The organism is Hymenobacter terrenus (assembly GCF_000972495.1).
Taxonomy (GTDB): domain Bacteria; phylum Bacteroidota; class Bacteroidia; order Cytophagales; family Hymenobacteraceae; genus Hymenobacter; species Hymenobacter terrenus.
In genome coordinates this window covers 1-56400 of sequence record NZ_LATM01000012.1, presented here as the reverse complement: position 1 = coordinate 56400, position 56400 = coordinate 1, and the positions used below count along the sequence as shown (strand labels likewise).

56 protein-coding genes and 5 tRNA genes (1 of these 61 only partly in view) are annotated in these 56400 nt (G+C 55.2%); 44 read left to right on the top strand and 17 right to left on the bottom strand.

Going from position 1 to position 56400, the window contains the following annotated elements; all coding sequences use genetic code 11:
• The 7 genes from WX88_RS15450 to WX88_RS15420 form a co-directional block, all read right to left on the bottom strand.
• Positions 1–790: the 5' portion of a DUF6745 domain-containing protein gene (locus WX88_RS15450; protein ID WP_156176163.1), read on the bottom strand. Its footprint begins 164 nt before the window's first position; only the first 790 of its 954 coding nucleotides appear in the window; its start codon is at positions 788–790; its stop codon lies beyond the left edge, outside the window.
• Positions 791–796: 6 nt separating this feature from the next.
• Positions 797–1111, bottom strand: a complete 315-nt coding sequence (locus WX88_RS15445; protein ID WP_046245298.1) for a hypothetical protein — start codon at positions 1109–1111, stop codon at positions 797–799.
• 720 nt (positions 1112–1831) lie between these two features.
• Positions 1832–2818, bottom strand: a complete 987-nt coding sequence (gene hemB, locus WX88_RS15440) for a porphobilinogen synthase (RefSeq protein ID WP_046245297.1) — start codon at positions 2816–2818, stop codon at positions 1832–1834.
• 98 nt (positions 2819–2916) lie between these two features.
• A complete protein-coding gene (locus WX88_RS30095) occupies positions 2917–3249 on the bottom strand; it encodes a hypothetical protein (protein WP_156176162.1) in 333 nt (110 codons plus the stop codon).
• A gap of 337 nt (positions 3250–3586) precedes the next feature.
• On the bottom strand, positions 3587–4840 hold the full coding sequence (gene rocD / locus WX88_RS15430; RefSeq protein WP_046245295.1) for an ornithine--oxo-acid transaminase: 1254 nt from the start codon (positions 4838–4840) through the stop codon (positions 3587–3589).
• Positions 4841–4888: 48 nt separating this feature from the next.
• Positions 4889–5392, bottom strand: coding sequence for a DUF2314 domain-containing protein (locus tag WX88_RS28830; protein ID WP_072053026.1), 504 nt, complete (start codon positions 5390–5392; stop codon positions 4889–4891).
• 120 nt (positions 5393–5512) lie between these two features.
• A complete protein-coding gene (locus WX88_RS15420) occupies positions 5513–6022 on the bottom strand; it encodes a hypothetical protein (protein ID WP_046245293.1) in 510 nt (169 codons plus the stop codon).
• 72 nt (positions 6023–6094) lie between these two features.
• On the opposite strand from WX88_RS15420, the gene WX88_RS15415 reads away from it, so the two are divergent.
• The 8 genes from WX88_RS15415 to WX88_RS15385 all read left to right on the top strand — a co-directional run bounded on the left by WX88_RS15415 (position 6095) and on the right by WX88_RS15385 (position 11158).
• Positions 6095–6274: a DUF5522 domain-containing protein gene (locus WX88_RS15415; RefSeq protein WP_046245292.1), complete on the top strand. Its 180-nt coding sequence runs from the start codon at positions 6095–6097 to the stop codon at positions 6272–6274.
• 286 nt (positions 6275–6560) lie between these two features.
• Positions 6561–6800 (top strand): 50S ribosomal protein L28, encoded by a 240-nt coding sequence (gene rpmB / locus WX88_RS15410; protein WP_044003635.1) that lies wholly within the window; start codon positions 6561–6563, stop codon positions 6798–6800.
• Between the two features lie 201 nt (positions 6801–7001).
• Positions 7002–8705 carry an aminopeptidase P N-terminal domain-containing protein gene (locus WX88_RS15405; protein ID WP_262489844.1) on the top strand — a complete coding sequence of 568 codons (1704 nt, stop codon included), beginning with the start codon at positions 7002–7004 and terminating at the stop codon, positions 8703–8705.
• 158 nt (positions 8706–8863) lie between these two features.
• Positions 8864–9046, top strand: a complete 183-nt coding sequence (gene rpmG, locus WX88_RS15400; RefSeq protein WP_046245291.1) for a 50S ribosomal protein L33 — start codon at positions 8864–8866, stop codon at positions 9044–9046.
• An 8-nt stretch (positions 9047–9054) separates the two neighbouring features.
• Positions 9055–9219, top strand: coding sequence for a DUF4295 domain-containing protein (locus WX88_RS28825; protein WP_072053025.1), 165 nt, complete (start codon positions 9055–9057; stop codon positions 9217–9219).
• Positions 9220–9388: 169 nt separating this feature from the next.
• A complete protein-coding gene (ftsY, locus tag WX88_RS15395) occupies positions 9389–10360 on the top strand; it encodes a signal recognition particle-docking protein FtsY (protein WP_046245290.1) in 972 nt (323 codons plus the stop codon).
• Between the two features lie 150 nt (positions 10361–10510).
• Entirely contained in the window at positions 10511–10975 is a 465-nt protein-coding gene (locus WX88_RS15390; RefSeq protein WP_046245289.1) for a hypothetical protein, read from the top strand.
• Between the two features lie 109 nt (positions 10976–11084).
• Positions 11085–11158 (top strand) — tRNA-Asn (locus WX88_RS15385).
• A gap of 339 nt (positions 11159–11497) precedes the next feature.
• Here WX88_RS15385 and WX88_RS15380 read toward each other — a convergent pair.
• A complete protein-coding gene (locus WX88_RS15380; RefSeq protein WP_046245288.1) occupies positions 11498–13234 on the bottom strand; it encodes a family 43 glycosylhydrolase in 1737 nt (578 codons plus the stop codon).
• 1357 nt (positions 13235–14591) lie between these two features.
• On the opposite strand from WX88_RS15380, the gene WX88_RS30865 reads away from it, so the two are divergent.
• Positions 14592–14741, top strand: a complete 150-nt coding sequence (locus tag WX88_RS30865) for a hypothetical protein (RefSeq protein WP_197076805.1) — start codon at positions 14592–14594, stop codon at positions 14739–14741.
• A 65-nt stretch (positions 14742–14806) separates the two neighbouring features.
• Positions 14807–14965, top strand: a complete 159-nt coding sequence (locus tag WX88_RS30090) for a hypothetical protein (RefSeq protein WP_156176161.1) — start codon at positions 14807–14809, stop codon at positions 14963–14965.
• A gap of 5 nt (positions 14966–14970) precedes the next feature.
• Here the strand turns inward: WX88_RS30090 and WX88_RS15375 are convergent, their stop codons facing one another.
• Both WX88_RS15375 and WX88_RS15370 read right to left on the bottom strand, forming a co-directional pair.
• Positions 14971–15447, bottom strand: coding sequence for a carboxypeptidase-like regulatory domain-containing protein (locus WX88_RS15375; RefSeq protein ID WP_046245287.1), 477 nt, complete (start codon positions 15445–15447; stop codon positions 14971–14973).
• Positions 15448–15841: 394 nt separating this feature from the next.
• Positions 15842–16198: a glyoxalase superfamily protein gene (locus WX88_RS15370; protein ID WP_046245286.1), complete on the bottom strand. Its 357-nt coding sequence runs from the start codon at positions 16196–16198 to the stop codon at positions 15842–15844.
• A gap of 312 nt (positions 16199–16510) precedes the next feature.
• Here WX88_RS15370 and WX88_RS15365 point away from each other — a divergent pair, with 312 nt between their 5' ends.
• Positions 16511–18007, top strand: coding sequence for an amidase (locus WX88_RS15365; protein WP_046245285.1), 1497 nt, complete (start codon positions 16511–16513; stop codon positions 18005–18007).
• A 3-nt stretch (positions 18008–18010) separates the two neighbouring features.
• Here WX88_RS15365 and WX88_RS15360 read toward each other — a convergent pair whose 3' ends face one another.
• Complete coding sequence (locus tag WX88_RS15360) at positions 18011–19675, bottom strand: SBBP repeat-containing protein (RefSeq protein WP_046245284.1); 1665 nt, start codon at positions 19673–19675, stop codon at positions 18011–18013.
• A 252-nt stretch (positions 19676–19927) separates the two neighbouring features.
• Here WX88_RS15360 and WX88_RS15355 point away from each other — a divergent pair, with 252 nt between their 5' ends.
• Positions 19928–20335 (top strand): GlcG/HbpS family heme-binding protein, encoded by a 408-nt coding sequence (locus WX88_RS15355; protein ID WP_046245283.1) that lies wholly within the window; start codon positions 19928–19930, stop codon positions 20333–20335.
• 97 nt (positions 20336–20432) lie between these two features.
• Here the strand turns inward: WX88_RS15355 and WX88_RS15350 are convergent, their stop codons facing one another.
• The gene (locus WX88_RS15350) at positions 20433–21227 is read right to left on the bottom strand and encodes a S1/P1 nuclease (protein ID WP_046245282.1); all 795 of its coding nucleotides are present in this window, start codon (positions 21225–21227) and stop codon (positions 20433–20435) included.
• Positions 21228–21421: 194 nt separating this feature from the next.
• Between WX88_RS15350 and WX88_RS15345 the strand changes: the two genes are divergently transcribed.
• The 3 genes from WX88_RS15345 to WX88_RS15335 all read left to right on the top strand — a co-directional run bounded on the left by WX88_RS15345 (position 21422) and on the right by WX88_RS15335 (position 25157).
• Positions 21422–21835: a hypothetical protein gene (locus tag WX88_RS15345; RefSeq protein ID WP_046245281.1), complete on the top strand. Its 414-nt coding sequence runs from the start codon at positions 21422–21424 to the stop codon at positions 21833–21835.
• A gap of 62 nt (positions 21836–21897) precedes the next feature.
• A complete protein-coding gene (locus WX88_RS15340) occupies positions 21898–22875 on the top strand; it encodes a glycoside hydrolase family 43 protein (protein WP_052732724.1) in 978 nt (325 codons plus the stop codon).
• Between the two features lie 152 nt (positions 22876–23027).
• On the top strand, positions 23028–25157 hold the full coding sequence (locus WX88_RS15335; RefSeq protein ID WP_082116062.1) for a matrixin family metalloprotease: 2130 nt from the start codon (positions 23028–23030) through the stop codon (positions 25155–25157).
• Between the two features lie 24 nt (positions 25158–25181).
• Here the strand turns inward: WX88_RS15335 and WX88_RS15330 are convergent, their stop codons facing one another.
• Both WX88_RS15330 and WX88_RS15325 read right to left on the bottom strand, forming a co-directional pair.
• Positions 25182–25712: a GNAT family N-acetyltransferase gene (locus WX88_RS15330; protein WP_046245278.1), complete on the bottom strand. Its 531-nt coding sequence runs from the start codon at positions 25710–25712 to the stop codon at positions 25182–25184.
• Positions 25713–25849: 137 nt separating this feature from the next.
• Entirely contained in the window at positions 25850–26080 is a 231-nt protein-coding gene (locus tag WX88_RS15325) for a hypothetical protein (RefSeq protein ID WP_046245277.1), read from the bottom strand.
• 160 nt (positions 26081–26240) lie between these two features.
• Here WX88_RS15325 and WX88_RS15320 point away from each other — a divergent pair, with 160 nt between their 5' ends.
• From WX88_RS15320 to nadD, 6 genes are all read left to right on the top strand, one after another.
• Complete coding sequence (locus tag WX88_RS15320) at positions 26241–27041, top strand: glycosyltransferase family 2 protein (protein WP_082116061.1); 801 nt, start codon at positions 26241–26243, stop codon at positions 27039–27041.
• Complete coding sequence (locus tag WX88_RS15315; RefSeq protein WP_046245275.1) at positions 27038–28078, top strand: glycosyltransferase family 9 protein; 1041 nt, start codon at positions 27038–27040, stop codon at positions 28076–28078. Before WX88_RS15320 ends, WX88_RS15315 begins: the two co-directional genes overlap by 4 nt.
• Before the next feature lie 284 nt (positions 28079–28362).
• Positions 28363–29007 (top strand): sigma-70 family RNA polymerase sigma factor, encoded by a 645-nt coding sequence (locus tag WX88_RS15310; RefSeq protein WP_046245274.1) that lies wholly within the window; start codon positions 28363–28365, stop codon positions 29005–29007.
• 73 nt (positions 29008–29080) lie between these two features.
• Positions 29081–29380 (top strand): hypothetical protein, encoded by a 300-nt coding sequence (locus WX88_RS15305; protein WP_046245273.1) that lies wholly within the window; start codon positions 29081–29083, stop codon positions 29378–29380.
• Positions 29381–29409: 29 nt separating this feature from the next.
• Positions 29410–29994: a guanylate kinase gene (gene gmk / locus WX88_RS15300; protein WP_046245272.1), complete on the top strand. Its 585-nt coding sequence runs from the start codon at positions 29410–29412 to the stop codon at positions 29992–29994.
• Positions 29991–30590, top strand: a complete 600-nt coding sequence (gene nadD / locus WX88_RS15295; protein ID WP_046245271.1) for a nicotinate (nicotinamide) nucleotide adenylyltransferase — start codon at positions 29991–29993, stop codon at positions 30588–30590. Before gmk ends, nadD begins: the two co-directional genes overlap by 4 nt.
• Before the next feature lie 72 nt (positions 30591–30662).
• On the opposite strand, the gene frr is transcribed toward nadD, so the two are convergent.
• The 3 genes from frr to WX88_RS15280 form a co-directional block, all read right to left on the bottom strand.
• Positions 30663–31226: a ribosome recycling factor gene (frr, locus tag WX88_RS15290; RefSeq protein ID WP_046245351.1), complete on the bottom strand. Its 564-nt coding sequence runs from the start codon at positions 31224–31226 to the stop codon at positions 30663–30665.
• Positions 31227–31314: 88 nt separating this feature from the next.
• On the bottom strand, positions 31315–32112 hold the full coding sequence (pyrH, locus tag WX88_RS15285; RefSeq protein WP_082116060.1) for a UMP kinase: 798 nt from the start codon (positions 32110–32112) through the stop codon (positions 31315–31317).
• Positions 32113–32346: 234 nt separating this feature from the next.
• Positions 32347–32850, bottom strand: a complete 504-nt coding sequence (locus tag WX88_RS15280) for a biotin/lipoyl-containing protein (protein WP_046245270.1) — start codon at positions 32848–32850, stop codon at positions 32347–32349.
• A gap of 97 nt (positions 32851–32947) precedes the next feature.
• On the opposite strand from WX88_RS15280, the gene WX88_RS15275 reads away from it, so the two are divergent.
• The 23 genes from WX88_RS15275 to WX88_RS15160 all read left to right on the top strand — a co-directional run.
• On the top strand, positions 32948–35536 hold the full coding sequence (locus tag WX88_RS15275; protein WP_046245269.1) for a M1 family metallopeptidase: 2589 nt from the start codon (positions 32948–32950) through the stop codon (positions 35534–35536).
• A gap of 172 nt (positions 35537–35708) precedes the next feature.
• Positions 35709–35788, top strand: a tRNA-Tyr gene (locus WX88_RS15270).
• A gap of 87 nt (positions 35789–35875) precedes the next feature.
• A tRNA-Gly gene (locus WX88_RS15265) sits at positions 35876–35948 on the top strand.
• A 17-nt stretch (positions 35949–35965) separates the two neighbouring features.
• Positions 35966–36037: transfer RNA gene (locus tag WX88_RS15260), tRNA-Thr, on the top strand.
• Positions 36038–36204: 167 nt separating this feature from the next.
• Positions 36205–37395 (top strand): elongation factor Tu, encoded by a 1191-nt coding sequence (gene tuf, locus WX88_RS15255; protein ID WP_046245268.1) that lies wholly within the window; start codon positions 36205–36207, stop codon positions 37393–37395.
• A 148-nt stretch (positions 37396–37543) separates the two neighbouring features.
• Positions 37544–37614 (top strand) — tRNA-Trp (locus WX88_RS15250).
• Positions 37615–37676: 62 nt separating this feature from the next.
• Positions 37677–37871: a preprotein translocase subunit SecE gene (gene secE, locus WX88_RS15245; RefSeq protein ID WP_046245267.1), complete on the top strand. Its 195-nt coding sequence runs from the start codon at positions 37677–37679 to the stop codon at positions 37869–37871.
• A gap of 12 nt (positions 37872–37883) precedes the next feature.
• Positions 37884–38450, top strand: a complete 567-nt coding sequence (gene nusG / locus WX88_RS15240; protein ID WP_046245266.1) for a transcription termination/antitermination protein NusG — start codon at positions 37884–37886, stop codon at positions 38448–38450.
• Between the two features lie 206 nt (positions 38451–38656).
• Positions 38657–39100: a 50S ribosomal protein L11 gene (gene rplK / locus WX88_RS15235; protein WP_046245265.1), complete on the top strand. Its 444-nt coding sequence runs from the start codon at positions 38657–38659 to the stop codon at positions 39098–39100.
• 19 nt (positions 39101–39119) lie between these two features.
• Positions 39120–39818 carry a 50S ribosomal protein L1 gene (gene rplA, locus WX88_RS15230; protein ID WP_046245264.1) on the top strand — a complete coding sequence of 233 codons (699 nt, stop codon included), beginning with the start codon at positions 39120–39122 and terminating at the stop codon, positions 39816–39818.
• Between the two features lie 15 nt (positions 39819–39833).
• On the top strand, positions 39834–40382 hold the full coding sequence (gene rplJ / locus WX88_RS15225) for a 50S ribosomal protein L10 (RefSeq protein ID WP_046245263.1): 549 nt from the start codon (positions 39834–39836) through the stop codon (positions 40380–40382).
• A 68-nt stretch (positions 40383–40450) separates the two neighbouring features.
• Positions 40451–40831: a 50S ribosomal protein L7/L12 gene (gene rplL, locus WX88_RS15220; RefSeq protein ID WP_046245262.1), complete on the top strand. Its 381-nt coding sequence runs from the start codon at positions 40451–40453 to the stop codon at positions 40829–40831.
• A 276-nt stretch (positions 40832–41107) separates the two neighbouring features.
• Entirely contained in the window at positions 41108–44977 is a 3870-nt protein-coding gene (rpoB, locus tag WX88_RS15215) for a DNA-directed RNA polymerase subunit beta (protein WP_197076808.1), read from the top strand.
• 392 nt (positions 44978–45369) lie between these two features.
• On the top strand, positions 45370–49722 hold the full coding sequence (gene rpoC / locus WX88_RS15210; protein WP_046245260.1) for a DNA-directed RNA polymerase subunit beta': 4353 nt from the start codon (positions 45370–45372) through the stop codon (positions 49720–49722).
• A gap of 92 nt (positions 49723–49814) precedes the next feature.
• Positions 49815–50324 carry a hypothetical protein gene (locus WX88_RS15205; protein ID WP_046245259.1) on the top strand — a complete coding sequence of 170 codons (510 nt, stop codon included), beginning with the start codon at positions 49815–49817 and terminating at the stop codon, positions 50322–50324.
• Positions 50325–50371: 47 nt separating this feature from the next.
• Complete coding sequence (locus tag WX88_RS15200; RefSeq protein WP_046245258.1) at positions 50372–50695, top strand: DUF3467 domain-containing protein; 324 nt, start codon at positions 50372–50374, stop codon at positions 50693–50695.
• A 183-nt stretch (positions 50696–50878) separates the two neighbouring features.
• Entirely contained in the window at positions 50879–51307 is a 429-nt protein-coding gene (rpsL, locus tag WX88_RS15195) for a 30S ribosomal protein S12 (protein ID WP_046245257.1), read from the top strand.
• A 98-nt stretch (positions 51308–51405) separates the two neighbouring features.
• Complete coding sequence (rpsG, locus tag WX88_RS15190) at positions 51406–51873, top strand: 30S ribosomal protein S7 (RefSeq protein ID WP_046245256.1); 468 nt, start codon at positions 51406–51408, stop codon at positions 51871–51873.
• 102 nt (positions 51874–51975) lie between these two features.
• The gene (fusA, locus tag WX88_RS15185) at positions 51976–54114 is read left to right on the top strand and encodes an elongation factor G (protein WP_046245255.1); all 2139 of its coding nucleotides are present in this window, start codon (positions 51976–51978) and stop codon (positions 54112–54114) included.
• Between the two features lie 37 nt (positions 54115–54151).
• On the top strand, positions 54152–54457 hold the full coding sequence (gene rpsJ, locus WX88_RS15180) for a 30S ribosomal protein S10 (protein WP_035567915.1): 306 nt from the start codon (positions 54152–54154) through the stop codon (positions 54455–54457).
• An 834-nt stretch (positions 54458–55291) separates the two neighbouring features.
• Positions 55292–55705 carry an IS5 family transposase gene (locus tag WX88_RS15170; RefSeq protein WP_046245253.1) on the top strand — a complete coding sequence of 138 codons (414 nt, stop codon included), beginning with the start codon at positions 55292–55294 and terminating at the stop codon, positions 55703–55705.
• Positions 55645–56037 (top strand): IS5 family transposase, encoded by a 393-nt coding sequence (locus tag WX88_RS15165; protein WP_046245252.1) that lies wholly within the window; start codon positions 55645–55647, stop codon positions 56035–56037. The genes WX88_RS15170 and WX88_RS15165 overlap by 61 nt, the downstream gene beginning before the upstream one ends.
• A 130-nt stretch (positions 56038–56167) precedes the next feature.
• Positions 56168–56400 (top strand): transposase (locus WX88_RS15160; protein WP_231590720.1); only part of this gene is annotated, 233 nt, incomplete at its 3' end.

Here is a 56400-nt window from a genome sequence, read left to right as displayed (position 1 = left end):
GCGGAATGCTCAGCAGCTGCCGCTCACCACCCGCGTCGCGGTCTCGGTCAATAATCAGCCCGCCTACTTCCCGCACGAACCGGTCGAGGCCGAACCGCTCGAGCAGTACGCGCCGCCGCGTCACGTTGCGCACATTCAAAATTTCCACCGCTTTCAGGTCTTCGGGGCGGAATGCTGTGCGCTCGTCCACGGCCGTGCCCTGCCAGTGGATATTTACCCGTAAGCCTGTGGGTAGGTCAGTCAAGCCACTGCCAGCCACTTCTACCCAGTGAGTGAGGTGCAGTGTAGCAGGGAGTCGCGTCAGTTGTGGGCAATTGGCCACGTCTAGTGAGCGGGCGGTCAGGCGCTCGGGCAGCCGACGCAATTCCCGGTTACCGCTCAGGTTCAGATGTTCCCGCACCAGCCAATCACCCGTTAGCTCCCGAATGCCAGTTCGGGCAGCCTGCACGCTAGTGGCGCGCAAGCGCTCGGGCAGCAACTCCAGATTGGGGCAGTCATTCACTTCCAGATGCGTGCATTCCAAAAGCCGGGGCAATTCGCGCAGCCGGGATTCTCCATTCAGGCATAACGCGCCGCTCACAATCACCTCGTCGGGCATCCGGCCGGAAAGTAGCAGGGACCGGGCAGCCTCGGGCGTGGTCCGCACTGGCCTATTCTGCGGAGTGTGAGAATGAACTGCCGTATTCGGGCTGATTGGGCTGGTGCTAAAGGCAGCAGCGGGCTCTGCCGCTTGTGAGGCCCCAATAGTGGGTCGACGCAATTGCCGGCCGCGGGCATTGATGCTAAACATGAGTAGCTAGTCTACTACCGTCCGAATAGCCGAGGGCGTATACTCACGCTGTTGCCAAACCCGGTATACGCCCGCTGGTAGCTCAATTGGCCGATGTTCTTCGTGCACCACCGTCGCTGCCGGAGCCGAAACCACGAGGTAAAGATCTTTGCCATAGACGTACAAGCTGGCAGCCCCGATTTCCCGGATGCGGTGGCTGTGCCCGGTGTGTTCGCCATGCGCCAGCACCAACCCCACCCGCGGGATAGAGCCGGTCGGTAATGCCGCAGTGCGCGCAATAAGTACATCGCCGTGGCGATACAGGGAGTTGACTGCAATCATGGTTCTTGCTAAAATGATTTGCTGATATTGTTTTACTAACGAATAGCGAGGCTGATTGAAGAAATGCCTGTGCAATACTACGTAATAAATACTAAATAGACTAGGATTAGAGAAATAATTTGCCAATTAAATTAGTAAAAATGCTTACTTGATAGGCAAAGCACGCCTTGCTGGGCAAAGTGCGCTTTTCAGCAAGAATCAGCAACATGCATTCTTATCAGCTGCGGAGCGTAAGTTACTCATTTTGCAGTAGTATGTTCTTTGTTAGAGCGCTGTCCTCCAAAGCGTGACGTCAGTGATTTGCATTCAATATAAAACGTTTGACTAGCATTGATCTATTGGTGTATCACGCAAAAGGGCTGCCCTCGTGAGGCAGCCCTTTTGGTTGGATGTAGGCGGTAGCCGGTGATATTATTTTTCTACCACTAAGCGCCGTACGCTTTACTCGGCATCTGGTACACCGTTACGGTATAGATACGGCAGATAACTGTCCAAAGCCAAGCACACTTGGTTCCAGCCGGCCGTGGCGTGGTGCCGGCTACGCGGCGCGCTACGGCGTCGTGCACGTTCTAATCGCACGTTCTCGTCAGCCTCTGCTTGTAATATGGAGAGTGACCTGACCGCGTGCCGAGTTGAGACAAGCGCCTTCTCGTTGGCGTTGCGGCACAGCAGTAAGGCCAGGATTGACCACGCCATGATTAAGCAAAACAAACATAAGCTTTAGCCGCGCCGGAGCACTTGGGCGGCCTCTTTAGCAAAGTACGTCAGGATGGCATCAGCCCCGGCGCGCTTGATGCTGGTGAGTACCTCCAGCATGGTGCGCTCGCCATCGAGCCAGCCGTTTTGGGCGGCGGCTTTCACCATGGCGTACTCGCCGCTCACGTTGTAGGCCGTCACGGGCAGATGCGTTTTCTCCTTCACCACATGAATCACGTCCAGGTAGCTGAGGGCGGGTTTTACCATCACCATATCGGCCCCTTCGGCTTCGTCGAGGGCAAGTTCTCGCAGGGCCTCACGTTTGTTAGCCGGGTTCATCTGGTAGCTTTTCTTGTCGCCTTTTTTCGGGGCCGAGTCCAGCGCATCGCGGAAGGGACCGTAGAAGGCCGAGGCGTACTTAGCCGTGTAGCTCATGATACTCACATGCTGGAAGGCATTTTCGTCGAGCACCCGGCGAATCCAGGCCACGCGGCCATCCATCATGTCGCTAGGGCCGATGATGTCGGCACCGGCGCGGGCCTGCGCCAGGGCCATTTGGCCGAGCACTTCGAGGGTGGCATCGTTGAGAATTTCGCCGGAGTCGGCATCTACTACGCCATCGTGGCCATCGCTGCTGTAGGGGTCCATCGCTACATCGGTCATGAGGACAACGTCGGGAAACTGCCGCTTGATATCGGCCACAGTTTTCAAGTACAGGCCTTCGGGATTGGCCGATTCACGGGCCAGCCGGTCCTTCAGTGAGTCGTTGATGCTCGGAAACGGCGCGAAGGCTTTCACGCCCAATTCCACGCACTGACCAATTTCATCGATGATTCTATCAGCCGTGAAGCGGTGGATGCCGGGCATGGACTTCACTTCTAGCGTCTGATTCTGCCCTTCAATCAGGAACAAGGGAAAAATAAAATCGTGAGTGGTGAGGCGGGTTTCCTGCACCATATCGCGGATAACTTCGGACTTACGGTTGCGGCGGGGGCGGTGAGTAGGGAGCATGGGCGAGCCCTAACCAATGGTTTGGGGCATGAAAAGTGGAAAAACTAACGCTTCCTGACAAAGCGAAATAATACTGCAAAGTTCGTCCAAACCTTGTATTACCCCCCAAATGGGTCAAGGTAAGCCGCCAGCACCGCCAGTCCGCCCGCCGCCGCAATAACCCCCCACACCAACCCGCCACCGAATGCCAGTCCAATCAGACCCACTGGCAGCGCAATCAGGCCCAACAGCCCGAAAACCGTTGTCCCCAACCCTGCCTCAGCCGTCGCCTCGTGCCGCGCCAGAAAGTGCCGTCGATGGACTGAAGCCGGCCGTGCTACCGGACGCGTAGCAGTAGCGGCATCAGCTACTTGCGGCGTTAAGATGCGCCGCAGCGCCCGCTGCTGAGCACGGCCCCGCGCCCGGAGTGCGCGTGGTGCGGCAGTAGCCACGGCTGTGGTCTGAGTACATATTGCTGCGGTCGCTGTGGCCACTGTCGTTGCTATCGGTGCCACCTGTTGAGGCGCGGGCTGAAACGAAAAGTTGGCCCGAGTGCTCTGACAACCCGTATTCAAGCCAAGAAAAAGCGCTACCAGCGTCCCGAGTTGAATCAAGCAGGAGCACACAGAAAACCGCATAGAAAAACGTTAAAAGTGGAGCGAAGAAATTGCGAGCCAGGAAGGCCATACGTCTTTCGCACAGGATTCGGGGAGGGGAGTAGGATGCACGGAGCCAAGTCTGATGTCTTCCGTGAAACGCTTCTCCTCCCCGAATCCTGTAAAGAGGGCCTTAAAAAGCTAGTATTACCTCCTCAATTACGTCGCAGGCTGCGTGCAGTTGTTCCTCAGTAATTACCAGGGGCGGAGCGAAGCGAATGATGTCGCCGTGCGTGGGCTTGGCCAGTACGCCGCGCTCCATCAGGGTTACGCATACATCCCAGGCGGTACGACCGTCCTCGGTGGGTACAATCACCACGGCGTTTAGCAAGCCCTTGCCGCGCACCAGTTCCACCACTTCCGGACGTTTGGCTTGCACCCGGCGCATCCGCTCGCGGAAGATTTCGCCCAGCGCCGCCGCGTTTTCGATTAGTTTTTCCTCAAGGAGTACGTCCAGCGAGGCGCGCAGCACTGCGCATGCCAGCGGGTTGCCGCCAAAGGTGGAGCCGTGTTGCCCCGGCTGAATGGTGAGCATAATCACATCATCGGCCAGCACGGTCGACACCGGGAGTACGCCCCCGCTCAAAGCCTTGCCTAGAATCAGAATATCGGCATGCACCTCCTCGTAGTCGCAGGCCAGCAGGCGCCCGGTGCGGCCCAGCCCGGTCTGAATCTCATCGGCAATAAATAGCACGTTGTGCGCTTTGCAAATTGCCGCCGCCTGGGCCAAATACCCTGCGGAGGGCACCATCACCCCAGCTTCGCCCTGAATAGGCTCAACCATAAATGCGCACACGTGTGTCTCCTTTACGGCTTCTTCCAGCGCCTCCAAGTCATCATAAGGCACCACTTGGTAGCCCGGCATATAGGGGCCAAAACCAGTAATGCTGTCGCCATCGGTGCTGAAGGAAATAATACCGGTAGTACGCCCATGAAAATTGTGCTCCGCCACGATGATGCGGGCCATATTGGGGGCAATGCCTTTCTCCTGATAGCCCCACTTACGGGCCAGTTTCAGGGCCGTTTCTACCGCCTCGGCGCCCGAATTCATCAGTAGCGCTTTGTCGTAGCCAAACAGTTCGCACAGCTGCTTTTCGGCGGCGCCCAGTTGGTCATTAAAAAAAGCCCGAGAGGTAAGGGTGAGTTGCTGCGCCTGTTTGGTCAGCGCCCCGATAATGCGCGGGTGGCAATGTCCCTGGTTCACCGCCGAGTAGGCAGATAGGAAATCGTAGTAATGCTTACCATCCACATCCCAGAGGTGTACGCCTTCGCCGCGGCTCAGCACCACGGGTAAGGGGTGGTAGTTGTGGGCGCCGTATTGGTCTTCAAGTTGCATCAACTGCTCGGCGCGGCTGGCAGTAGTGGTGGGGGAGGAGGTGCTGTTCATGGGTGGGAGCGGAATTGTGAGGGAAAGTCGAAGGAATAAAAGCGTCGCTTACTGGGTGTCTGCATCCAGGAGTTTGCCTACGTAATTGCCTTCTTCGGAGCCGTCGGGGCGACTGATGGTCCAGTCCAGCATTGCCGATTCGGGGAACGTGATGGTCTGATTCTGCTGATAGGTTTTCACGACGTCGAGTTGATTAGCAATCGTGCCCTCAATTTGTTTGCCCCGCCAGTGAGCTACGCGCACAAACATTTGCTCTACCAGTCCATTGGGGTCTTTTATGCGCGTGGTTAGATAAAGTGCCTGGCCCGTCGGCAAGCCCGTGAGAAAACGTCTTTTTGCTTGGCCCAACGTAGTACGGGCCTTTCTAACAGCGGGTGCAATATGACGGTCAAGTTCGGTCAGCGAGGTATTAGACTCGGAAGAGAAAATGATTATTGGGTGGTCAGTCGGCGTGTTGGGCACCACGGCCGCATCACTGGGCTGCGATTGAGTTTGGGCTATTGCCGGGCAATTCAGCGCGAGCAGAGCAGGTAGCAGCAGAGAGCGAAGCATGAGAACTGGTTTTTGGCAAGCTTGTACACGACCATCGCCTAACTGAAGCTTATATCGAAGCGAAGAGGAAGCTGGAATGCGCTCGAAAGTACGCTTTTCGGCTGGTACACCCCAAGACTACTAGCGAAGGGGCATATTCTCCAACTGGCGCGAGGTATCAAGGTGGCGACCCACGTAGTTGCCCTCCTCACGGCCGCTGGCCCGAAGCAACGTCCAGTCCAGTACGGCGGCTTCCGGAAAGCTGATAGGTACTGGCTCGTGTGCCCCAGCCGAGTTAGCCGTGTCGGCCAGCAGCAGTGCCTGCACCGTATTGCCGTGCCAACCCAATACCCGTACTGACGCTTGCCGGAAGCTGGTATCGGTAGCCAGCACCCGCACCGACAGCAGAAATTGGTCGCCTTCGGGCAGGCCCGCCAGAAAGCGTTTTTTAGCCTGGGGCAAGGTGCGTAAGGCCTCTCGTGTAGGGTCGGCCAGGGTAGCTTCGTCGCGGGCCAAGGCGGGGCGCACGCCGGCCGGGGCCTTGGCAGCCGTCAGTACCACTGGTATAGAGGCTTGCGAAGCTGCCGATTCGGGCCAGCGTAACACTGCGACCACTAGTAGTGGCCACGCCAGAAGCGGAGGTGTTTTCATGAGAAAGACAAAGAATGACAAGAACAAGATAACGCTGGGCAAGGGTACACCAGCCGTACCTTTGGTGCTCCAATGCCTACCTCCATTCCCCCACCGTTGCAGCCCGGCGATTACTACTACACGCCCGAGGGCTACCTTGTCTTCACCGAGCAGTACCACCGGCGCCGCGGCAACTGCTGCAAGAATGGCTGCCGCCACTGCCCATGGCGCAAAGCCAATAACAGTTTCGGAGAGAAAAGAGAAAAAGGGTAGTGTACTTATAGCAAGACGGTTCCTCTGTTCAACAACCCCGTCTGTTTCTACCAGACTCACGATTATCGTCGCTTACATGGTGTGCAGCTGGTGAGCCGTTTGATAGTTGGTTGTGGTGCGGCATAGATAACAGCCGGCCAGTCAGAGCCCGATGATTTTTAGGCTTAACGCAGGCGCTCAGGGCGCATCTGAGCAGAAATAAGGGTGGGGTGCTTGGTGAATGCCAGACTTTTGCCGATATTTGCGGCCCGTTTCCCTGCTTTGTAAATTTTAATCCTCCGATATCATGGCCCGTGTTTGTGATTTGACCGGCAAGCGTACCCGCGTTGGTAACAACGTTTCGCACGCTAACAACAAGACTAAGCGCAAGTTCTATCCGAACCTGCAGAAAAAGCGCTTCTACATCCCTGAGCAAGATGCCTGGGTTACGTTGAAAGTGGCTACGTCCACTATCCGCACCATCAACAAGAACGGCATCATGTCGGTCCTGAAGAAGGCCAAAGAGCAGGGTTTCATCGTTTACTAGAATTGAAGTATTCAGTATTGGGTAAGTCGGGGGCCGGATAAATCGACTTTTCCGGCAACGAACTACTGGATATTGACTAAGCGCAATATTCCAAAGCCAGCGCCGATACGCTTGCCTCTCACGGCAACTGTATCGGCGCTGGCTTTATCTATTGCCGGTAGCTTACATAGCAGTATAATTACGTTTTAAAACCCGAGTCCTATGCCGTTGCCGTCTTTCTTACGCCTGCGTTCATCATCACGATTGCGGCTGGTTTGTCAATGGCTTGTTGGTGCCGGGTTGTTGCTGACAGGTTTTGCGGGCTTGGCTCAAAAGCCGGTTTCCTCTGTTAATGAGACACTTTCTGCATCATCCGTCCCCGCCCGGCCCACCGATTTCCTTCCGCCAGCCTTTCATCAGCAGCGGCGTGAGCTATTGCGGGCGCAATTGCCGCCGCGTGGGGTGGCAGTATTATTTGCCGCGCCCGTCCGCAACCGGGCCAACGATGTGGACTACGTCTACCATCAAAACCCTGATTTTTATTATCTCACTGGCTATGATGAGCCCGACGCCGTGCTGCTGCTGTTCAAGGAGCCTCGCACGATAGGCGGGCAGGCCGGTGTTACGGAGGTGTTATTTACTCAGCCTCGGGACCCAGCCCGGGAGCAGTGGACTGGCCGTCGCCTGGGGGCGGCCGGGGCCAAGACGCAGCTAGCATTACAGTATACTGCTGACAACAAAGAATTCGCCACTATAGGCATTCCGTGGGCCGATTTCAGCCAGGTACTACTTACAAACCTACCCACGGACACGCGTGACGACCCGAGCAACCCCGCCGACCTGCACAGCCTAGTCGCCACCTTTCGTCAGCAGGCCGGTGTGCCGGCCGATTATAATCCCGCTCTCTTCGAAGTAGAAAACCTGATTCGCGGCCACGGGCTCACTGATGCCAAAGCCATTGCCGACTACCTTGCCAACGATATAAAGGAAAAGCCAATTTTGGCAGCGTCCGCCTTAGTGAAAGCTTACTTGGCTGCCACTACCGACGCGGCCCGGCAAGCGGCCATCGCCGCCCACCCGCCGGGGCGTTTCGACGGATCTACCCTCGGCGAGCAGTTAGATAAGTTGCGGGCCGTTAAAACGCCCGAAGAACTGGTCCTACTGCGCCGCGCCATCCGCATTAGCGCTGTGGGCCAACGCGAGGTGATGAAACTACTACGCCCCGAAGTGGGTGAGATGGAAGTGCAGGGCCTGCACGAGTACGTCTATCGTCGCTACGGGGCGGAGTTCCAAGGCTACCCCAGCATTGTGGGTGGTGGGGCCAACGCTTGCATTCTGCATTACGAAACCGACGACCGCCAGCATCTCGACAACGACCTCGTGCTCATGGATTGCGGTGCCGAATACCACGGCTACTCCGCCGATGTCACGCGAACTGCCCCGCCCTCTGGGACCTTCAGCCCAGCCCAGCGCCAGATTTACGAGCTGGTACTAGCCGCTCAAGAAGCTGGTTTTGCTGCCTGCCGCCCCGGCGCCAAATTTGATGCCCCCAATAAAGCCACGCAGGGCGTGGTAGCCACTGGCTTGCTGAAGCTGGGCATCATCAAAAAGAAAGAGGAAGTGCGCCGGTATTATCCCCACGGAGCCAGCCACTACCTTGGCCTCGACGTGCACGACCGCGGCAGCTATGGCCCCCTGCAGGCCGGTAATGTCATCACCGTCGAGCCCGGTATCTATATTCCCGCCGGCTCACCCTGCGACCCCAAGTGGTGGAATATTGGTGTGCGCATCGAGGACGATATATTGATTACAGCTTCTGGCTACGAAAATCTTTCCAGCGAAGTCCCGCGCACCGTGGCTGATATTGAGCGGTTGATGGCCGAGCCCAGCGGGTTGGAAAACTGGCAACTGCCCACGCTGAAGTAATATGCCAAGAGGCCGACTGAAGTCATTTTTTCTTTTAAGCGGTCTGGGAAACGTCGTTCTGCTTCGCCGACTGAAAGTTGGCGTTACTTTCTCTTGGTCATTTCCGAAAAGAGCCGTACCTTTGCAGTCCTAAATTTAAAAATCACACCCCCGTCGAGATGGCCAAGAAAGGAAACCGGGTGCAGGTTATCATGGAATGCACCGAGCATAAAAACTCGGGGATGCCGGGCACCTCGCGCTACATCACCACCAAGAACCGCAAGAATACCCCTGAGCGCATCGAGTTGAAGAAATTCAACCCCATCCTCAAGAAAATGACTGTTCACAAGGAAATTAAATAACCTGAACAATGGCTAAGAAAGTAGTAGCAACTCTGAAATCGACAGAGAATGCCAAGAACTGGGCAAAGGTTATTCGCGCCGTGAAATCGGAGAAAACCGGTGCTTACACCTTCCGTGAGGAAATGGTGCTCCTCGAAAAAGTGCAGGAATACCTGGCTACCGGCAATAAATAAGTTGTTGGCCGGCTTCATCGGCTTTGTAAAAGATTAAAAAGTCCCACCTTCGTGGGACTTTTTGCGTTGTAGCGCGTAGCTCCAGCTTCGCGTCCGGTAGTGCTAGTGGCGCTGCTGTTATGTTACCGTTCAACGATGCGCGAAGCTGGAGCTTTGCGTTGCCATCACTATGGGTTTATTCGATTTTTTTAAAAAGGATAAGGAAAGCACCACGCAGCAAGCCTCGCTTGATGCGGGCTTGGAAAAGACCAAGACCAGTTTCTTCGAGCAGCTCAGTAAAGCCGTGGTGGGCAAAAGCACCGTGGACGAAGCTGTGCTCGACGACCTGGAGGGTCTGCTGGTGCACGCCGATGTAGGTATTGAGACTACAGTGAAGGTTATCAACCGCATTGAGGCGCGCGTAGCACGTGACAAGTATGTGAGCACCGGCGAGCTGGACCGCATCTTGCGCGAAGAAATTGCTGCGTTGCTAGAGGATAATAACTCTGGCTCACTAGCCCTGTTAGACAGCGCTGGTAACTCTGGCCAGCCTTACGTGATTATGGTGGTGGGGGTGAATGGTGTGGGCAAAACCACTACTATTGGCAAACTGGCGCACCGCTTTCATTCGGCTGGTAAAAAGGTAGTATTAGGCGCCGCCGATACCTTCCGGGCTGCTGCTGTCGACCAGCTCATTATCTGGGGGCAGCGGGTGGGCGTGCCTGTGGTTAGCCATGGCATGAATACCGACCCGGCCTCCGTGGCCTACGATGCCGTGCTGAAAGGTGTGGAAATGGGCGCTGATGTGGTTATCATCGACACTGCAGGCCGCCTGCACAACAAGGTGAACCTGATGAACGAGCTGAGCAAAATCAAGCGCGTGATGCAGAAGGTGATTCCCGACGCGCCCCACGAGGTGTTGTTGGTGCTGGACGGTAGCACTGGTCAGAACGCCTTTTTGCAAGCCAAAGAGTTTACCAAAGCCACCGAAGTGACGGCTCTGGCCATCACCAAGCTCGACGGCACCGCTCGTGGAGGCGTGGTCATCGGTATTTCGGACCAGTTCAGCATTCCGGTTCGCTACATCGGTGTGGGGGAGAAGATGACCGATTTGCAGCTGTTTGACCGGCATACTTTCGTCAATTCGCTATTTAAGAAGTAGGCTTTTCATCGACTGGAAATGGTTGACGGTCCGCTCTACCAAGCAATACTTGGCGGGACGGACCGTTTAGCTGCCCAGTGGAAATTAATTCACGGGTAGTGTTGTCGCCAACTATTCCTACCTTATCTCAGAAGTCAACGCTTTTATACGATGAAAACGCTAGCTATTCAATCCTTTTACACCTTGCTGAGTGTTCTCTCCCTTGCTCTGGGGCTCGGTGGCTGCGGGTCGAAAAACGAAGAACAACCGCTGATACCATACGCGCCGGTAAATCTCAGCATCAACATCACCAACCAGGAATACGCCAAGCTACGCAACCTAAACGGGGCTGTGACCATCCCTGTGAAAGGGCCGGCCGGCGATGGCGGAGTGAGAGGAGTAATTGTGGTGCAGCAGAGCGCAGGTGTCTATTTGGCGTTCGAGCGCAACTGTCCGTACCGGCCATTAGATGCTTGTGCGTTGGTAAGCCTAGACCGTTCCGGCTTATTCATGCGTGATTCCTGCTGTAATTCTCAATTTGATTTAAAGGGGCAGATTACGGGTGGGCCGACTCCACGGCCTCTAAAACAGTACAGTACAAGCTTACAAGGCTCCTTGCTTAATATTACGAACTAAACAGCGCTGTAAATTTTTTTGAAAAAAAACGGATTAAGCTTGCGGCTTTTTAGAGAAGGTCGTAAGTTTGCATTCCGAAACAACAACACCGGGTTTCGGGCAAGAAATTGCTTCCTTAGCTCAGCCGGTTAGAGCATCTGACTGTTAATCAGAGGGTCCCTGGTTCGAGCCCAGGAGGGAGCGCTACACGACAAGAAGCCCGCCGATAACTGGCGGGCTTCTTCGTTTTTAGGCCGTGTATGATTGATGATTTGCCTTTTATAAACTAGAGAAGAGCTCATACAAGAAGGTTAAAAGGAACCTGTAAAATAGGAATTGCTTGACCTCTACACTCTATTACTTACCTGAACGGCGATAAAACGGTAAACGCCCTGGCAGAATCAATTTGATTCTGCCAGGGCGTTTACCGTTTTGATTTTGATAGCCTAAACGACTAATTTATTATTTGGTAGCTAGTTTAAAGGGACTGCCGCACGTTTCGCGAGTGGCTGGCTATTTACGGGAAAATCGTGAGAAAGTCTTTTACCGGGCTTCCTGAACAATCGTTCGGGGGGAAACACCGTTTTCGTTGACTGCCTCAATGGTGAAATAGTATGTCTGATTCTTGTCCATGCCTTTGAAATAATAGTCGGTGGCTCCGTAGACCATGATGCAGCTGTAGAGCTTGTCGAACTTGCTGCTAGTGTAGATGTTGTAGGCATAGGCACCGTCGACCGGAGGCCATTTCAGCCAGGCATTGCGCTTGTCGTTCTTGGGCCGCAGTACCAGGAGGCTTTTTACTTTTTCTGGTGCGCTGCCCCCGCCCCGGCCGAATACCCGGAAGCCGCTGATAGCGAATTTGCCGGTGGGTACGTGCCGGTTTTCCAGCTTTAGGTAGCGAGTTTTGACGGGGGCTCGCAGTTCCAGATAGTCGTGGGGTAGGTCGCTGGTGTTCTGGCTTTTGTCGACGAGTAGCTGCCAGCTTTTGCCGTCTACGGTATGGTAAAGCCGGTACTGGTGGTACATGCCCTTGGGCTTGCCCATGAGGATGGCATCTTGGTCGGCGTAGTTGATTTGCACGGCATGCACGGTGCTCAGGCGTCCGAGGTCGGTTTGGAGCCACTCGCCGGGCCGGCCGGAGGCAGCGCTCCAATAGGTCTTGATGTTTTCATCGACTACATTATTGGGTGTGTAGCTGCCGAGGGTGGAGGAAGCCTGCACGGGCTTGTTATAGTTGAGGAGCATCCAACCCGTAAACATGCTTTGCCCGTAGTCGGAGAGGCTGCTGGGCAGGTAGTGCGGGTAGTCGCCGAAAGAGGTGTTGGTGTAGAGCACGCCGTCGGGGTCGAAGCTGGTGGGCCAGAGGCCGAGGCGGCGTTCCGCGCTGTTTTTTACCCCTACGGCCATTGAGGCGGTGTGCCACCAGCTGCCCCAGGGGTCCTGGAAGGTGCTGCCGTTGCCGGCACCCCGGGCGAAGCCGCCCGGCTTGTACGAAAACGGATTTTGCGCCTGTGGCCGGAAGGGTCCCAACGGCCCGTTGCCCACTTGCACCCCATCGGCGGGGCCGCTCAGTTCGGTGCCGGGCGTGCTGTACTGAAGGTAGTATTTGCCGGCGTGCTTGGTCATCCAGGCGCCTTCGAGCGCGGGCGGCTGGGATTTGGGGTCGAAGTATTCCTCGAGCCGCTGCCAGCCAAATTGTTCGCCATCGAGCGCAATCAGCTTCTTGCGGCGTCCCAGAGGCTTGAATGTGCGGGGGTCGATTTGCTGCCCGTAAATAGCTTTTTTGTCTGAGCTGCTGCCGTAGAGGTAGAGCTTGCTGTCCTCATCAACAAAGAAGGCCGGGGCCCAGGCTTCTACTTCGAAGGCGCTGACCTTTTCTTTCCACGTGCCGGCTTTGGGGTTGGTGCTCATCCAGATGGGAAAGTTTTTCTCCTCGGTCGACCCGAATACGAACAGCGTGTCGCCGAGCGCGAAGGTGGTGGGGGCGTACAAGTCGTCGAGCTTCTTGCTTTCGGGCTTGAGAAACGAACGCGCTACGAAGGTCCATTTCGCCATGTCGTGGCTCCACCAGTAGCCCTGCTGGTTGGTTGAGAAGAGGTAGTAGTCGTCCTTGAAGCGGGTGATAACCGGGTCGGCGGTGGTGCGGTGCCGGCCCAGGGCCGTGAGGTCGGGGTTGGGTGTGTAGCCGTAGTCCAGGTTTAGCGGGTTGCAGTAGGTGCGGCGCTCCGGCGAGTTATTGCCCTGAGCTGGCATTCGGGGCTGCCCCGAAGCAGCGGGCATTTTGGGTTGGGTAGAGATAGACGGGATATTGGGCTGCGCCAGGGTAGAGCGGGACTTTGATGGGGTAGCGGACCTCGGGGGCTTGGTGGTAGGCTTTTGGGATTGAGCCAGGGTTGGTAAGCTCAGCAACCCGGCAAGGCATAAGAAGCAAAAAAACCTAAGCATTGAGGGCAAGCAGAAGTCGTACGTCATAGGGAGCTTATGGAGCATTGTTGAGGTAACTAATCCAATCGAATGTTAGTTACGACAAAAATGCTACGGCGAGTCCACTGCAATGGTGCCGGGCTTACTTCCTAGCAACTGTTTGCGTTGAAAGAGGTCGTAAGTGATTGATCTGTAATGGTTGAATATTCAGTGGCGTTTGAGCCGTGCCAGCCAGTACGACGACGTTGTGGGCAATACATAATCCACGCTGCGACCTATTGAAAGACAGCCCCAGTGAGGGTGTTCAGTGGGCCGCAACGTGGGTTATGTATTGCAGCTGGCGCGGTTTGGGTTCCGTAGCTCGAATTACAGCGTTCGCGCTACGACTTGCTGTACACTGATGCCGGAACGCGCTAAATCAACCCGTTGCTACGCAGTGGACGTGGAGTTTTCGCTAATGGTGCTTCTGCCGAGACAGTCTAGTGCGGCGCCGGCGGCCATGATTTGGGCGTAAAACTCGGAGTTACGGCGCTTGCACTTGCGCATGAGGTATATGAACCGGTCTTTGAGCACAGGGTGCCACTCGGCAAACGCTGGTGCGAGCGGTTTTGCCGGCAATTTGGGTTTGACGGGGAACGGTTTTCAAGCTGTTGTAGCTCTGAGGTGCGGGCCTCGTTGATACTGTAGACGTAGCTTAGCACGGGCTGGTGCCGGGGCAGCTCGGCGAGCAGAGCACTGGCTACGTCGGAGAGGCAGGAGCTGCGCAGATTGAGGAGAGTGCTTCGTTGTAGTCGGAGAGGGCCTGGAGGGCGGGCTGCCTGTTGAAAAACGCCCCACCTGATTAACTGGGGCTTTTTTCAACAGGCAGGAAGCAGCGCGTTGGCTAGGCTTCTTCTATGGCGCGCATTGCTATGCGCAAATAACCGCAATTTGGCGCGAATGAACGGAAGAAAAGACGTGACTTGGCAACAGGCCGGAAAGCTACGATACCCACTGCAGGGCAGCCATTAGCCGAGCAAGCGGCGGACTATTTGGCTGACATTACTCGGAGCTTGGACTTTGCGAATTTTAGTCGAAAAAGTTGCTTTTTTCTGTTGTTCACTCTGTATCTTCCAAGCCTACGGCGCGGCTATACCCGATTATTTATATAATATACATATACAATATAAATTTACCCGCTCTCGATTATTTACAGCACCAATATCGCCCCGACTTGCAAGTATTGGTAGGGCGGTGGTTGCGCCAACCCACCGATGAGGAACTGTGTGCCGGCTATTTCTGCCTGCTGGAGGTGGCCGAAGCCTCTGGCTGGTGGATACCCGTCGGCGTGACCATGCTACCCCGCAAAGCACCCCGTGGATGATAGAGCACTTCCTGCCCCAGTTACCCGAGCGCCTGAGGGGAATCGTGTAACTGGCCTATCTGTTCATGCCCAGGCACTTGTATGAAATAGAGAATGATGCGGCCGTGCCCCCGCTCACTTACTTTGATGACCGTGACTATCACGTGCAGCGTTTCACTGAAGAGCAGGCCGCTATGCAGTGGCTGAGCGCCTCGCGGGAGCCAGCCGCCGATGGTCAGGCATAAAAAATCTACTTGATATTGGTGTTCCGGTTGTTTAGCCGGATGACTTGACCGGCCCGTTTGCCCGTGCGCTTGATGCGTGCAGTTGGGTTAAGTTCCAGCACCAGGCGCGGCAGGGTGCAGTCGTTCAACGCTACCTCTTGGCTTTTATAGCCGGCCGCATCAATATTCAGCACCTGGCCCTGGTACACGGTTTCGGCGAGCAGGAATTTACCTTCCGAATCGGTAACGTAGACTTGGTGAGTGCCTTTGACGAGTACCGTCGCGCCTTTCAATGGGCCGCCATTAGGCTCGAAAACCCGCCCAACAAGGGGGGCACAAGCCAGGCGCATGGAGCCAGCCGTTTCGCTTTCGGGCCGCGCCGAAAGCGCAATGCGCTCCTGAGAATTATTGGCAGTAGGAGCCGGAGAAGTGGCAGATTGCGCGGCGGCAGGCCGGGCGCCACACACAGCAGCAAACGCCGCGGCGAGAAGAAGTAGGCGCATATTATCGTGAGAGAAAGTTGAAAACAATGAAAAGCACTGTAAGGCGGCGAAAACATCCAGCCCAAACCGCAAAGTGCATCCAACACGAAAGGTACTACACAAAGGTTTCCCGATTTGACATTATAATGCAAACCGAAATCGTTGTAGCTAACTGGCGCAATTTATATTTGGTTTCATTTCTTGGACTTATCTATTCAGCTACGGCGCTTGAAACCGTATGAATAGCCCAAAAACCATCGAAGATTATTTGTCGATTTGGATTTTGATGAGGTACCATGGTTCGCAGCGGTGGTGCCAACTCATTCGTGATAACCCCGAAGTAGAGGGTTTCGCGCCAGCAGTTGGCCTGCTTCGGTGGGTTGCTTGACTTCTAGTAATGGCTTGCTCTATACTCTTAGGCGCAGGCTTCTTGGAAGATGATTCGGTTGCCGAATGGGTCAATCACTTCTGCCTCCATCACTTTCTCGCTCCAATTGGCCTTCACCAGTCCGGGGCGCGTAAATGGATAGTCTTTTTTGAGCAGGATGTGATGATAGGCGACTAAGCCATTGATATTGGCGCGTACCCTGGAGCCTGGAAAACCGCTCTTATGATTGTCGGTCAGGTGTAGGACTACGTCGCCACGCGATACCTGCATATAGAGCGTCCCATTCTTAAGCTGTTCTACCCAATCCAGGTGAAATCCTAGCCAATCAATATAAAATTCACGGGCTTTTTGATAATCTAGAACTGTAAAAACAGGTGTAATCATTATAATTTGTGCTAGGCAAAGCTTGATATACCATAAAGATAATAGTTGTGATGATTCTGCTTCGAATAATTAAATTGAATAAGCACCTCATCTGTACATAATGCATAGTCAATTGATGGTTGGGTAATCATTGGATAACTAAGGCTAGACTTTCATTAAGCCCTATAAATCAAGCATTGGCTTATTGTGATTTAAAGTCGCGTTCCGTGAACATATCTAGTTAAGAGTGGGTCAAATTATTTTATTTATCAGCATCGTATTGGCGGGAGCAAAGTGCCGTACTACTCGTGCCATCCGTGCTACATTTAGCATATGATTTCTCCTTCTGAATACGATCAGCTCGATGCGCTAGCAATGGCCGCCCTTGTGCGCAGTGGCCAGCTTACCGCCATCGATTTGTGCAACGCTGCCATTGCCCGTGCCGAAGTTGTCAACCCGCTAATCAACGCCGTGGTGCACCCATTGTATCAGCTAGCGCAGCAGCGAGCTGAGGTAGGTCTGCCAGCTAGCTCGTTGGGCGGCGTGCCGTTTTTATTGAAGGATTTTGGAGCGCACTATGCCGGGGTGCCTCACACCTCGGGCAGCCGGGCGCTGCAAGCCTTTGTGCCCACGGAAGATGCCGAACTGGTGCGCCGCTGGCAGGTGGCAGGCCTCAATATCATAGGCAAAACCAATACCCCCGAGTTTGCCCTGATGGGGGTGACCGAGCCGGCTTTGTTTGGACCCGCGCGCAACCCCTGGAATACGGGCCACACGCCTGGCGGCTCCAGTGGCGGGGCGGCAGCGGCAGTAGCGGCAGGCATCGTGCCACTGGCCGGAGCTGGCGATGGGGGCGGCTCGATTCGGATTCCGGCGGCGTGTTGCGGGCTGTTTGGGCTGAAACCCAGCCGGGGCCGGGTACCTACCGGCCCCGAACAAGGTGAAAAGTGGCAGGGCGCGGCCGTAGAGCACGTGGTGAGCCGCTCGGTGCGTGACAGCGCCGCCATGCTCGACGCCACTCAAGGGGCCGACGTGGGTGCGCCGTATTTCTTGCCGAACCCCACGCGGCCGTACCTGGAGGAAGTGAGCCGCGGGCCCAGCCCCTTGCGCATTGCATTTAGCCTGGGGCATCCGTTGGGTCGGCCGCTGCACCCGGAGTGCGCCACTGCCGTGCGCGACGCAGCCAAGCTGCTCGAAAGCCTGGGGCACGACGTAGAAGAAGTGCCGCTGCCTTTTGATGGCCAAGCCGTGTCCAAGGCCTTCCTGATGCTGTATTTTGGCGAAACCGGGGCTAGCATTGCGGCCTTGGCTAAGGTGCTAGGGCGCCCCGCCCGGCCCGCCGACGTGGAGCCTACCACTTGGCTGCTTGGCTTGCTGGGGCGCACTTATACCGCCGCCGACTTTGCTGCCGCCCGCCACACCTGGAATGATAGCGCCCGCCGCATGGGCCGCTTCCATCAGACCTACGACCTGCTCCTGACGCCCACGCTGGCCACGCCGCCCGTGCGCATTGGTGAGCTTCAGCCCAAACCGGCCGAGCAGCGACTACTCAAACTGGTGAATACTTTTGGCCTCGGCGGCCTCATTCGCCGCTCCGGTATTGTAGAAAAGCTGGCTGAGCAAAGCCTGGAAAAGACACCCTATACCCAGATAGCCAACCTTACGGGTCAGCCCGCCATGTCGGTGCCCCTGCACTGGACCGCCGATGGCCTGCCCTGCGGGGTGCAATTCATTGCTCCCCTTGGGGCCGAGGACGTGCTGCTTCGGCTGGCCGGGCAGTTGGAGCAGGCGCAGCCGTGGTTTGCCAAGCGGCCGGTGCTGGCAGGGTAGGGGTTACTTGATGATTAGCCGCCGCGTCTGCGTTCCGCAACGCACCAAGTAGATGCCCGCCGATAGGGAAGGCAAAATTAAGCCTGATGCCTCGTAAGCTGGCCGCGCATTGGAGGTTACCAGCCGTCCCACGGCGTCGAATACCTGCACGAGTTGGCCGGGCTCCAAGCCGGTTGCCCACACGGTGCCCGCGCTGGGGTTAGGCCACAGAGTTAGGCCATCGGTGGCGTGCTGAGTCAGGTCGCTCACGCTGGCCACAAAGCTACGGTCGGCGAAATAATCGTAATATTTTGCGCCACCCGTCATCTTTGTTGAGCCGAAGGTGCAGCTAGGGCCTTCAAACGAGCCGGCTATGCGCGCGCTGCCGTTGGTGGTTGAGGCAATATCTGCTGCATAGTCATCGCCCGGCCCGCCGCCGGCCACGGCCCATTGCCAGCTGCCATTGCCATCGAGCTGGGCAACTACCATATCGGTGCCACCGACAGAGGCCAGCATTGGTAGCTGACCAAAGGTGGCCGTGGGGCCAGTAATGGCACCCGTAACCAGTAGGTAGCCTGTTGCATCAAGTGCTATACCCGTTCCGGAATCGATGCCCGTGCTACCGCCCGTACTGACCCACTGCCAGCGGCCACCGGCATCAAGCTTGGCCACGAACAAGTCGGAACTGGAGTCTTTTTTTGTGAGCGTAATGGGACCGAAACTAGCTCTCGTACCGGCCGTATTGCCAGTGATATAAGTGTTGCCCACTTGGTCTACGACAATGCCTTGCCCTGCCTCAGAGGCGCCGCCGCCGCTTCGTACGGCCCACTGCCAACCTCCGGCCGCATCGACTTTGGCCACGAAAATGTCATCGGTACCACTAAAGCCGGCATTGATCAAGGTAGTGGAACCGAACCTAGCCCTTTGTCCAGTAAAAGAGCCGATGACGTAGGCGTTGCTGCTGCCATCCATCGTAATGCCGTAGCCGAAGTCATAAGCCTCGCTGCCACCCACTATGGCCCACTGCCAGGTGCCGGTTGGGTCGAGCCTGGCTACGAAACCATTGTAGCCACCGTAGGAAGTTATTGTTTGATTTCCAAAGGCAATTGCGCCGCGAAAGCCGCCCGTGACGCATACATTGCCAGCACCGTCTACAGCCAGCGCAGTACTAACCGTGAAGGTATCGTTGGGGCCGCCGGCTACCGAAGCCTGTAGCCACGTGCCATTGGAGGTCAGCTTGGCCACGAAAAGGCTGGCGCCGTAGCTAGTGTTGGGCAAGGCCAGTTGACCAAATTGGGCTGAGCTGCTTTCAAAGTATCCAGTCACGTAGACGTTCCCGCTGGCGTCGAGGGCTATGTCGTTGCTAATGTCTACATCGTTGCCACCGGCTTGCACAGCCCAGCGGTAGTGGCCGGCGGCATCGAGCGAGGCCACGTAGACGTCGTAGTCACTTACGGCCGTGAGCGTAGTACTGCCTAAAGTAAGATTATCCCGGAAAGTGCCCGTCACGTAGGTGTTCCCCTCCGCATCGGTCGTCACGCCTCGGGCTTGAGCCTGCTCCTGATAGGTGGTCGGCGCGTTTCCGCCATCAGCCCAGTCGAAGGCGGGAACCTGCGCCTGGACGGGGCGGGTCAGTAGATAAAGCGATGTAAAAAGTAGAAGAAAGGTGAAGTGTAAGGAATGTTTCATCTTCAGAAGAGCTGAGTAGAAGTAAAGTGGAAATAAGGTTTGGTCAGCGAAAGTACTACCCATTATCGGAATCATACTGGCCTTGTACGTGGCTCGGCATTAGCGAGCAGAAACCACTTAATTCAGCTATGCGGCGCCACGCAGGTGAAAGCGGTATTAAGTAGGCCAATTTGGGAGCGCTAGCCAACAATACCCCTCTAGACTGGTTAGCCGAACAGTTTCCCAACATCCTACCAACCCCTAACACCCTTTATGAGCATTAATCTCCAGCAAGCCCAAGCGGCTGTGCAAGCCGCCCACCAGAAAGCCCTCGACATGGGCGTGAAAATGAACATCGCCGTAGTGGATGCCGGGGCCAATTTGGTCGCTTTCGCCCGCATGGATGATGCTTGGCTCGGCTCGCTTGACATTTCGATTCGCAAAGCCAAAACGGCCCGCTTCTTCGATATGCCTACCGGCGACTTGGGCAAAGCCTCGCAGCCCGGTGGCCCGCTCTACAACATTGAGCATTCCAACGGCGGCCTTATCACCTTCCCCGGCGGCCTCCCCATCGCCGATGGCAGCGGCAAAATCATCGGCGCCATTGGAGTCTCGGGCAGCACCGTGGAAGATGACCACGCCGTAGCCGAGGCCGGTCTTCAGGCCATCGCCGGGAAATAACCAGCTAGGTCTGGCCAAAGCCACAAAGAGCCGGACTGCCACAAGGCGGTCCGGCTCCTCGTTATTGTAGCAGTTCAACTAAGCTTTGAATGAGCTATTACTTGCCGAATACCTCATTCAGCACGCCTGCTAGCCGGATGCCGGCTTTCAAAATCTGCTGCTCCACTTGAGGGCCGAAAGTAGGGTAGAAATGGTAATCGAATTTAGGATTAGCAGCGGCGGAGGCGTAAGCTGGCGTGCAGAGCTGGTAGGATTCGAACAGCCAGGCGGCCATGTCGTCTTTCTGCCACTGCTTAATTTGGGCGGGAGTGGCGTGGTCGTATGCTATTGCCATTTCTGAGTAGGTGAATCCGGGATATTCGACCAAATCACCATCCCAAATGCTGTGCAGGTTGGTGTCGTGTCCGCGCCAGCTTACCGTAATGCTGTTGCCGCCGCGGTCGTCGGCGTGGCCCAGGTGCAAGGGTTGGTGCACATCGCCAACGAGGTGAATGAGGAACTTCAGCGCGAACAGCTTTTCGGCTGCCGTTTTCTGAAGGTCTTTCAAGTCCTTGCGTACCTGTTGCAAGGCGGTGTAGGCGTTGGCGGGCGACGTGGCCGGCGCGGCATTCAGCTGGGCCACAAAAGCCGGGAAGTCGAGGCCAGTAGCCACGTTGAGGTAGTGCCAGGGCCCCGTATTGCTGTACTGCGGGTCCGAGCGAATCTCATCGGGCCAGGTGCTCACCAGCGGCATAGTTTCGGAGCCGAGGAGGCGTGCCACCTCGCGCTTAGCTGAGGACGTGAGGTGATTCTCGGCGATGCGAGCCACGGCCCGGTGGCCTACAACGCCCCAGGCCAGCAGGCTGAACGGCGCGCATAATAAAGCCAGCAGGGCAATACATTTTCGAAACATGAGGACGCTAAAAATGAAAAAGTGAGTGGCTAATTGCTGGCGAACCAGATTTCTGGCTGTCAGGCATAACGACAAAGCTAGTGATGACCAGCGTCGCGTACGCCGCGATTAGGAAAGCTTCACATTTAAGCAACTTATCTCCTAAATTGGGCGGCTCAAATGCTTTCTTATTTCGAAGGCGTCCTGAACTCCGTATGCAGTTGCACGTCATCATTGATTCCTCCGAAATATTCATCGGCCACGACGCGCAGAATAAATGGCTATACGTGGACTGGAGGGGCGAGCATAGCCAGGATTCCTCGCAGGCAGTCCGGATACTGATGCTCGACAGCCTGCGGATGTGGCTCTGTCATAAAATGCTCAACGACGATTCCAGTATTACTCAAAACGCGGTGGAGCTCACGTCCTGGAGGGCATGGTGGTTGGAGGAAATGTACCACGCCGGTCTGCAATACATTGTCTGGGTGTTACCCCGCAGCTTGCTGGCCCGCCAAGCCATGGAAGCCATTGTACACGCAATTGATAACCTCCGCGTGGGCACGTTCGACGACACTGCCTCGGCCTGCGTATGGCTGCAACAGCAGCCAGTAATTATCCGCGAATCGTGAACAGTTAGCAATTACTGCTCTTATTATGCTATCTACTATTCACGGCTAACTGCTCGCTACTCATGTACACCAACCCTATCATCGACGCGAATTTCCCGGACCCTACCATCATCCGCGCCACCGATGGCTGGTATTATGCCTACGGTACCCAAACCAAACGCGCCGGCCGTATCATCAACCTGCAAGTAGCGCGCTCCGAAAACCTAATTACCTGGGAATACCTCGGCGAGGCATTGCCCCAAAAGCCCGTCTGGGCCACGGAAAGCCAGAAAATATGGGCGCCACACGTCAGCGAGCACGGCGGCCGCTTCTACCTGTATTACTCCGCCCGGCCCGATGGCGCCGATTATCTCAGCTTGGCCGTAGCTGTAGCCGATGCTCCCGCCGGCCCTTTCCTGGACAGCGGCCAACCGCTGCTCCCCGGCCCCGGCTTCACCTGCATCGACCCTATGGCTTTCGATGACCCCGCCACCGGCCAGCGCCTCCTGTATTGGGGCTCGGGCTTCGGTCCCATCTGGGTGCGCGAGCTGGCCGAAGACCGCCTCAGCTTCCGGCCAGGTAGCACCGCCCTGGCCGTGGTGCACCCCAGTGTATCCGACGACCCGGACGACTACCACCGCCTCGTTGAAGCGGCCTGGGTACACTACCGCGATGGGTGGTACTACCTCTTTTTTTCGGGCGATAACTGTTGCGGCGCTCACGCTCACTACGCCGTATTGGTAGCTCGCGCCCGTCACGCCACCGGCCCCTTCGAAACATATGCCGCCGCCACGGCCAACCCGCATACCGCCCTGCTCGCTGCCAATACCCATTGGCGTGCGCCCGGCCACAACTGCGTAGTCACCGACGCTGCTGGCCAAGATTGGATGGCTTATCATGCCATCGACCCCCGCCAACCCACCTTCGACGCCATTGATGACTCCGAAGGGTACTCGCGCCGGGTATTGTTGCTCGATAGGCTAGACTATATTGATGGCTGGCCCGTTGTTGCAAATAGCTCGCCCTCGTGGCAGCCGCAGCCCGCGCCGGTGGGGCAGTAGCGTATCGGCGAAGTAGTGCGAACTTTGCGCCTCCGCATGGCAGCACAATACCGTTGTGCTGCCATGCGGAGGCGCAAAGTTCGCACTACTTCGTGTGTGCTTTTAGCGTCCGGTTTCCCGTATCTTCGGCGGCACCTGTTTTTTCTGTACTTATGCTATTTATATTACCTTCTCTCCATGTCATTAGCCGTCGGCTCGCGCTCGCGTTTGGCCTGGCTGTAAGTTGCGCCAGCGTAGTGCTGGCGCAGGCCCCCGAAACGCATTGTCTGATGCTGCCTCTGGAGCCCGCCCGCCGCGCCCAGGAATCAGCCCTGATAGTCGAAGGCCAGGTGCTCGATGCGCAAAGCTTTTGGGATGCGGGCCACGGCCGGCTCTTCACCCGGCATCGGCTGCGAGTATTTTCGCTGCTGAAAGGCCAAGTGACCGATACCACTGGCCTCGTGCTCATTACCGAGGGCGGCCGGCTGGGACTTGATCAACAAATTCTCACCAATACCTTGCGCCTCAACGCTGGCCAGCAGGGTATCTTTTTTCTGACGCCCGCGCCTTGGCCTGGCCTGCCTACCAGCGCGGGTAGCAACTGGACGCCCTTTGGTAGCGAGCAGGGCTTCATCGAGTACAATCCCGCTGAGCGCACCGCGGCCGAGCCGTTTCGCACCTATTCCGCGCTGGATGACGCTTTTTATCATAAGATAGCCGACTATGTTGGCCAAGCCCGCCAGATTCTTCGGGCCAATCCGGCCCTCGTTGCTGATAGTAAACCCTTACGACGGGGCACGTTGGCCCCCACTATTGCGGGCTTCGCGCCCAGCAGCCTATCAGCTGGAAGTGGGGCGGTGCTTACCATCAATGGCGACGGCTTCGGCAGCAGCCGGGGCAATGGATTTGTCGAATTCAGGAATGCCGACGACGGCGGTGCTACCCGTGTGAAAGCCCGCGACACCGATTACCTCAGCTGGACCAATACCCGCATTCAGGTGCGCGTGCCATCTGCGGCCAGCGGTGGGCAGCCCGTGAGCAGCGGTCACCCGGCCGGCTCCGGTGTGTTGCGCGTCACCACTTCCGACCAAACTTCCATCGAAAGCGCCAACTCCCTCACCATCGTCTATGCCCTCACCAATGTAGAAAGCACCGATGGCACCCTCCTGCAGCGTCCCAATCACATTGCCCTGAACAGTACCGGCGGCATCACCTTTCGCTTCGGCCCCAACTTTAGCGCTACTTCTGCTTCCCTTGCTTGGCAGCGGGCCCTGGCCACTTGGCGCTGCCAAACTGGTATGAATTGGGAAGTAGGTCCGGCCAATTCCACCAATACTATTGCTAACGATGGTCAGAACGTGGTATCGTTCGACGCTGGTGCTGAATTGCCCTCTCGGGTACTAGGCCGCACCACCAGCTACTACCGGGGCTGCTACGGAGCCAATGGTGAGGTGGTGTTCTGGGTAGAAGAAGTCGACATGCAGTTTGATGATGCGACGGTGTTTCAATTTGGTCCTGCCCAGCCTATCTTGAGCCTCAATCAGATTGATTTTGAGTCAGTTGCCGTCCACGAGCTGGGTCATGCCCAGCAGCTCAGCCACCTCAACTTGCCCGGCGCAGTGATGCACTACGCCGTTGCCCGCGGTCAAAGTACCCGCACGCTCAATCCCGTCAGCGATGTCGCCGGTGGGCGCCAAGTGCTGCGGGGGCGCAGCTTTAAGAGCTTGGGTTGCAGTGGGCCGGCGCTGCTGCCCGCGCCGCTCACCAGCTTCAGCGCCCAATATGTAGCTGCCACCGGCGTCACGCTCACCTGGGCCACGCGTGACGAATGTTTGCTGAGCAGCTTCGTAGTGGAGCGGAGCCTAAGCGGCGATACCATGGCCTGGGAGCAATTAAGCACCATAGCAACTCGTCCGCCCGCTGCTCAGTACCAGTTCACAGATGCCCAACCGCTTAGCGGCCTGCACTACTACCGCCTCCGCCTGCTGCGGCCCGATGGCTCCCGGGACGACGTGGCTCCCGCTATATTAAGCACCGAGGGAGCCGCGAGTAGCGTTAATATTTTCCCCAATCCCGTGGTTACGGACCAGCTGCGCCTACAATATCCAGCGGCAGCAGCCGGCACAGTCATTTTTCGCCTTTATGACGCTCTGGGCCGGGAGGTTAGTATTACCGCGCTCACCATTCCGGCCGGTCTGAATGTCGTAAGCCTGAATATCGCGGGCTTGACGCCGGGCTTTTACGTGCTGCATTGGCAGGATGCGCAAAGGCGTACGGAGAGTCGCAAGTTCGTGCGGCTGTGAGTGCGCCGCCCGGTGGTGCGGCACCTACAAGCTGCGTCCCACAATTGGTTTAGCGGCTTCGGCGGCAGCCGGTGCAATGGTGTAGCTAGCCAGTTGGGCATCGTCGAGGTTACCATTGAACCACTCATCCTCAATAGTGGCCCCCAGCTTTTTGTAGAAGGCAATGGCGGGCTCGTTCCAGTTCAGCACCTGCCACTTCAGGCGCACGGCACCAGTGGTGCGGGCCTCAGCCACCACAGCGTCGAACAGCAGCCGGCCGTAGCCGCCGCGTCGGGCCGTTTCGGTCACTATCAGGTCTTCCAGATAGAGCATTCGGCCCTTCCAAGTAGAATAAGCAGTGTAAAATAGCGCGATTCCAATTACTTCGGCTCCGTTATTTTCCAGCACAAAAAAGCTGAAGATAGGTTCGGGCCCAAACCCATCGCGCCGCATAGCAGCCAGAGTGTTCGTCACGGCTTCCGGTGCCCGCTCGTATACGGCTAATTCCTGAATAAGCGCCAGTACCTGTGGCAAATCAGCCTCCACGCCGCGGCGCAACACGATGTTATTTTTCATAAAAAAACGCGCCAGCCCAGCAGCGCCAAAAGAAGTTGGGCCGCCACCACCTTAGCAGCAACGGCCCTACTCAAAAATCAAGCAGCAAGAAAAATTGCGAACGCTGTTTAACTATTTAAATAGCAGAGACCAACAACCTACATCTGTTGCTGCATTTTCTTGATGTCTTCGGTAGCATTCACCGAGTTCAGCTCCCGAAACTGCTCGGGCTGCTTGGCTCCCTTCGTGGTGTCGGGGGCGGCGGGCAGAGGTGGCAGCGTAGCGGCGGCAATATCATCATCACCTTCCGTCACGGATGGGCCGCACGAGGGCAGCGTGAGCGACAGCAGGGCAGCGGCCAACAGGCCGGAAAGAAGCGTTTTTTTCATGTGTGAGTAAACGAATACGGGCGCAAGTTACGCACGGAGTGCGGCTTGCGACACGAAGAATTGTGCCCTTTCCTACGGCGAATTTTAGAAAACCGTTAGACAAAGGCGCAAACAAGCCTATGCGGCGCCTTGATACGCCGCCGCTGCCGTCCCACTACCTTTGCCCGGCACCAGTCACTTAGTCGGCTTTTTTCGCGTGGTTTCCCTCTCCGTCGTCATCATCACCTTCAATGAAGCGGCCAATATCGCCCGCTGTCTCCAGGCAGTAGGCGACGTGGCCGATGACGTGCTCGTGGTCGATTCTTTTTCTACCGATAACACCGTCGAAATCTGCCGCCAGCACGGTGCCCGCGTCATTCAGCACGGGTTCGCCGGCTACGTCGAGCAGAAAAACTACGCTACAGCCCAGGCAAAATTCGACCACGTCCTCCAGCTCGATGCCGATGAGGTTCTAACCGACGAGCTGCGCCAGTCCATCCGCACCACCAAGCAAAACTGGCAGCACGCAGCTTATTCCTTAGCTCGCCTAACTAACTATTGCGGCCACTGGGTGCGCCACGGTGGCTGGTACCCCGACCGCAAGCTGCGCCTCTACGACCGTCGCCTGGGTAGCTGGACTGGCCTGCTCCTGCACGAGCGCTACGAAGTAGCCACCGGCCAAACCACTGGCCAGCTTGCCGGCGATGCCCTGCATTACAGCTACCATTCCATCGCGCAGCACGTCAGCCAACTCAACAAGTTCACGAGCATCACTGCTCAGGAGTTGGCCCTGCGTGGCAAAACCAATGTCGGCCTCTTCCACTTGCTGCTGAAGCCGCTCTGGAAGTTCGTGTACGGCTACTTCTTCCGCCTGGGCCTGCTCGATGGCTTTGCTGGCCTTTGCATTGCTGGCATTTCGGCTTGGGGCGTATTCCTGAAATTCGCCAAGCTAAAAACCCGAACCGAAAGCGCCGAAGCATGAGCCAGACTTTTCTCGTGTCCCGCACCGATGCCATCGGCGACGTGGTACTCACCCTCCCAGTTGCAGGACAGTTGAAGCTGATGTTTCCGGACTGCCAGGTGGTACTTATCGGCCGTACCTACACGGCCCCCGTGGCTGTGGCGTGCCCCTGGGTCGATGATTTTCTGAACCTGGATGACCTGCTAACGCAGCCCGAGTCCAAACAAGTGGCTCGCTTGCGGAGCTTCGCTGCCGCCGCCATCATCCATGTTTTCCCCAACAAAATTCTGGCTCGCCTGGCTCGAAAAGCTAGAGTTCCCATTCGAATCGGTACCCGCAACCGCTGGCAGCATTGGCTCACTTGCAACCGGCTGGTGGCCCTCAGCCGTCGTCACTCGCCCTTGCACGAAGCCCAGTTGAACCTGAAACTGCTCCAGCCGCTGGGTTTCGACGAAGTGCCAGCTCTGCCAGCGGTTGCCCGATTGGTACGCCTGGAGGCGCAAGAGTCCTTGGCTCCGCAGTTCCAGCAATTGTTGCAGCAGCGTCAGCCCGGGCAGCTCAACATCGTGCTGCACCCCCGCAGCCGCGGCAGCGCCCGCGAATGGGGCCTCGACAATTTTGGCCAGCTTGCCCGGTTGCTTCATCAGGCCGGCCACCGCGTATTTATCACCGGTACGGCGGCGGAAGGGGAAGAGCTAGCCAATTGGCTGCCCCAGCACGCGGCCGTTCTCGCTGCCAACCTCACCGGGCAGCTGAGCCTACCCCAGTTCTTAGCCTTCATCGCTGCGGCCGATGGCCTCGTGGCCGGCAGTACCGGGCCGTTGCATCTTGCGGCCGCGCTTGGCCGGCCGGCGCTGGGGTTATACCCGCCTATTCGGCCCATGCACCCCGGCCGCTGGGGGCCGTTGGGGCCGCACGCCAACTTCCTGGTTTTCGACAAGCCTAATTGCGAGGACTGCCGCTCCCGGCCCGCGGCCTGCACTTGCATCCGCGCTATCGCGCCGATGGTCGCGGTCGCGAGCGTACTGGCCTGGCAGCCGTTAATTTTTAAAGATTAAGGCTCAACACGCAACAAATGAGCACTAATCTGAGCTATTGCTTCGTGCTTCGTTGCTGGTGGCGTAACCTACCCCGCGCCGCAATCCGTACATCGAAGAGCACGCTACCTGCCAGTGCAGCTAAATTAGACGGCTAACGGCCTGAAAATGCAGCTTGTTGATGAGTAGTCCGGCACAAGGCAGCCCGGTTATTCGCTGTTGCCAGTAAATAGTTACTAGTTGATTTTTTCTCTATTCCCCATTCTTTTGTAGGTTTCGGCCCACAATTTTTCCTGCCCATCTGTATGAGCGACTCTCCTGAACGGGTTAAACTGAGCAAAGAGGAAAAGGACCGGCGCTTTCAGGCCGAGCTCATGCCTGTGCTCGACCCGCTCTACAACTTTGCCTACCGCCTCACCCTCGACGAGGATGATGCCAACGACCTTGTGCAGGAAACTTACCTCAAGGCGTACCGCTTTTTCGAGTATTTCGAGCCTGGCACCAATGCCAAGGCGTGGCTTTTTCGCATCCTCAAGAATTCATTTATTAATGATTTCCGAAAGAAAAGCAAACAGCCTGCTAAGGTCGACTACAGCGAAATCGAAGGTTATTATAACCCCGACGATGTTGAAGCTGAAGGCGAAGTTGGGGCTTCGTCGTCCGATATGCGTCAGCAGTCGGCCCGCGACCTGATTGGGGACGAAGTGGCCAGCGCTTTAAATTCTTTGCCCGTAGATTTTCGTACTGTCATTATCCTCTGCGACCTCGAAGGCTTTACTTATGAGGAGATGGCCAAAGTGCTTGATATTCCGATTGGTACTGTCCGTTCGCGCCTGCACCGGGCGCGTAATTTTTTGAAGGATAAGCTGGAGAAATACGCACAGTCAATGGGATATGGCAATGATGCAATTGATGACGAGACGGAACTAACCGAGCCGGATAACGATTAACCACCCCAGATAAGCGCATGCCCGTGCAGCCTTACACTTCGTTGTTAGTCACGTCTTTCACTCATTTTCAATTATGGACCCAGTTGTTACTACACAAACCAATACGTCGGCTCCCATTGCCACTTCCCTTGACAATGGCCCCGACTGCGAACGCGTGAATACTGTACTAGACCAACTCATCGAAGGCCAAGTCGTGACCGCAGAAGACGAGGATTACCTCTACGACCATGCCACGGATTGCTCTCCTTGCTTCGACGACATTAAGAAGCAGCGGATTTTCATCAATTTCCTTAATCAGCGGGTGTCCCGCCGACCCATTCCGGCCCGCTTGCCCGAGTCCATTTGGGCCCGTGTAACCGCCGAAATGGCCTAATACCGGATACTACTGGCTAGCTTTGCGCGATGCAAGGCAAAATCATTGTGTTTTCGGCTCCCTCTGGCGCGGGCAAAACTACCATTGTGCATCGGCTCATGGACCGGCTGCCCGAGCTTAGCTTTTCCATTTCGGCCTGTACCCGCGACCGTCGCGGCCGCGCCGAGGAGAATGGAAAAGATTATTACTTTATTTCCGCCGAGGAATTCCAGGATAAAATTCGTCACGATGAATTTGTGGAGTGGGAAGAAGTATACGAAGGTGCTTTCTACGGCACGCTGAAATCGGAAATCGAGCGCATCTGGGATAGCGGCAAGCACGCCATTCTTGATGTCGACGTGAAAGGTGGTCTCAGCATCAAGGAATTCTACAAGAACCGGGCCTTGGCAATTTTTGTGCGTCCACCGTCTATCGAAGTCCTTGAACAGCGCCTGCAGGCGCGCGCTACCGACTCGCAATCCAGCATTTCTTCGCGGGTCTACAAGGCCAAGTTCGAGCTAGCGTTTGAAGACCGGTTCGATGTTACCGTTGTCAACGATGACCTCGACCAAGCTACGGCTCAGGCCGAAAAGCTGGTGCGTCAGTTCATCAGCGCCGAGCCCGCCATCGTATGAGTCACGCCCGGATAGGCCTGCTGTTCGGCTCATTCAATCCTGTGCACACCGGCCATCTCATCCTTGCCGAGCATTTTGCCACGCGCACCGATTTGGCCGAAGTCTGGCTCGTTGTTTCGCCCCAGAGCCCCTTCAAAGTGGCCGCTGATCTGTTGCCCGACACTGAGCGCCTGCGTCTGGTCAAACTAGCCTTGGCCGGCAACCCTCGCCTGCGGGTTGAGGACATTGAATTTGGCCTGCCGCGCCCCAGCTATACCATCGCCACGCTTGATGCCCTGCGCCAGCGCCACCCTACGCACGATTTTGTACTGCTGATGGGGGCCGATAACCTCCCTAGCCTTCCGCGCTGGCAAGAGGCTGCCCGCGTGCTGGCCGAGGTCGATATCTACGTCTACCCGCGCCCTGGCACTGTCTTACCGGATTTGGCCCATTTCTCGCGCGTCCAAGTTATGACAGCGCCACTGCTAGATATCTCTGCCACCTTCATTCGCGAAAGCCTCCGCACCGGCGGCAGTATTCGCTACCTTGTGCCCGCCGCCGTAGAAGCAGAGTTACTCCAGAGAAAGACGCCGTCAGATTCCGGGTCTGGACAGTAACTCCTCCAAAAGCTCCGCGCAAAAAAGCCCGACGATAAATCGCCGGGCTTTCTCACGTAGTACTAAACCGAATCAGATGGTCATAATCTCCGATTCCTTCTTGCTGAGCGTCTTTTCCACTTCGGCAATATAGGTATCAGTTGTTTTCTGCACCTTCTCTTCCGCTACTTTGATGGCGTCCTCCGATGCCCCTTCTTTCAGCAGCTTACGCAGGGCTTCGTTCACATCTTTGCGAATACCGCGCACCCGGACTTTACCAGCTTCCGATTCATTTTTGGCTTGCTTCACCAGTTCCCGCCGCCGCTCCTCGGTCATAGCCGGGATATTGAGACGCACCCCCTCCGCGTCGGATACCGGGTTCAGTCCCAAATCGCTATTCTTGATGGCCTTGGCTACTTCGCCAATCATGTTTTTTTCCCAAGGCTTGATGAGCAGCGAGCGGGCATCGGGCGCCGTGATGGTAGCCACTTGGCTCACCGGCGTGGGAGTGCCGTAATAGTCAACGCGCAGGCCATCGAGCATGGCCGGAGAAGCCTTGCCCGCCCGGATGCGGCTCATTTCCACATTCACGTGCGCCAGGGCTTTGCCCATCGATTCAGCGAGCTCATCGAGGTAAAACTGAATTTCTTCGTCCATCTTTTGGAGGTATTGAATTTTAAAGGTTGAATGCTGAATGTCCGTTGAGTCGAATTTAGAGAGTCCAAAACTCAACATTCAAAATTTCTTACGCTTGCTCGGGTTGGTTGCCTACTAGGGGCTGCAAAGGATTGAGGGTGGGGGCGACAATCGGCTTTTTGCCATCGTGAATTCCTGTGCCACTACTAACCAACGTGCCCATAGATTCCCCATTCAGCAAACGCTCCAAGTTGCCCGGGGTGTTCATATCAAATACGATTATGGGCAAATTATTCTCCTTGCAGAGCGTGAAGGCGGTCATATCCATCACGTTCAAATTCTTGTTTAACACCTCGTCAAAGGTGATTTCGGTATAGCGCGTGGCCGTGGGGTCCTTCTCTGGGTCGGCCGTATAGATGCCGTCCACGCGAGTGCCCTTCAGCACCACGTCAGCCTCTATCTCAATAGCTCGTAACGACGCCGCCGAATCGGTGGTGAAGTAAGGCGAACCGATACCGGCCCCAAAAATCACGACGCGGCCCTTCTCTAGGTGCCGCACTGCGCGCCGCCGAATATATGGCTCGCACACCCGCTGAATGGTGAGACCCGACAGCAGACGTGTACTCACTTCCAGTTTCTCCAAGGCGCTTTGCAGAGCCATTGAGTTGATGACCGTGGCGAGCATGCCCATGTAATCGCCCTGCACCCGGTCGAGACCAAAGGCTTCGGCTTCCACACCGCGGTAAATGTTACCGCCGCCAATCACGACAGCAACTTGTACACCGGTTGCGGCTACCGATTTAACTTCGGAGGCATACTGCATCAGCCGTTCGGCGTCGATGCCGTACTGCTGCTGGCCCATCAGCGCTTCGCCGCTGAGCTTGAGGAGGATACGGTTGTATTTCAAAATGTATAAGTTGTAAAAGTGTGTTTTCCTCGTCAAGCCTAGTTACTTGAGGCTGCGAATTAAGTCAGTTAGTTGTGCTGTTGCTGTTGTCGTTTATTGATATTTTCATTTACCCAGGCCTTGCGTAAAAACTCGTAGACCGATGACGTCCAATCAGCTTTCTATTCAGTTAAGCAAGCCGTCAGTTTATGGGTGCTCACCAGGAGTCATGCAAGAGCACAAACTAGTAAAGCATCACGAAAACTGCACTAGCATTTGGCCCTTCTGCACGTTGTCGCGCAAGTTCACATTGAGTTTGGTCACGGTGCCATCAGCCGGAGCTTTCAGAATATTCTCCATCTTCATAGCTTCCAATACCAGCAGTGGGTCGCCTTTTTGCACACTTTGCCCGGGTGTCACCCGAATATCAACGATGAGACCGGGCATGGGTGCCTTCAATTCGTTCACTTTGGTGGCGGCTGCGTTGCTCATTCCCAGGCGCTCAAGCAACAGGTCAAATCTGTCCTTAGCGCTTAGCTCTACACGCTGCCCGTTTATTTTTAACACAATGTTTTTAGTGGCGTATTCTACCGACACAACTTCCGCATTATATGAGCGACCTTCGTATAACACGTGGAACCGGCCTTCACCCAAATCCGCTATGTCCCAGGCAAAAGGCTGCCCATTGAGCGTAATAATGTCGGCGGCGCGGTAGTCAACTTCCCAAAGTTGAGCAGGGCCGGTGCTGATTTGAAGCATCTGAAGCGAATAGGATGGGAGGAAAGCGGGGGTTAAAGGTAGCCCAAATCTCAAATTAATTCAGAAATTGAGGCGTTTTTCGCCCGTCGTTGTTGGCATGAAGTATTTGGTTCCAGGCTTCACCAGCCTGCTCTTATTTGTTCACTTGCTGGCTGCGGCTCAATCGCAGCCCCGCGGCGCAGGTAAGCCCGCATCCAAACCTCCCGTTAATAAGAAGGCTGCTCCGGCCGCGGCTGCGGCTCCTGCAAGCACTGGTCTGGTGGTGCCTTCCTGGCTACCGGCAGAAGCGCCCATGCAACCTGCCGCCACCATCCTCACCGACGTGGTGGATACCAAGCTCGATGTGCGCTTTGACTATAAGAAGCAGCAATTGCTGGGAACAGCCATCCTTACACTACGCTCACACTTCTATCCGCAGACCGAAGTAGCGCTCGATGCTAAAGGCTTCGAAATCCAGAAAGTTGAGCTAGTCGGCGACAAGAAGAACAAGACTCTCAACTATAATTACAATCGGCGCAAGCTCGTTATTGCTCTCGACCACCCGTATCCGCGCACTACGCCTTACCAGGTTCGCATCACGTACGTAGCCAAGCCCAATGAATTGCCCCAGGGTGGCTCCGCGGCCATCACTTCCGACAAGGGACTATACTTTATCAATCCGCTAGGCACGGAAAAGAACAAGCCCCGTCAAATCTGGACGCAGGGCGAGACCGAAGCCAACTCCTGCTGGTTTCCAACCATTGACAAACCCAACCAGCGCATGACTCAGGAAATCAGCATGACGGTGGAAAAGCAGTTTAAAACGCTTTCCAATGGCTTGCTCATTTCCTCTAAAGCCAACCCCGACGGTACTCGTACCGATATCTGGAAACTCAGCGAACCCCACGCTCCCTACTTGGCCACAATGGTAGTCGGTGAGTTTACGGTCGTGAATGATTCCTGGCATGGCAAGCCCGTCGATTATTATGTGGAGCCCCAGTACGCCGCTACTGCCCGAGCCGTATTCGGCCACACGCCCGAGATGATGGATTTCTACTCCAAAAAGCTAGGAGTAGAATATCCATGGGAGAAGTATACCCAAGTTGCGGTGCGCGACTATGTGAGCGGTGCCATGGAAAATACCACCGCCACTACCCACGGGGCTACCATTCAAGCCACCCGGCAGGATTTGATAGATGCCAGTTACCAAACGGCTGAATCCACCATTGCCCACGAGCTATTCCATCATTGGTTTGGCGATTATGTAACCGGTGAATCGTGGGCCAATTTACCCTTGAATGAGGCATTCGCTGATTATTCGGAATACCTCTGGGCGGAGCACAAGTACGGCGATGATGAAGCCGGCCTTGTTCAGGAAACAAAAATCAATAACTACCTCGAAGAAGCTCAAGCCAAGCGCGAGCCCCTCATCCGATACCGTTATGCTAACCGAGAAGACATGTTCGACCGCCACTCCTACGACAAGGGTGGCCGTGTATTACACATGCTCCGAAAATATGTTGGCGACGAAGCCTTTTTCGCATCACTGAACCATTACCTTACCCAAAACAAACAAACAGCGGTCGAAATCTCAAAGCTGCGCACGGCTTTTGAGGAAACCACCGGCGAGGACTTAATGTGGTTCTTTAACCAGTGGTTTATGCAGCGCGGCCATCCCGAATTGCGCATTACTCATACCTATACCAGCGGCCAAATAGCTCTCCGCGTGCAACAGGTGCAGGACACCTTATTCCAACCCGTATTTCGTCTGCCCACCACCGTAGCCGTCTGGACCAATGGCAACCTACCCACCGAACACCGCATCACCGTCACCAAAGCCGACCAGACATTCTTACTACCGGCCAGCCAGAAGCCCAGTTTAGTAAAATTTGACAACGAAAACCAGCTGCTAGCCCAGTTTGATGAGGAACGCAGCCAAGAGGAATTGCTTTTCCAATTCCATCACGCCCGGGGGTATCGTCAAAAATCTGAAGTTCTGGAACTGTTGCAGAACAAAACTGCCGAGCTGGCCGTGAGCAGTCTCTTGCGCAGCGCTCTCAACGATAAGTTCTGGGCGCTCCGGCGCGCTGCGCTCGACCACCTCCGCCACTACCGCGGCCCCGAGCCCGAAGGCATGCGTAAGGACATTCAGCGTCTCGCTACCACCGACCCTAACCCCCGTGTCCGCGCCCAAGCCATTGCTACCCTAGGTACCCTCTCTGACGGTAACTATGGTCCAATCTACGGCAAGGCGGTTACCGATAGTTCTGCCTTAGTAGCGGCGGCGGCCATTGAAGTTCTTTCAAAAAGACCGGATGCCAATTCTCGTCAGCAAGTCGCAGCACTCGAAAACACCACGAGTGGTCCACTCATCTTGGCTTTGGCTAGTTTTTATTCCATCAATGGCGGGCTGGACCAATACCCATGGTTCCTGCGCCGCCTGCCCGACGTGGCGGAGGCTGACCTCTACGCCTTCTTTCAATCCTTTGGTAAACTCATGACCCATATACCGCCAGTGGAGCGCGACAAGGGGCTTAAAATGTTGGAAGACTACGCCCGCAATGCCACTCGGTACGAGGTGCGTTTAGGAGCATATCGGGGCTTAGCTATGCTCGTACCTACGATGCCAAATCTGAAGGCCGTGCTGCAGAACATCCGTGAAAAGGAAACAGACGACCGGCTTAGGGCTTTTTATAACCTTATGTAAAAGCGCATAAGGGTAGTTTTTTCAAAAAAGAGGAAGCTTTTTTTGCCTCATCGCTTGCCTGGTGTCAGAAAAGCCTTAATTTTGCGACTCCTTACGAAACACTACTGCCTCAGCAATGGTAAAAACGAAAGGGTTTCGCCTCTCGGCAATCGGCCGGAAAGCACCAAAAATTGGGGGTATCGCATAGCGGCAATTGCGGGTGACTGTAACTCACCTCCTTCGGGTTCATAGGTTCGAGTCCTGTTACCCCCACAATTTGAGTTATAAATTATGGGTTAGAAGTTATGAGTCTCCAATGAGAACTCATGATTGATGATTTTTAATTTATGACTCCATTCCGCGGGAGTAGCTCAGTTGGTAGAGCGGCAGCCTTCCAAGCTGCAGGTCGCGGGTTCGAACCTCGTCTCCCGCTCAAGTTGAATAGAATAAGCCGTTTTAGCTCAGTGGTAGAGCACTTCCTTGGTAAGGAAGAGGTCATGGGTTCAAATCCCATAAATGGCTCAGATTACAATTAAAGTCCAGCTTTCTGAATTATCAGAAAGCTGGCACGGTTCTCTCAGGCAAGCGACGCACAGTTTTCTATTACAGTAGGGGCTGAGTCTCGCTTTCTTGGTGTAGGGTCCGATTCTATCAAATTCACTTCACCACCTCTTTTTTTACTCTTTACAATGGCTAAAGAAAATTTCGACCGGTCTAAGCCGCACGTTAACATCGGTACCATCGGCCACGTCGACCACGGTAAAACGACTCTGACCGCGGCTATCACGATGGTGTTGGCCAACCAGGGCTTGGCCGAAAAGCGTGACTTCTCTTCGATTGACAATGCTCCCGAAGAAAAAGAGCGTGGTATCACCATCAACACCGCTCACGTTGAGTACTCTACCAAAAACCGTCACTATGCCCACGTTGACTGTCCCGGTCACGCCGACTATGTGAAGAACATGGTAACGGGTGCTGCCCAAATGGACGGCGCTATCCTCGTAGTAGCTGCTACCGACGGCCCGATGCCCCAGACCCGTGAGCACATCCTGCTCGCCCGTCAGGTAGGTGTACCTCAGCTGGTGGTGTTCATGAACAAAGTGGACATGGTGGATGACCCCGAGCTTCTCGAGCTGGTGGAAATGGAAATCCGCGAACTCCTCTCGTTCTACGACTTCGACGGCGACAATATTCCGGTTATCCAGGGTTCGGCCCTCGGCGGCCTGAATGGCGATGCCAACTGGGTTCCCAAAATCAACGAGCTGATGGACGCGGTTGACTCGTTCATTCCGATTCCCGCTCGTCTGACCGACCTGCCCTTTCTGATGCCTGTTGAGGACGTGTTCTCGATTACCGGCCGTGGCACCGTTGCCACTGGTCGTATCGAGCGCGGCATCATCAACTCGGGTGAGCAAGTTGACATCCTGGGCATGGGCGCTGCTGCCGGCCTGAAGTCGACGGTTACGGGTGTGGAAATGTTCCGCAAAATCCTTGACCGTGGCGAAGCTGGTGACAACGTAGGTCTGTTGCTCCGCGGTATTGAAAAAGAAGCCATCCGTCGCGGCATGGTTATCTGCAAGCCCGGCTCGGTAACTCCTCACCAGAAATTCAAGGCTGAAGTCTACGTTCTATCGAAAGAGGAAGGTGGTCGTCACACGCCATTCTTCAACAACTACCGTCCGCAGTTCTACCTGCGTACCACCGACGTTACTGGCATCATCTCCCTCCCCGAGGGCGTTGAAATGGTAATGCCCGGCGACAACATCACCATCACCGTTGAACTTATCAACAAGGTGGCAATGGAGAAAGGCCTCCGCTTCGCTATCCGTGAGGGTGGCCGTACGGTAGGTGCTGGTCAGGTAACGGAAGTTCTCGACTAAGCCCCGGCTTATTAGTAAAAAAAGCCGCTCTCGATACTTCGGGAGCGGCTTTTTTACGCTGAAACAGAAGTGGGTATTTGTTTTCTCTTCTGTTTCTCTTACCTTTGCACTCCCTTTAGCGAAATGCGCTCATCGGGAATGTTTACAAACGAGTGTAGTTCAAGGGTAGAATAGAGGTCTCCAAAACCTTTGATGGGAGTTCGAATCTCTCCACTCGTGCTATCTGGGCCAGTTGGTCCGCTCCATGTTATTTCAGCGGCGACGCTGTCTTTCTTATCACAATGGACAAACTGAGCAATTATTTCCGCGCCACCATCGAGGAAATGCGCTACAACGTAACGTGGCCTTCTACGACGGAACTCCAGAAGAGCGCCGGCCTTGTACTGATTGGTTCGCTCGTGTTTGCCGTCGTAGTAGGTATCATGGACGTAAGCTTTGAGTCGGTACTTAAAGCATTTTATAATTCTTTTCGCTAATCAAAGTCTAAGATGGGCGAATTGAAATGGTACGTGGTACGCTCTGTGAGCGGCCAGGAAAAGAAAGCCAAAAACTATCTCGAAACGGAGCTCGGTCGGCACAACCTAACCGAGCTTGTTCCGCAAGTATTGATTCCGGTAGAGAAGGTGTTTGAAATGCGCAACGGCAAGAAGCGCGTTCGTGAGCGGAACCTCTATCCGGGCTATATAATCATTCATGCCGACCTCGGCCATGGTGAAGTTGACCATATCATTACCAGTACGCCCGGCGTGATTGGTTTTCTTGGCGACAAAGACAAGAAGGACGCAACGAACAACAAACCTGTTCCGCTGCACATTTCAGAAGTGAACCGTATCCTTGGCATTGTAGATGAAGCCGAGCAGCAAGCTGATGCTACCCTCGATAAGCCCTATGTAGTGGGTGAACTTGTGAAAGTGGTTGATGGTCCATTCAATGGGTTCTCTGGCAACGTGGACGAGGTATTTGAAGAGCGCAAGAAGCTCAATGTAGTCGTGAAGATTTTCGGCCGTTCGCAGCCGGTAGAACTTAGCTACACTCAGGTAGAAAAAGAAGCATAGAACAACATCATGCCGAGCGTAACCAAGTCATCTCGCTCGCTGTACGCGAGATGACTTGGTTACGCTCGGCATGATGTTGTTGCTAATCATACTTAGAACAACCACGTCAGTTATTCACTCCGAACTGACGGGGCTTCCAAACAGGAGTTTATACAAACTGAGGTAAGTGCGAGTTACGACGCAGGAGCCGCAGCCAACACAATCAAATGGCCAAAGAAATCAGAGGTTATCTGCGTCTGCAGATAAAGGGAGGCGCCGCGAACCCTTCGCCGCCGGTAGGACCTGCACTTGGTAGCAAAGGCTTGAATATCATGGAGTTTTGCAAGCAGTTTAACGCTCGCACCCAAGATAAAGCCGGCCAAGTTTGTCCTGTACTCATCACCATGTACACTGACAAGTCATTCGACTTTGTAGTGAAGACGGCCCCGGCTCCGGTGCTGCTCATGGAAGCTGCCAAGTTGCAGAGCGGTTCGAAAGAGCCAAACCGCAACAAAGTGGGTTCCGTGACGTGGGACCAAGTGCGCACCATCGCCGAAACTAAAATGGTTGACCTGAACGCCTTCAAGGTGGAAGCAGCTATGAAGCAGGTGGCAGGTACGGCCCGCAGCATGGGTATTACCATCAAAGGCGACTCTCCTTTTGCTGAATAATTAAACGGAGAACGAACAGATGGCACAAGTAAGCAAAAAGCGCAAGGAAGCCCTTGCCAAACACGACCTGACGCAAGTGCGCAGCCTCGTGGAAGCCGCTAAAGTGGTAAAGGATATAACCTACACCAAGTTTGACGCTTCAGTAGATATCGACGTTCGCCTCGGCGTGGATCCTCGCAAAGCGGACCAAATGGTTCGTGGTGTGGCCACTCTGCCCCACGGCACCGGCAAAACCGTTCGTGTACTAGCTCTGGTTACTCCCGACAAGGAGGCCGAAGCCACTGCCGCCGGCGCTGACTTCGTGGGTCTGGACGACTACATCTCGAAAATCGAGAAAGGTTGGACTGACATTGATGTAATCATTACCATGCCGGCCGTAATGGCTAAGGTAGGTCGCCTGGGCCGTGTGCTCGGCCCCCGTGGTCTGATGCCGAACCCGAAGTCGGGCACCGTAACGACCGACGTAGCCAAGGCTGTGCAGGAAGTAAAAGCTGGTAAAATCGACTTCAAAGTTGACAAAACCGGCATCATTCACTGCTCGGTAGGTAAAGTATCGTTCGATGAGAAAATGCTGGCCGAAAACGCTCTGGAGGTAATCCAGACGTTAGGTCGTCTGAAGCCTTCTTCTTCGAAAGGTACTTACATTAAGAGCATCACGCTCAGCAGCACGATGTCGCCCGCCGTTCCGGTGGACAGCCAAGTAAATTCCGCTAGCTAATTAACCCAACCAAACATGACTCGGGAAGAAAAACAAGCCCTCGTGGATGAGTTGAGCGGAAAGATGCAATCGCACAACTCATTCTACATCGTCGATGCTTCGGTGATGACAGTAGCGAAAATCAACGACTTTCGTCGTCTGGCTTTCAACCGTGGCCTGGAATACAAGGTGTACAAAAACACCTTTATCCGAAAGGCGCTGGACACCCTCGGCCACGATACATCGGAGATGGATGCCGCGCTAAAAGGCCAATCGGGCGTGCTGTTCTCCACAGAGAGTGGCTCAGCCCCTGCCAAATTGTTGCGCGACTTTTACAAAGCCCAAGCTTACCCCCGCGGTGTTGAGCCTAAGCCCGTGCTGAAAGGTGCTTATGTTGATGCTAGCATCTACATTGGTGCAAACCAACTCGAAGGCTTGACCACCATCAAAGGCAAGCAGGAATTGCTCGGTGAGCTCATCGGCCTGCTCCAGTCACCCGCCAAGAATGTTATTTCTGCTCTCTCGAGCGGTGGCAACAAACTGGCTGGTATCCTCAAAACGCTTTCCGAAAAAGAGGCCGCCTAAGCGCCATTTCTCTTTTTCGACTTCAACAATAAATTTTTAACAACACATTTTTTTAACAATCTACAGAAATGGCAGATTTGAAAGCATTCGCTGAGCAGCTTGTAAACCTGACGGTGAAAGAAGTAAACGAATTGGCAGGCATCCTGAAAGACGAGTATGGCATCGAGCCTGCTGCTGCTGCTCCCGTAGTAGTTGCCGGTGGCGGTGGTGGTGCTGCCGAAGAGGCTCCTGAGGAGAAGACGTCTTTCGACGTTATCCTGAAGGCTGCTGGTGGCGCCAAGCTGGCTGTAGTGAAACTGGTGAAAGACCTGACTGGTCTGGGCCTGAAAGAGGCTAAAGAACTGGTTGACGGTGCTCCCAAGCCCCTGAAAGAAGGTGTAACTAAAGACGAGGCTGAGTCGCTGAAGAAGCAACTTGAAGAAGCTGGTGCTGAAGTAGAGGTTAAGTAGTTTCTGCTTCTGAAGCATCTCCGGACCCGCTTCAAATAAGGATTAGACCTGGCAACTTAGCCAGGTCTTTTCCTGTTTGTAGTGTGTCAAAAGCGCGAGCTTTCTAGTTCGCGCTTCTTTGCGTCAGCTAACGTTACTGTTTTTTAGTGCGTTAAGGAATACGAAGCTTGGCTTCGTAGTGCTGACCGGCCGCCACCCCGGTCTCCTTTATTACGCTTCTGTGTCCATCTTTTAATCCCCAACGCATTGGCTACACCGAAAGCAACGACGGCTGCCCTGAAGAAAACGGCCGCCGAGCGAATCAATTTCGCCAAGATTAAGAAGGTAATCGAGTACCCGGACTTCCTGGACGTGCAGGTTCGCTCGTTCCAGGAATTCTTCCAGTTGGAAACCGCTGCTGAGCGTCGTTCTAACGAGGGATTGTTCAAAGTGTTCGCCGAGAACTTCCCGATTTCGGACTCGCGCGAAAACTTCGTGCTCAACTTTATCGACTATCACGTCGACCCGCCGAAATATTCGGTTGACGAGTGCATCGACCGTGGTTTGACCTACTCGGTTCCGCTGAAGGCCAAGCTGCGTTTGATTTGTAATGATAAGGACAACGAGGACTTCGAAACGATTGAGCAGGAGGTGTTCCTCGGGAACATCCCTTACATGACAGTGAAGGGCTCGTTCGTTATTAACGGCGCCGAGCGTGTTATCGTATCGCAGCTGCACCGCTCGCCGGGCGTGTTCTTCGCCCAGAGCAAGCACACGAACGGCACCAAGCTGTATTCGGCCCGTATTATTCCGTTCAAAGGTTCGTGGATTGAATTTGCCACGGACGTGAACAACGTGATGTACGCGTACATCGACCGGAAGAAAAAATTCCCGGTGACGACGCTGCTTCGCGCCATCGGCTACGGCACTGATAAAGACATTCTCGACTTATTCGGGTTGTCGGAAGAGGTGAAGGCCGATAAGAAAAACCTCAAGAAAGTGGTGGGCCGCAAGCTAGCTGCCCGGGTGCTGCGCACCTGGACGGAAGACTTCGTGGATGAGGACACCGGCGAAGTGGTATCCATCGACCGCAACGAAGTGTTGCTAGAGCGTGATGCTACGATTGAGGACGCTGACATCGACGTGATTCTGGAGGCCGGCGCTAAGTCGGTAATCCTGCACCGTGAGAACGTGAACATTGCGGACTTCGCAATCATCTACAACACCCTGCAGAAGGACAACTCCAACTCGGAGAAGGAAGCCGTAGAGCAGATTTACCGTCAGCTCCGTAACACGGAGGCTCCTGACGAAGAAACCGCTCGTGACATCATCCAGAAGCTGTTTTTCTCGGACAAGCGCTACGACCTCGGCGAGGTGGGCCGCTACCGGATTAACAAGAAGCTGCAGATTGGCATGGAGCAGGAGTCGCGGGTACTAACCAATGAGGACATTGTTCTCATCGTGAAATACCTGATTGGTCTCATCAACTCCAAGGCCATTGTCGATGACATTGACCACTTGAGTAACCGTCGCGTGCGCACCGTGGGCGAGCAGCTTTACGCCCAATTTGGCGTAGGCCTGGCCCGTATGGCGCGTACTATTAAGGAGCGCATGAACGTGCGTGACAACGAGGATTTCAAACCGGTTGATTTGATTAACGCCCGCACTCTGTCGAGCGTCATCAACTCGTTCTTCGGTACGAACCAGCTGTCGCAGTTCATGGACCAAACCAACCCGCTGGCCGAGGTAACGCACAAGCGTCGCGTATCGGCACTCGGGCCGGGAGGTCTTTCGCGTGAGCGCGCTGGTTTTGAAGTACGTGACGTTCACTACACGCACTACGGTCGTCTTTGCACGATTGAAACGCCGGAAGGCCCGAACATCGGTCTGATTTCGTCATTGTGCGTGCACGCTCGCGTGAACTCGATGGGTTTCATCGAGACGCCTTACCGTGATGTGAAATCCGGCAAGGTGGACATGAGCGAGAACGTGAAGTTCTTGACTGCTGAGGAAGAGGATACGCACCACATCGCTCAGGCCAACTCGCTGCTCGATGACAACGGTAAGTTGACCCAAGAGCTGGTGAAAGGTCGTTTTGAAGGTGACTTCCCCGTGGTTAGCCCCGAGGAGTACTCCTACATGGACGTGGCCCCAAACCAGATTGTATCGGTAGCTGCTTCGCTGATTCCGTTCCTGGAGCACGATGACGCCAACCGTGCACTGATGGGCTCGAACATGCAACGTCAGGCTGTGCCGTTGCTTCGCCCCGAGGCTCCGATTGTGGGCACGGGTTTGGAAGGCCGCATTGCTACGGACTCGCGCACGCTGATTATGGCTGAAGGCGAGGGCGTGATTGACTACGTGGATGCCAACAAGATTGTCGTGAAGTACGACCTCTCGGAGGACGACATCATGGTGAGCTTCGATGCTGAGCGTATTACTTACGACCTCATCAAATTTCGTCGTACTAACCAGGACACCTGCCTCAACCTGACGCCACTCGTGAAGCGCGGCGAGCGGGTGACCAAAGGCCAAGCGCTCTGCGAAGGCTACGGCACTAACCAAGGCGAACTTGCTTTGGGCCGCAACATGCAGGTGGCGTTCATGCCGTGGCAGGGCTACAACTTCGAGGATGCCATCGTCATCTCGGAGCGCGTGGTGCGCGACGACATCTTTACCTCGATTCACATTGAGGAGTTCGAACTGGAAGTGCGCGAAACCAAGCGTGGCGAAGAAGAGCTGACTTCGGAGATTCCGAACGTAAGCGAAGAAGCCGTGCGTAATCTTGATGATAATGGTATCATCCGCCTTGGCGCTGAGGTTAAGGAAGGCGACATTCTGATTGGTAAAATCACGCCGAAAGGCGAGACGGACCCAACGCCAGAAGAGAAGCTGCTCCGCGCCATCTTCGGTGATAAGGCCGGCGATGTGAAGGATGCTTCGCTCAAGGCGCCGCCCTCCTTGAACGGGGTGGTTATTGGCACCAAGCTGTTTTCGCGTCCTAAGAAAGACAAAAACCTCCGGGCCAAGTCGAAGAAGGAAGTGGAAGACCTCAAGTCGACCTACGCGCAGGAATTGCGTGGCGTGAAGGCCGTCATGATTGACAAGCTGGTGCAATTGCTGGAAGGCAAAACGTCACAGGGCATCAAGCACCGCTTCGGTGAGGAGATGATTGCCAAGGGTGTGAAGTTCAACCGCAAGAACATCACCGAGGGCATGTTCCCGGAGAAGAACCCTTATAAGGACGAGAGCAACTATGCCGTTCCGGAAGAAGTGAACCTGTTCAAGGACCTGATTCTGGAAGGCTGGACGGCTGATGCCCGCGTGAATGGCCTGGTGTTGGAGTTGGTGCGTAACTACGCCAAGCGCCGCAACACCATCACCGCGAAATTCAAGCGTCAGCGCTTCACCTTGGAAGTGGGCGACGAACTGCCCGCCGGCATCGTGCAGTTAGCCAAAGTTTACATCGCCAAGAAGCGCAAGCTGAAGGTGGGTGATAAAATGGCTGGTCGCCACGGTAACAAGGGTGTGGTAGCCCGCATCGTGCGCGATGAGGACATGCCCTTCCTGCCCGACGGCACGCCGATGGACATCGTGCTGAACCCGCTGGGTGTGCCAAGCCGCATGAACATCGGTCAGATTTACGAAACCGTACTGGGCTGGGCTGGTCTGAAAATGGGGCGTACTTACTCGACTCCGATTTTCGACGGCGCTACCGAAGACGAAGTAGCTCGCGAACTGACCGAGGCTGGTTTGCCCGACTGGGGCCGTGCTTACCTGCATGATGGTTTGACGGGCGACCGTTTCGACCAGCCGGTGACCGTGGGCGTGATTTACATGCTCAAGCTGGGTCACTTGGTTGACGACAAGATGCACGCTCGTTCCATTGGGCCGTACTCGCTCATCACGCAGCAGCCGCTGGGTGGTAAGGCGCAGTTCGGTGGCCAGCGCTTCGGCGAGATGGAAGTGTGGGCATTGGAGGCCTTCGGTGCTTCCAACGTTCTCCAAGAAATCCTGACCGTGAAGTCGGACGACGTGGTGGGCCGCGCCAAAGCGTACGAAGCCATTGTAAAAGGCGACGTTCTGCCCAAGCCGAATATCCCCGAATCGTTCAACGTGTTGCTCCACGAATTGCGTGGTCTGGCACTCGAAATCACGATGGAATAGTGAGAAACGCTAGTTGCGGCTAGGGCGCAAGCCTCGGCCGCAACCGGCACGCTTGCTTTCTGGCAGACAAGAGGAGCGGCTAGTTGAGCCGCTCTGGTAGATGAAGACGAGAAAACGCTTCGGTGAAAGAGGAGCGGGGGCTGTTCCGAGATATGGTCAGTGCAGCGTTAAAACCCCAGCGAATCTTAATCGAAGGCCTTCTCAGCGGTCAGCTTTGCCGGATTGATTTAAAATTTTCGACCTTTTTAAAGTGCCTTTGCTCAACATACCTATCTGTTTCGCAAAGGCACTTTTCTAAGCGTCACACTGTTTGAAAAACTTGCGCCCTTCTGGCGAACGGCGTAAACTCAAGCAGCTCAAAGCCAAACAGCTACTAGCTTAACCCCAATCAAATGGCTTTCGCAAAAAACAAGAAAGTAGTTCAGGACTTCTCCAAAGTCACCATCTCGCTGGCCTCGCCCGAAGCAATTCTGGAGCGCAGCACCGGCGAAGTGGTGAAGCCTGAAACCATCAACTACCGCACCTACAAGCCCGAAATGGGTGGCTTGTTCTGCGAGCGGATTTTCGGTCCGGTGAAGGACTGGGAATGCCACTGCGGTAAGTACAAGCGCATCCGCTACAAGGGCATCATCTGCGACCGTTGCGGCGTGGAGGTGACCGAGAAGAAGGTGCGTCGTGAGCGCATGGGCCACATCGAACTGGTGGTGCCCGTTGCCCACATCTGGTACTTCAAATCGCTCCCCAACAAAATCGGCTACCTGCTAGGCCTGCCTACCAAGAAGCTCGACCAGATTATCTATTACGAGCGGTATGTCGTTGTTCAGCCCGGTTCGCTGGCTGAAGAAGGCGTGCAAGTGCTCGACTTCCTTACGGAAGATGAATACTTGGACATCATCGACAAACTCCCCCGTGAGAACCAGATGCTGCCCAACGAGGACCCCAACAAGTTCATCGCCCGCATGGGTGCCGATGCCCTCCACATGTTGTTGGAGCGCATTAACTTGGACGAGTTGAGCTACTCGCTGCGTGACTCCGCTGCCCACGAAACCTCGCAGCAGCGTAAGGCCGAAGCCCTGAAGCGTCTACGCGTAGTGGAAGCTTTCCGCGACGCCGCTACCCGCATTGAGAACAAGCCCGAGTGGATGGTTATCCGCATGGTGCCGGTGATTCCGCCGGAACTGCGCCCCCTCGTGCCGTTGGACGGTGGCCGTTTTGCCACTTCCGACTTGAACGACCTGTACCGTCGCGTTATCATCCGCAACAACCGCCTCAAGCGCCTGATTGAAATCAAAGCGCCCGAGGTGATTCTGCGCAACGAGAAGCGCATGCTGCAGGAAGCTGTGGACTCCCTGTTCGACAACTCGCGTAAGGTGAACGCCGTGCGCGCCGAAGGCAACCGCGCCCTGAAGTCGCTGTCCGATATGCTGAAAGGCAAGCAGGGCCGCTTCCGTCAGAACCTGCTCGGTAAGCGTGTCGACTACTCCGGTCGTTCGGTAATCGTGGTGGGTCCTGAGCTGAAACTGCACGAGTGCGGTCTGCCCAAGAACATGGCGGCCGAGCTGTTCAAGCCGTTCATCATCCGCAAGCTCATCGAGCGCGGCATTGTGAAGACGGTGAAGTCGGCTAAGAAGATTGTGGACCGCAAGGACGCTGTGGTATGGGACATCCTAGAAAACGTGCTGAAAGGTCACCCGGTGCTTCTCAACCGTGCTCCTACGCTGCACCGCTTGGGCATCCAGGCGTTCCAGCCGCGCCTCATCGAAGGCAAGGCTATCCAGCTGCACCCGCTCGTTTGTACGGCTTTCAACGCTGACTTTGACGGTGACCAGATGGCTGTGCACGTACCCCTCGGTCCGGCCGCTATCCTGGAAGCCTCGATGCTCATGCTGGCCTCGCATAACATCCTGAACCCCGCTAACGGCGCGCCCATCGCGGTACCGTCGCAGGACATGGTTCTGGGTCTGTACTACGTAACCAAAGGCAAGCGCAGCACCGAAAACGAGACGATTCAGGGCGAAGGCCGTGTGTTCTACTCGGACGAAGAGGTTGTAATTGCCATCAATGAAGGTCAGCTCTCGAAGCACGCCTACATTAAAGTGCGTACCAAAGTGCGCGACGAAAACGACGACTTGGTGACCAAGGTGGTTGAGACCGTAGCCGGTCGGGTGCTGTTCAACCAGCTCGTACCTGCTGAAGTGGGTTTCGTTGACGAGCTGCTGACCAAGAAGAAGCTCCAGCAAATCATTTCGCTGGTGTTCAAGCGCACGGGCATGGCCCGCACCGCGCAATTCCTTGATGACATCAAGACCCTCGGCTTCCAGTCGGCCTACAAAGGCGGTCTGAGCATGGGTCTCGGCGACATCAACATCCCCAAAGAGAAGGACGAACTGGTGCTGCAAGCCCAGAACGACGTGAAGGCCGTAACCCAGAACTACCAGATGGGTCTGATTACGGACAACGAGCGTTACAACCAGGTTATCGACATCTGGACGCGCATTAACAACCAGATTACGGAAACGTTGATGGGCCGTCTGGAGAAGGAAAACCAGGGCTTCAACTCCATCTACATGATGATGCACTCGGGAGCTCGTGGCTCGCGCGAGCAGATTCGTCAGTTGGGCGGGATGCGTGGCCTAATGGCCAAGCCCCAGAAGTCGCTGCAAGGCTCGATTGGCGAGATTATCGAAAACCCGATTTTGTCGAACTTCAAAGAAGGCCTCGACGTAATCGAGTACTTCATCTCGACCCACGGCGCTCGTAAAGGTCTGGCCGACACGGCTCTGAAGACGGCTGACGCCGGCTACCTGACCCGTCGTTTGGTGGACGTTTCGCAAGACGTAATCGTGAACGAGCAAGACTGCGGTACACTGCGCGGCATCGAGACCTTCGCGTTGAAAGACAACGAGGACATCGTAGAGCCGTTGTCGGAGCGTATCCTCGGCCGTGTAACCGTTCACGACATCGTGGACCCCAACACCAACGAGGTACTCCTGGCTTCCGGCTCGGAAATCAAGGAAGACACCACGCGTCGCATCGACATTGCCGGTATTGAGTCGGTGGAAATTCGCTCGGTGCTGACTTGCGAAAGCAAGCGCGGCATCTGCGCCAAGTGTTACGGCCGCAACCTGGCTTCGGGCCGCATGGTGCAGCGTGGCGAGGCCGTGGGTGTTATCGCCGCCCAGTCGATTGGTGAGCCCGGCACGCAGCTGACCCTGCGTACCTTCCACGTAGGGGGTACGGCTTCTAACATCGCCGTTGAGTCGAGCATCAAAGCCAAATTCGCCGGTGTGGTTGAATTCGAAGACGTTCGTACCGTGGCTACCACCACGCCGGAAGGCGTGAAGGGCGCCGTGGTAATGGGCCGCTCGGGCGAAATCCGCATCGTGGAGAAAGGCACCGGCCGCGTCTTCACTTCCAACCACGTTCCTTACGGCTCTTTCATGCTGGTAGAGGAAGGCCAGGAAGTGGAAAAAGGCACGGAGCTGAACACCTGGGACCCTTACAACGCCGTTATTCTGGCCGAGTTTGATGGTACCGTGCAGTTCGACGCCATCACCGAGGGCATTACCTACCGCGAGGAGTCCGACGAACAAACCGGTCACCGCGAGAAAGTGATTATCGAATCGAAGGCCAAGGACCAGAACCCGTCCATCATTGTGCGCCCCGGCAAAAAAGGCGATGTGGAAGGCCAGAAGGCTTACAGCATCCCAGTGGGCTCGCACTTGAACGTGGAGAACAACGACAAAATCTCGGCCGGTCACATCTTGGCCAAGATTCCGCGCTCCGTGGGCAAAACCCGCGACATCACCGGTGGTCTGCCGCGTGTGACCGAGCTTTTCGAAGCCCGGAACCCGTCGAACCCGGCCGTGGTATCGGAAATCGATGGCGTGGTAACCTACGGCACCGTGAAGCGTGGCAACCGTGAAATCTTCGTGGAGTCGAAAGACGGCGTCAAGAAGAAGTACATGGTGCCGCTGTCGAAGCACATTCTGGTGCAGGACAACGACTTCATCCGCGCCGGCATGCCGCTGTCGGATGGCGCCATCACGCCTTCGGACATCCTGAGTATTCAGGGCCCCGGCGCCGTGCAGGAATACCTCGTGAATGAGATTCAGGAAGTGTACCGCTTGCAGGGTGTGAAAATCAACGACAAGCACATTGAGGTGGTAGTCCGCCAGATGATGCAGAAAGTCGTGATTCTGGATGCCGGTGACACGTCGTTCCTCGAGAACCAGGTGATTGATAAAATCATCTTCATGGCCGAGAACGACATGATTATCGACATGAAAGTCGTGACCGAAGCCGGTGACTCGACCAACCTGAAGCCCGGTCAGATTGTGACGGCTCGTCGTCTCCGCGACGAGAACAGCAGCCTGAAGCGCCGCGACCTTGCCCTCGTGCAAGTGCGCGATGCCCAGCCCGCCGTGTCGCGCCCAACGCTGCAAGGCATCACGCAGGCGTCGTTGGGTACGCAGTCGTTCATCTCGGCCGCTTCCTTCCAGGAGACGACCAAGGTGCTGAGCGAAGCCGCCATCCGCGGCAAGGCCGACCAACTGTTGGGCCTGAAGGAGAACGTAATCGTCGGTCACCTCATCCCGGCCGGTACTGGCTTGCGCGAGTACACGCGTCAGGTAGTAGGCTCGAAAGAGGAAATGGAGGCTGCCCAAGCTGCCCAGACTGCTGCCGAAGCCGTTCCTGCCAAGCGCCCCAGCCGTGCTGGCAAGCGCGAAGTGTCGGCTGAGTAAGCTGGCCTTCTAAGGCAATAAGAAGCCGACTGGTGCAAACCGGTCGGCTTTTTTGTTTCTGTACTTTAGGAGTAGATATTAAAAACCAAAAGATGACAAACCCATATACCAATGTCCAAGTAGTATTCTTGCCTTCGGGCTTTCAGGAATTTAATAAAAGAAAATTGCTTAGAGCATTAACGAAATGCCCGACTGGCCTTTTTGACGTTCAGCAAGCGGCAGACTACTTGTTAAGTACATATAGATTAGCCAATAACTGGCAGAGTCAGTATTATTCTCTAAACAGAGATGAAGAGGACGCAATTGCCGAGCTAGGATTGTTAAAAATGTTAATACCTTTTTCATTCGATGAATATCCAGCAAGCCACCTGTTACTAGAGGATGAGAAGCAATACATGTTTCAGTTATACTTATTCATCAATATGTTATATTATCGAATCAAAGATGTAAATGCTTTAAGTGACTTTCGCAGCTTCTTGCATGAGAATTCCGGTTTGGACGGGTTTTCTGTAGTCACTAAGAGCTATTACAAAGTCACTCATTCATCCACAAATCCACTTAGCACCCCCGATGCTAATAGTCAAGCAGACCAAACAACGTAGGTTTGTCTGATGGCAAGCCCTATGGCACCCTGAAAAACTGAGAATCTATGCAACCAACCGACCAAAACCCGGACCCCAACGCCATCAACATCGAGCTTTCCGAAGCCATGGCCGAGGGCGAATATGCCAACCTCGCCATGATTGCGCATAGCAACAGCGAGTTCGTAATTGACTTCATCCGCATGATGCCCGGCCTGCCCAAGGCCAAGGTGAAGGCGCGCATCGTCGTCACGCCCGAGCACGCCAAGCGCCTCCTGCAAGCCCTCACCGAGAACATCGAGCGGTTTGAAGCCGCCTTCGGCACCATCAAGATGCAGAGCGAAGCCCCCAGCTATCCGATGAACTTCGGCGGCGCGGTAGGGGAAGCGTAAGCTGAACCAGATGCTCTAGCTGCGAAAGCGCCTCCATTTTTCAGTGGAGGCGCTTTTGATTTTGGACAAAAACCTAAAAGCTAAAAATTAACATCCTCAGTCTGTTTGCTATTGCGGCGGAATACTCTTACCTTTGCAAGCCAAATTTTAGGGGCAAACGGCTCCAAACCAACCATTCGCTAAATGCCAACCATTAACCAACTCGTACGGAAAGGCCGTGAGGCTTTGACTACCAAGTCGAAGTCGCCCGCTCTTGATTCGTGCCCGCAGCGTCGGGGCGTGTGCACCCGTGTGTACACCACCACGCCTAAGAAGCCGAACTCGGCTATGCGCAAAGTGGCCCGTGTGCGCCTTACCAACGGTAAGGAAGTAAACGCATACATCCCCGGTGAAGGCCACAACCTCCAGGAACACAGCATCGTGCTGATTCGTGGTGGCCGGGTTAAAGACTTGCCAGGCGTTCGCTACCACATCATCCGTGGCGCCCTGGACACCGCCGGTGTAAGCGGCCGGACCCAGCGTCGTTCGAAGTACGGTGCTAAGCGTCCGAAGCCAGGCCAACCCGCCGCAACGGGCAAAGGAGGCAAACCAGCACCCGGTAAAAAGAAGTAAATGATTTAGTTGTTGGTTGTTAGTTGTCAGTGGTTAGGTCGTTCAATCGACTGATTAGCTGACAACTGACAGCAAACAACTGACAACTATACCATATCATGAGAAAGTCAAAACCGAAGAAGCGCATCTTGCTGCCGGACCCTAAGTACAAGGAGACGCTGGTAACCCGTTTCGTGAACTACATGATGTACGACGGCAAGAAAAACCTGGCGTACACCATCTTCTATGACGCTTGCGACCTCGTGGAGCAGCGCACCAAGGAGAACGGCCTCGAAATGTGGCGCAAAGCGTTGAACAACGTGATGCCCACCGTGGAAGTGAAGAGCCGCCGCGTAGGTGGTGCCACCTTCCAGGTTCCGATTGAAGTGCGCGCCGACCGCCGCATTTCAGTGGGTGCCAAGTGGATGATTCAGTACGCTCGTCGTCGTGGTGAGAAAACCATGAAGGACAAGCTGGCTGGCGAAATCATTGCTGCCGCCAAAGGTGAAGGTGCTGCCGTTAAGAAAAAGGACGACACCCACCGTATGGCTGAGGCCAACAAGGCCTTCTCGCACTTCCGATTCTAATTCAAGTGCGAATGAGTGAATGAGTGAATGAGTGATTTAACCTTAACGGAACCTAATCACTGATTCACTCATTCGCTTATTCACTAACTCACTTATCGCAAAATGGCCGTTAATAAAGAACTACAATACCTCCGCAACATCGGGATTATGGCGCACATTGACGCCGGTAAGACCACGACTTCGGAGCGTATTCTGTACTACACGGGTAAAACCCACAAAATTGGGGAAGTGCACGACGGTGCCGCCACGATGGACTGGATGGAGCAGGAACAGGAGCGCGGCATCACGATTACCTCGGCTGCCACGACTACTTTCTGGAACTATCCTACCGACATCAAGGGTGACCCAATTGCTGATACTAAGCAATACAAAATCAACCTGATTGATACCCCCGGCCACGTTGACTTCACCGTGGAAGTAGAACGTTCGCTGCGTGTGCTTGACGGTGCTGTGGCTCTGTTCTGCGCCGTGTCCGGTGTTGAGCCACAGTCGGAAACCGTATGGCGCCAGGCTGACAAGTACAAAGTGCCCCGCATTTGCTTCGTCAACAAGATGGACCGTGCCGGTGCCGACTTCTTCAAAGCCGTAACCGAAATCAGAGAGAAACTGGGCGCAAACCCGGTTCCGCTGCAAATTCCGATTGGCGCTGAAGACACGTTCAAAGGTGCTGTGGACTTGCTGACTGGCAAAGCCATTGTGTGGGATGATGCCACCGAAGGCAAGTCGTACAGCGAAATCCCCGTTCCCGAGGATTTGGTGGAAACCGTTGCTGAATGGCGTCAGAAACTCGTCGAGAGCGTGGCCGAGTATGACGATGCGTTGTTGGAGAAGTTCTTTGATAATCCCGACTCTATCACTCGTGAGGAAATGATGGTGGTAATCCGCAAAGCGGTTATCGACATGAAATTTTCGCCCGTGTTGTGCGGTTCGGCCTTTAAGAACAAAGGTGTGCAAACCATGTTGGACGCCGTTATGGCCTTCCTGCCTTCGCCCCTTGACATGCCCGCTATCATCGGTACCAACCCCGAGAGCGGCGCTGAAATGGAGCGTCACCCTGACAACGATGAGCCTTTCACCGCGCTGGCGTTCAAAATTGCTACTGACCCGTTCGTAGGTCGCCTCTGCTTCTTCCGCTGCTACAGCGGTGTGCTAGAGTCGGGCTCGTACGTGCTCAACAACCGCACCGGTAAGAAGGAGCGTATCTCGCGCCTCATGCAGATGCACTCCAACAAGCAGAACCCGATTGACCGCATCCAAGCGGGCGACATCGCGGCCGGTGTTGGTTTCAAAGACATCAAAACCGGTGACACGCTGACCGACGAGAAGAACCCAATTGTTCTTGAGTCGATGAGCTTCCCTGAGCCGGTAATTGGTTACGCTATCGAGCCGAAGACGCAGGCCGACGTCGACAAAATGGGTATGGCCATTGCCAAGCTCATTGAGGAAGACCCCACCCTGAAAGTAAACACTGACCCCGAAACCGGCCAGACCGTGTTGCGCGGTATGGGTGAGCTTCACTTGGAAATCATCATCGATCGCATGCGTCGTGAATTCAAAGTGGAAATCAACCAGGGTGCTCCTCAGGTTGCCTACAAGGAAATCCTCACGAAAAAGGTTGAGCACCGCGAAACCTACAAGAAGCAGACCGGTGGCCGCGGTAAATTCGGCGACATCGTGTTCGAACTCGGCCCGAAAGAGACTGAGCCCGAAAAGCCTGGCTTCGAGTTCGACAACGCCATCGTTGGTGGTGTTATCCCTCGCGAATTCATTCAGCCGATTCAGAAAGGATTCGAAGAAGCAATGCGTCAAGGTCCGTTGGCCGGTTTCCCGGTTGAGGGAATGAAAGTGCGTCTGTTCCACGGTTCGTACCACGATGTTGACTCGGACGCCCTGTCGTTCGAACTCGCTGCCCGTGGTGGTTTCCGCGAAGCTGCTCGCAAGGCTGGCCCGAAATTGCTCGAACCCATCATGGCGGTCGAAGTGGTTTGCCCAGACGAATACACGGGTCCCGTAACCGGTGACTTGAACCGTCGTCGTGGTCTGATGAAAGGCATGGACACCAAAGGCGGTGCCCAGGTTATTAAGGCCGACGTTCCGTTGTCGGAACTGTTCGGCTACGTAACTGCTCTGCGTACGATTTCGTCGGGTCGTGCTTCGGCATCGCTCACGTTCTCACACTATGAGCAAGTTCCCAGCAACTTGGCTGACGCCATTGTTGCTAAAACCAAAGGAGGTAAATAACACCGGTCACTAATTGGTCAATCGGACCAAAACCATAATGAATCAGAAAATCCGCATTAAGCTGAAGTCCTACGATCACAACCTCGTAGACAAATCGGCCGAGAAAATCGTGAAAGCAGTGAAGGCCACCGGTGCCATCGTGAGCGGTCCGATTCCTTTGCCCACCCAAAAAGAGAAGTTCACCGTGTTGCGCTCGCCCCACGTGAACAAGAAGAGCCGGGAGCAATTCCAGCTTTGCACCTACAAACGCCTCGTAGACATCTTCTCGACTTCGTCGAAGACCGTAGATGCTCTGATGAAGCTGGAATTGCCCAGCGGCGTGGATGTAGAAATCAAAGTCTGAGTATTCGATTCAGTCTTAATTGAGAAAAGCCCCACTGCACAAGATGCGGTGGGGCTTTTTCATAGTTATTACTGTGCTTCTCTGAGTCTAAGTAACTATGTTTAATCAAATACGTCGCAATCGGTTTATTAAAAAATGAGATGTCAAACGTATTGATGATAGCTGTACAGAATTACTGTGAAATATGAAAATAAAATCTCTTGCCCAGTAGCATTTAGTTATTTATGCTCTACTATTTGTGCTACTAGTGTTTCTCAATCCTCGAGCTGGCTTGGTGAGCAATGTTGATTGTTGTATGAGGGGGGGAAGGGTATTAAAATAAATATTTAGGTATTTTTTATTTAACAAAAATACCTAAATATTTATTTTATTTCATTATTCGATATTCCTGCGTAGTGAACTGATGGGAAGCATTGAGAATTTGGTGTACTACTAGCATCTCGTCAAACTATTCGTTCTGCCGTTTGACTTTGCCGGAGCCTTGTTAGCTGCGTGGATTTTTGCTCCTAGCAACCGCAATCAACGTTTCATTGCTTCATTGGTACTGCTAGTTAACTTGGCATTTGTATATAATACAGCGGTGTGGGAGCAGGTCGACAGTATATTTAGCTGCTTGGTCTTTGGAGCGGTAGTGCTGGCACTGCGGCAACGAGCATCCATTAGTATGATGGTTTATTTGATGGTCCTGAATACCAAGATACAAGCTATCATTTTCCTGCAACCTATGCTATTATTATGAGTTCCGTTATAGTTGCGTATACCACGGGCGCTACTAACAGGTGTGGTTAGCACTATCCTAGAGTGTGTGGACAGCATGAGTCGTAGTTTTGCGCCATGCGTCGTCATGAATTAACGGAACGCGAATGGCAGTTGGTCGAGCCGCACACCTTGGGTCGTCTGGACACGGGGCGCGACAACCGCCTGTTCGTCAACGCGGTGCTCTACCGCGTGCGGACGGGCGTGGCCTGGCGCGACTTGGCTGAGCGGTTTGGCGCATGGAACACAGTGGCGTGGCGTTTCCGCCGCTGGGCGCAGGCCGGCGTATGGCAGGCCTTGTTCGAGGCTGTGCAGGAACCGGACTACGCTTGGGTGCTGGTCGATTCGACCATAGCCAAGGCGCACAAAGCCGCCGCTGGGCAAAAAAAAGCACGGCAGCCGCCGAAGCCTTCGGCCGCTCGCGCGGCGGCTTGTCCACCACAGTGCATGCCGTGGTGGACGCGCTGGGCAACTGCCTGCACCTGGTCTTGACGCCGGGCGAAGCAGCGGACAGCGCCCAACTGTCCGTCTTGCTCGCGGTCTTGCCCGCGCAACCCGGCGCGGTGGTCGCCGACAAAGCCTACGACACCAACCACGTGCTGGACATGCTGGCGCAACACGCGGTACAAGCCGTCATCCCACCCAAAGCCAACCGGTTCGACCAGCGAGATGATGATGAAAACCTTTGCGCTGACCGCAACAAAGTCGAACGGTTTTTCGGCCGCCTCAAAGAGGCGCGCGGCTTTGCCACCCGCTACGAAAAAACGGCTACCTCCTTTTTAGCGGTGGCCCACCTGCTCGCCGCCCTTGATTGGATGCGCTAGATGTTCACACACGCTAGAGCCTATTATGGACTTGTAGGCGAACTTAGCGGGCATGGAAGTCCCGCGCCATGCTTATCCGAGCGACGTGACCGACGAGGAATGGGCGTTTCTACTGCCGTAGTTGCTCTTGGTGCGCGAAGATGCCGGCCAGCGGCAGCACCCGTTGCGGGAGCTGTTTAACGCCTTGCGCTACGTGGTGCGCACGGGCTGCACCTGGCGCTACTTGCCCCACGAGTTGCCGCCCTGGGCCGCGTGCTACCAGCAGTGGGCCCGCTGGCGCGACGCCCGCGTCTTCGAAGCCCTGACCCTGCGCCAGCTCCTGCGCCTGAACAGCGAGCGCCCGGCCGCTCCGAGCGCCGTGAT

Excerpts from the sequence above, each read along its gene's own strand:
- WX88_RS15200 (WP_046245258.1), top strand. The coding sequence starts at position 50,372 with ATGCAACCAACCGACCAAAACCCGGACCCCAACGCCATCAACATCGAG.
- WX88_RS15390 (WP_046245289.1), top strand. The coding sequence starts at position 10,511 with ATGAAAACGCTAGCTATTCAATCCTTTTACACCTTGCTGAGTGTTCTC.
- rpoC (WP_046245260.1), top strand. The coding sequence starts at position 45,370 with ATGGCTTTCGCAAAAAACAAGAAAGTAGTTCAGGACTTCTCCAAAGTC.
- nadD (WP_046245271.1), top strand. The coding sequence starts at position 29,991 with ATGAGTCACGCCCGGATAGGCCTGCTGTTCGGCTCATTCAATCCTGTG.
- ftsY (WP_046245290.1), top strand. The coding sequence starts at position 9,389 with ATGGGTTTATTCGATTTTTTTAAAAAGGATAAGGAAAGCACCACGCAG.
- hemB (WP_046245297.1), bottom strand. The coding sequence starts at position 2,818 with ATGCTCCCTACTCACCGCCCCCGCCGCAACCGTAAGTCCGAAGTTATC.
- WX88_RS15445 (WP_046245298.1), bottom strand. The coding sequence starts at position 1,111 with ATGATTGCAGTCAACTCCCTGTATCGCCACGGCGATGTACTTATTGCG.
- WX88_RS15365 (WP_046245285.1), top strand. The coding sequence starts at position 16,511 with ATGATTTCTCCTTCTGAATACGATCAGCTCGATGCGCTAGCAATGGCC.
- WX88_RS15350 (WP_046245282.1), bottom strand. The coding sequence starts at position 21,227 with ATGTTTCGAAAATGTATTGCCCTGCTGGCTTTATTATGCGCGCCGTTC.
- rpsJ (WP_035567915.1), top strand. The coding sequence starts at position 54,152 with ATGAATCAGAAAATCCGCATTAAGCTGAAGTCCTACGATCACAACCTC.
- WX88_RS15315 (WP_046245275.1), top strand. The coding sequence starts at position 27,038 with ATGAGCCAGACTTTTCTCGTGTCCCGCACCGATGCCATCGGCGACGTG.
- WX88_RS15405 (WP_262489844.1), top strand. The coding sequence starts at position 7,002 with ATGCCGTTGCCGTCTTTCTTACGCCTGCGTTCATCATCACGATTGCGG.
- gmk (WP_046245272.1), top strand. The coding sequence starts at position 29,410 with ATGCAAGGCAAAATCATTGTGTTTTCGGCTCCCTCTGGCGCGGGCAAA.
- rplK (WP_046245265.1), top strand. The coding sequence starts at position 38,657 with ATGGCCAAAGAAATCAGAGGTTATCTGCGTCTGCAGATAAAGGGAGGC.
- WX88_RS15335 (WP_082116062.1), top strand. The coding sequence starts at position 23,028 with ATGCTATTTATATTACCTTCTCTCCATGTCATTAGCCGTCGGCTCGCG.
- WX88_RS15420 (WP_046245293.1), bottom strand. The coding sequence starts at position 6,022 with ATGAAAACACCTCCGCTTCTGGCGTGGCCACTACTAGTGGTCGCAGTG.
- WX88_RS15275 (WP_046245269.1), top strand. The coding sequence starts at position 32,948 with ATGAAGTATTTGGTTCCAGGCTTCACCAGCCTGCTCTTATTTGTTCAC.
- fusA (WP_046245255.1), top strand. The coding sequence starts at position 51,976 with ATGGCCGTTAATAAAGAACTACAATACCTCCGCAACATCGGGATTATG.
- rocD (WP_046245295.1), bottom strand. The coding sequence starts at position 4,840 with ATGAACAGCACCTCCTCCCCCACCACTACTGCCAGCCGCGCCGAGCAG.
- nusG (WP_046245266.1), top strand. The coding sequence starts at position 37,884 with ATGGGCGAATTGAAATGGTACGTGGTACGCTCTGTGAGCGGCCAGGAA.
- WX88_RS15170 (WP_046245253.1), top strand. The coding sequence starts at position 55,292 with ATGCGTCGTCATGAATTAACGGAACGCGAATGGCAGTTGGTCGAGCCG.
- rplA (WP_046245264.1), top strand. The coding sequence starts at position 39,120 with ATGGCACAAGTAAGCAAAAAGCGCAAGGAAGCCCTTGCCAAACACGAC.
- WX88_RS15345 (WP_046245281.1), top strand. The coding sequence starts at position 21,422 with ATGCAGTTGCACGTCATCATTGATTCCTCCGAAATATTCATCGGCCAC.
- frr (WP_046245351.1), bottom strand. The coding sequence starts at position 31,226 with ATGGACGAAGAAATTCAGTTTTACCTCGATGAGCTCGCTGAATCGATG.
- rpmG (WP_046245291.1), top strand. The coding sequence starts at position 8,864 with ATGGCCAAGAAAGGAAACCGGGTGCAGGTTATCATGGAATGCACCGAG.
- rpmB (WP_044003635.1), top strand. The coding sequence starts at position 6,561 with ATGGCCCGTGTTTGTGATTTGACCGGCAAGCGTACCCGCGTTGGTAAC.
- WX88_RS30090 (WP_156176161.1), top strand. The coding sequence starts at position 14,807 with ATGCCCAGGCACTTGTATGAAATAGAGAATGATGCGGCCGTGCCCCCG.
- WX88_RS28830 (WP_072053026.1), bottom strand. The coding sequence starts at position 5,392 with ATGCTTCGCTCTCTGCTGCTACCTGCTCTGCTCGCGCTGAATTGCCCG.
- WX88_RS15360 (WP_046245284.1), bottom strand. The coding sequence starts at position 19,675 with ATGAAACATTCCTTACACTTCACCTTTCTTCTACTTTTTACATCGCTT.
- WX88_RS15205 (WP_046245259.1), top strand. The coding sequence starts at position 49,815 with ATGACAAACCCATATACCAATGTCCAAGTAGTATTCTTGCCTTCGGGC.
- rpsG (WP_046245256.1), top strand. The coding sequence starts at position 51,406 with ATGAGAAAGTCAAAACCGAAGAAGCGCATCTTGCTGCCGGACCCTAAG.
- rplJ (WP_046245263.1), top strand. The coding sequence starts at position 39,834 with ATGACTCGGGAAGAAAAACAAGCCCTCGTGGATGAGTTGAGCGGAAAG.
- WX88_RS15355 (WP_046245283.1), top strand. The coding sequence starts at position 19,928 with ATGAGCATTAATCTCCAGCAAGCCCAAGCGGCTGTGCAAGCCGCCCAC.
- secE (WP_046245267.1), top strand. The coding sequence starts at position 37,677 with ATGGACAAACTGAGCAATTATTTCCGCGCCACCATCGAGGAAATGCGC.
- WX88_RS15310 (WP_046245274.1), top strand. The coding sequence starts at position 28,363 with ATGAGCGACTCTCCTGAACGGGTTAAACTGAGCAAAGAGGAAAAGGAC.
- WX88_RS15280 (WP_046245270.1), bottom strand. The coding sequence starts at position 32,850 with ATGCTTCAAATCAGCACCGGCCCTGCTCAACTTTGGGAAGTTGACTAC.
- rplL (WP_046245262.1), top strand. The coding sequence starts at position 40,451 with ATGGCAGATTTGAAAGCATTCGCTGAGCAGCTTGTAAACCTGACGGTG.
- WX88_RS15340 (WP_052732724.1), top strand. The coding sequence starts at position 21,898 with ATGTACACCAACCCTATCATCGACGCGAATTTCCCGGACCCTACCATC.
- WX88_RS15325 (WP_046245277.1), bottom strand. The coding sequence starts at position 26,080 with ATGAAAAAAACGCTTCTTTCCGGCCTGTTGGCCGCTGCCCTGCTGTCG.
- WX88_RS15305 (WP_046245273.1), top strand. The coding sequence starts at position 29,081 with ATGGACCCAGTTGTTACTACACAAACCAATACGTCGGCTCCCATTGCC.
- tuf (WP_046245268.1), top strand. The coding sequence starts at position 36,205 with ATGGCTAAAGAAAATTTCGACCGGTCTAAGCCGCACGTTAACATCGGT.
- rpsL (WP_046245257.1), top strand. The coding sequence starts at position 50,879 with ATGCCAACCATTAACCAACTCGTACGGAAAGGCCGTGAGGCTTTGACT.
- WX88_RS15330 (WP_046245278.1), bottom strand. The coding sequence starts at position 25,712 with ATGAAAAATAACATCGTGTTGCGCCGCGGCGTGGAGGCTGATTTGCCA.
- WX88_RS15370 (WP_046245286.1), bottom strand. The coding sequence starts at position 16,198 with ATGATTACACCTGTTTTTACAGTTCTAGATTATCAAAAAGCCCGTGAA.
- WX88_RS15380 (WP_046245288.1), bottom strand. The coding sequence starts at position 13,234 with ATGCCCGCTGCTTCGGGGCAGCCCCGAATGCCAGCTCAGGGCAATAAC.
- WX88_RS28825 (WP_072053025.1), top strand. The coding sequence starts at position 9,055 with ATGGCTAAGAAAGTAGTAGCAACTCTGAAATCGACAGAGAATGCCAAG.
- WX88_RS15415 (WP_046245292.1), top strand. The coding sequence starts at position 6,095 with ATGCCTACCTCCATTCCCCCACCGTTGCAGCCCGGCGATTACTACTAC.
- WX88_RS15375 (WP_046245287.1), bottom strand. The coding sequence starts at position 15,447 with ATGCGCCTACTTCTTCTCGCCGCGGCGTTTGCTGCTGTGTGTGGCGCC.